Origin of the sequence: Methylobacterium isbiliense, assembly GCF_022179325.1 — a bacterium.
Lineage (GTDB): Bacteria > Pseudomonadota > Alphaproteobacteria > Rhizobiales > Beijerinckiaceae > Methylobacterium > Methylobacterium isbiliense.
Genome location: NZ_BPQQ01000040.1, coordinates 111,284 through 158,563 on the forward strand (window position 1 = coordinate 111,284; position 47,280 = coordinate 158,563).

General features: G+C 72.6%; 47 protein-coding genes and 1 pseudogene (1 of these 48 running past the window's edge). 33 read left to right on the forward strand and 15 right to left on the reverse strand.

All coding sequences use genetic code 11. From position 1 onward, the window contains the following. Positions 1 to 228, reverse strand: the 5' portion of a protein-coding gene (locus MFF61_RS17720) for a Ros/MucR family transcriptional regulator (RefSeq protein WP_238236605.1). The gene continues 216 nt to the left of window position 1, outside the view; 228 of the gene's 444 nt are visible here — the first part of the coding sequence; it begins with the start codon at positions 226 to 228; its stop codon lies beyond the left edge, outside the window. Positions 229 to 611: 383 nt separating this feature from the next. Here MFF61_RS17720 and MFF61_RS17725 point away from each other — a divergent pair, with 383 nt between their 5' ends. The 3 genes from MFF61_RS17725 (at position 612) to MFF61_RS17735 (ending at position 3,364) form a co-directional block, all read left to right on the forward strand. Next, positions 612 to 1,907, forward strand: a complete 1,296-nt coding sequence (locus MFF61_RS17725; protein ID WP_238236606.1) for an MFS transporter — start codon at positions 612 to 614, stop codon at positions 1,905 to 1,907. Beyond that, the gene (locus MFF61_RS17730; RefSeq protein WP_238236608.1) at positions 1,900 to 2,775 is read left to right on the forward strand and encodes an amidohydrolase family protein; all 876 of its coding nucleotides are present in this window, start codon (positions 1,900 to 1,902) and stop codon (positions 2,773 to 2,775) included. Before MFF61_RS17725 ends, MFF61_RS17730 begins: the two co-directional genes overlap by 8 nt. A gap of 166 nt (positions 2,776 to 2,941) precedes the next feature. Beyond that, positions 2,942 to 3,364 (forward strand): tellurite resistance TerB family protein, encoded by a 423-nt coding sequence (locus tag MFF61_RS17735; protein WP_238236610.1) that lies wholly within the window; start codon positions 2,942 to 2,944, stop codon positions 3,362 to 3,364. 166 nt (positions 3,365 to 3,530) lie between these two features. On the opposite strand, the gene MFF61_RS17740 is transcribed toward MFF61_RS17735, so the two are convergent. The 4 genes from MFF61_RS17740 to MFF61_RS17755 form a co-directional block, all read right to left on the reverse strand. Further along, the gene (locus tag MFF61_RS17740; protein WP_238236612.1) at positions 3,531 to 4,967 is read right to left on the reverse strand and encodes a pyridoxal phosphate-dependent decarboxylase family protein; all 1,437 of its coding nucleotides are present in this window, start codon (positions 4,965 to 4,967) and stop codon (positions 3,531 to 3,533) included. 156 nt (positions 4,968 to 5,123) lie between these two features. Beyond that, on the reverse strand, positions 5,124 to 6,002 hold the full coding sequence (locus MFF61_RS17745) for an SIR2 family NAD-dependent protein deacylase (protein WP_238236613.1): 879 nt from the start codon (positions 6,000 to 6,002) through the stop codon (positions 5,124 to 5,126). Between the two features lie 97 nt (positions 6,003 to 6,099). Then, positions 6,100 to 6,990, reverse strand: a complete 891-nt coding sequence (locus tag MFF61_RS17750) for a manganese catalase family protein (protein ID WP_238236614.1) — start codon at positions 6,988 to 6,990, stop codon at positions 6,100 to 6,102. A gap of 250 nt (positions 6,991 to 7,240) precedes the next feature. After that, complete coding sequence (locus MFF61_RS17755) at positions 7,241 to 8,578, reverse strand: NAD(P)/FAD-dependent oxidoreductase (protein WP_238236616.1); 1,338 nt, start codon at positions 8,576 to 8,578, stop codon at positions 7,241 to 7,243. A 219-nt stretch (positions 8,579 to 8,797) separates the two neighbouring features. Between MFF61_RS17755 and MFF61_RS17760 the strand changes: the two genes are divergently transcribed. Beyond that, positions 8,798 to 9,163, forward strand: coding sequence for a hypothetical protein (locus MFF61_RS17760; protein WP_238236617.1), 366 nt, complete (start codon positions 8,798 to 8,800; stop codon positions 9,161 to 9,163). A gap of 6 nt (positions 9,164 to 9,169) precedes the next feature. Here the strand turns inward: MFF61_RS17760 and aqpZ are convergent, their stop codons facing one another. Continuing rightward, positions 9,170 to 9,904 (reverse strand): aquaporin Z, encoded by a 735-nt coding sequence (gene aqpZ, locus MFF61_RS17765; RefSeq protein WP_238236618.1) that lies wholly within the window; start codon positions 9,902 to 9,904, stop codon positions 9,170 to 9,172. 195 nt (positions 9,905 to 10,099) lie between these two features. Continuing rightward, positions 10,100 to 11,188 carry an inositol-3-phosphate synthase gene (locus MFF61_RS17770; protein WP_238236619.1) on the reverse strand — a complete coding sequence of 363 codons (1,089 nt, stop codon included), beginning with the start codon at positions 11,186 to 11,188 and terminating at the stop codon, positions 10,100 to 10,102. Positions 11,189 to 11,492: 304 nt separating this feature from the next. On the opposite strand from MFF61_RS17770, the gene MFF61_RS17775 reads away from it, so the two are divergent. Further along, positions 11,493 to 11,951: a MaoC family dehydratase gene (locus MFF61_RS17775; RefSeq protein ID WP_238236620.1), complete on the forward strand. Its 459-nt coding sequence runs from the start codon at positions 11,493 to 11,495 to the stop codon at positions 11,949 to 11,951. A gap of 10 nt (positions 11,952 to 11,961) precedes the next feature. Here MFF61_RS17775 and MFF61_RS17780 read toward each other — a convergent pair whose 3' ends face one another. Next, positions 11,962 to 13,005 (reverse strand): LacI family DNA-binding transcriptional regulator, encoded by a 1,044-nt coding sequence (locus tag MFF61_RS17780; RefSeq protein WP_238236621.1) that lies wholly within the window; start codon positions 13,003 to 13,005, stop codon positions 11,962 to 11,964. A gap of 279 nt (positions 13,006 to 13,284) precedes the next feature. Here MFF61_RS17780 and ltnD point away from each other — a divergent pair, with 279 nt between their 5' ends. From ltnD to otnK, 3 genes are read left to right on the forward strand one after another with little or no spacing between them, the layout of a single operon-like run. Next, on the forward strand, positions 13,285 to 14,196 hold the full coding sequence (gene ltnD, locus MFF61_RS17785) for an L-threonate dehydrogenase (RefSeq protein ID WP_373324727.1): 912 nt from the start codon (positions 13,285 to 13,287) through the stop codon (positions 14,194 to 14,196). Between the two features lie 52 nt (positions 14,197 to 14,248). After that, entirely contained in the window at positions 14,249 to 15,040 is a 792-nt protein-coding gene (gene otnI / locus MFF61_RS17790; protein WP_238236624.1) for a 2-oxo-tetronate isomerase, read from the forward strand. Further along, positions 15,037 to 16,305 carry a 3-oxo-tetronate kinase gene (otnK, locus tag MFF61_RS17795; RefSeq protein ID WP_238236625.1) on the forward strand — a complete coding sequence of 423 codons (1,269 nt, stop codon included), beginning with the start codon at positions 15,037 to 15,039 and terminating at the stop codon, positions 16,303 to 16,305. The genes otnI and otnK overlap by 4 nt, the downstream gene beginning before the upstream one ends. 76 nt (positions 16,306 to 16,381) lie before the next feature. Here the strand turns inward: otnK and guaD are convergent, their stop codons facing one another. Next, a complete protein-coding gene (gene guaD / locus MFF61_RS17800; RefSeq protein WP_238236627.1) occupies positions 16,382 to 17,758 on the reverse strand; it encodes a guanine deaminase in 1,377 nt (458 codons plus the stop codon). A gap of 310 nt (positions 17,759 to 18,068) precedes the next feature. Here guaD and hemH point away from each other — a divergent pair, with 310 nt between their 5' ends. From hemH to MFF61_RS17820, 4 genes are all read left to right on the forward strand, one after another. Beyond that, positions 18,069 to 19,148, forward strand: coding sequence for a ferrochelatase (gene hemH / locus MFF61_RS17805; protein ID WP_238236628.1), 1,080 nt, complete (start codon positions 18,069 to 18,071; stop codon positions 19,146 to 19,148). 10 nt (positions 19,149 to 19,158) lie between these two features. Further along, entirely contained in the window at positions 19,159 to 19,821 is a 663-nt protein-coding gene (locus tag MFF61_RS17810) for an O-methyltransferase (protein ID WP_238236629.1), read from the forward strand. A gap of 110 nt (positions 19,822 to 19,931) precedes the next feature. Then, positions 19,932 to 20,237, forward strand: a complete 306-nt coding sequence (locus MFF61_RS17815; protein WP_238236632.1) for a hypothetical protein — start codon at positions 19,932 to 19,934, stop codon at positions 20,235 to 20,237. A 219-nt stretch (positions 20,238 to 20,456) separates the two neighbouring features. After that, a complete protein-coding gene (locus tag MFF61_RS17820; RefSeq protein ID WP_238236633.1) occupies positions 20,457 to 21,398 on the forward strand; it encodes a glutaminase in 942 nt (313 codons plus the stop codon). 29 nt (positions 21,399 to 21,427) lie between these two features. Here the strand turns inward: MFF61_RS17820 and MFF61_RS17825 are convergent, their stop codons facing one another. Then, positions 21,428 to 22,693: a D-amino acid dehydrogenase gene (locus tag MFF61_RS17825; protein ID WP_238236634.1), complete on the reverse strand. Its 1,266-nt coding sequence runs from the start codon at positions 22,691 to 22,693 to the stop codon at positions 21,428 to 21,430. A 136-nt stretch (positions 22,694 to 22,829) separates the two neighbouring features. On the opposite strand from MFF61_RS17825, the gene MFF61_RS17830 reads away from it, so the two are divergent. The 13 genes from MFF61_RS17830 (at position 22,830) to MFF61_RS17890 (ending at position 34,264) form a co-directional block, all read left to right on the forward strand. After that, complete coding sequence (locus MFF61_RS17830; RefSeq protein ID WP_238236635.1) at positions 22,830 to 23,282, forward strand: Lrp/AsnC family transcriptional regulator; 453 nt, start codon at positions 22,830 to 22,832, stop codon at positions 23,280 to 23,282. A gap of 61 nt (positions 23,283 to 23,343) precedes the next feature. Further along, positions 23,344 to 24,237 carry a LysR family transcriptional regulator gene (locus MFF61_RS17835; RefSeq protein ID WP_238236636.1) on the forward strand — a complete coding sequence of 298 codons (894 nt, stop codon included), beginning with the start codon at positions 23,344 to 23,346 and terminating at the stop codon, positions 24,235 to 24,237. Between the two features lie 91 nt (positions 24,238 to 24,328). Further along, positions 24,329 to 25,144: a putative hydro-lyase gene (locus MFF61_RS17840; RefSeq protein ID WP_238236637.1), complete on the forward strand. Its 816-nt coding sequence runs from the start codon at positions 24,329 to 24,331 to the stop codon at positions 25,142 to 25,144. Positions 25,145 to 25,209: 65 nt separating this feature from the next. Further along, positions 25,210 to 26,460, forward strand: coding sequence for an ABC transporter substrate-binding protein (locus MFF61_RS17845; RefSeq protein WP_238236639.1), 1,251 nt, complete (start codon positions 25,210 to 25,212; stop codon positions 26,458 to 26,460). Between the two features lie 86 nt (positions 26,461 to 26,546). After that, positions 26,547 to 27,425 (forward strand): branched-chain amino acid ABC transporter permease, encoded by an 879-nt coding sequence (locus tag MFF61_RS17850; protein ID WP_238236641.1) that lies wholly within the window; start codon positions 26,547 to 26,549, stop codon positions 27,423 to 27,425. Beyond that, positions 27,425 to 28,468 carry a branched-chain amino acid ABC transporter permease gene (locus MFF61_RS17855; RefSeq protein WP_238236642.1) on the forward strand — a complete coding sequence of 348 codons (1,044 nt, stop codon included), beginning with the start codon at positions 27,425 to 27,427 and terminating at the stop codon, positions 28,466 to 28,468. Before MFF61_RS17850 ends, MFF61_RS17855 begins: the two co-directional genes overlap by 1 nt. Continuing rightward, a complete protein-coding gene (locus MFF61_RS17860) occupies positions 28,465 to 29,196 on the forward strand; it encodes an ABC transporter ATP-binding protein (RefSeq protein WP_238236643.1) in 732 nt (243 codons plus the stop codon). Before MFF61_RS17855 ends, MFF61_RS17860 begins: the two co-directional genes overlap by 4 nt. After that, positions 29,189 to 29,893 (forward strand): ABC transporter ATP-binding protein, encoded by a 705-nt coding sequence (locus tag MFF61_RS17865; RefSeq protein WP_238236675.1) that lies wholly within the window; start codon positions 29,189 to 29,191, stop codon positions 29,891 to 29,893. The genes MFF61_RS17860 and MFF61_RS17865 overlap by 8 nt, the downstream gene beginning before the upstream one ends. Next, positions 29,893 to 30,234, forward strand: a complete 342-nt coding sequence (locus tag MFF61_RS17870) for an endonuclease domain-containing protein (protein WP_238236644.1) — start codon at positions 29,893 to 29,895, stop codon at positions 30,232 to 30,234. The genes MFF61_RS17865 and MFF61_RS17870 overlap by 1 nt, the downstream gene beginning before the upstream one ends. Positions 30,235 to 30,325: 91 nt before the next feature. After that, on the forward strand, positions 30,326 to 31,093 hold the full coding sequence (locus MFF61_RS17875) for a LamB/YcsF family protein (protein ID WP_238236645.1): 768 nt from the start codon (positions 30,326 to 30,328) through the stop codon (positions 31,091 to 31,093). Continuing rightward, positions 31,093 to 31,824: a 5-oxoprolinase subunit B family protein gene (locus MFF61_RS17880; protein ID WP_238236646.1), complete on the forward strand. Its 732-nt coding sequence runs from the start codon at positions 31,093 to 31,095 to the stop codon at positions 31,822 to 31,824. Before MFF61_RS17875 ends, MFF61_RS17880 begins: the two co-directional genes overlap by 1 nt. A gap of 10 nt (positions 31,825 to 31,834) precedes the next feature. Next, on the forward strand, positions 31,835 to 32,851 hold the full coding sequence (locus MFF61_RS17885) for a 5-oxoprolinase subunit C family protein (protein ID WP_238236647.1): 1,017 nt from the start codon (positions 31,835 to 31,837) through the stop codon (positions 32,849 to 32,851). A gap of 120 nt (positions 32,852 to 32,971) precedes the next feature. Further along, positions 32,972 to 34,264, forward strand: coding sequence for a multidrug effflux MFS transporter (locus MFF61_RS17890; RefSeq protein ID WP_373324728.1), 1,293 nt, complete (start codon positions 32,972 to 32,974; stop codon positions 34,262 to 34,264). 44 nt (positions 34,265 to 34,308) lie between these two features. Here MFF61_RS17890 and MFF61_RS17895 read toward each other — a convergent pair whose 3' ends face one another. Next, positions 34,309 to 34,536 (reverse strand): hypothetical protein, encoded by a 228-nt coding sequence (locus tag MFF61_RS17895; RefSeq protein ID WP_238236648.1) that lies wholly within the window; start codon positions 34,534 to 34,536, stop codon positions 34,309 to 34,311. Positions 34,537 to 34,747: 211 nt separating this feature from the next. On the opposite strand from MFF61_RS17895, the gene MFF61_RS17900 reads away from it, so the two are divergent. Continuing rightward, entirely contained in the window at positions 34,748 to 35,278 is a 531-nt protein-coding gene (locus MFF61_RS17900) for a DoxX family protein (RefSeq protein WP_238236649.1), read from the forward strand. A 20-nt stretch (positions 35,279 to 35,298) separates the two neighbouring features. Here the strand turns inward: MFF61_RS17900 and MFF61_RS17905 are convergent, their stop codons facing one another. The 4 genes and pseudogenes from MFF61_RS17905 to MFF61_RS17925 form a co-directional block, all read right to left on the reverse strand. Continuing rightward, a complete protein-coding gene (locus MFF61_RS17905; RefSeq protein WP_238236651.1) occupies positions 35,299 to 36,234 on the reverse strand; it encodes an alginate O-acetyltransferase AlgX-related protein in 936 nt (311 codons plus the stop codon). A 55-nt stretch (positions 36,235 to 36,289) separates the two neighbouring features. Then, complete coding sequence (locus MFF61_RS17910) at positions 36,290 to 37,450, reverse strand: PAS domain-containing protein (RefSeq protein WP_238236655.1); 1,161 nt, start codon at positions 37,448 to 37,450, stop codon at positions 36,290 to 36,292. A gap of 271 nt (positions 37,451 to 37,721) precedes the next feature. Next, positions 37,722 to 38,415 (reverse strand): annotated as a pseudogene (locus MFF61_RS34055) (LuxR C-terminal-related transcriptional regulator). 94 nt (positions 38,416 to 38,509) lie between these two features. Further along, entirely contained in the window at positions 38,510 to 38,971 is a 462-nt protein-coding gene (locus MFF61_RS17925) for a MarR family winged helix-turn-helix transcriptional regulator (protein WP_238236657.1), read from the reverse strand. A gap of 157 nt (positions 38,972 to 39,128) precedes the next feature. Here MFF61_RS17925 and MFF61_RS17930 point away from each other — a divergent pair, with 157 nt between their 5' ends. The 7 genes from MFF61_RS17930 to MFF61_RS17960 form a co-directional block, all read left to right on the forward strand. Next, the gene (locus tag MFF61_RS17930) at positions 39,129 to 40,514 is read left to right on the forward strand and encodes an MATE family efflux transporter (RefSeq protein ID WP_238236681.1); all 1,386 of its coding nucleotides are present in this window, start codon (positions 39,129 to 39,131) and stop codon (positions 40,512 to 40,514) included. A gap of 4 nt (positions 40,515 to 40,518) precedes the next feature. Next, the gene (locus tag MFF61_RS17935; RefSeq protein WP_238236659.1) at positions 40,519 to 40,977 is read left to right on the forward strand and encodes a MaoC family dehydratase; all 459 of its coding nucleotides are present in this window, start codon (positions 40,519 to 40,521) and stop codon (positions 40,975 to 40,977) included. Between the two features lie 108 nt (positions 40,978 to 41,085). Continuing rightward, positions 41,086 to 42,921 (forward strand): molecular chaperone HtpG, encoded by a 1,836-nt coding sequence (gene htpG / locus MFF61_RS17940; protein WP_238236660.1) that lies wholly within the window; start codon positions 41,086 to 41,088, stop codon positions 42,919 to 42,921. 166 nt (positions 42,922 to 43,087) lie between these two features. Next, positions 43,088 to 44,227, forward strand: a complete 1,140-nt coding sequence (locus tag MFF61_RS17945) for an FtsW/RodA/SpoVE family cell cycle protein (protein ID WP_238236661.1) — start codon at positions 43,088 to 43,090, stop codon at positions 44,225 to 44,227. 124 nt (positions 44,228 to 44,351) lie between these two features. Continuing rightward, positions 44,352 to 45,470, forward strand: coding sequence for an undecaprenyldiphospho-muramoylpentapeptide beta-N-acetylglucosaminyltransferase (murG, locus tag MFF61_RS17950; protein ID WP_238236662.1), 1,119 nt, complete (start codon positions 44,352 to 44,354; stop codon positions 45,468 to 45,470). Positions 45,471 to 45,504: 34 nt separating this feature from the next. Then, positions 45,505 to 46,920, forward strand: a complete 1,416-nt coding sequence (gene murC, locus MFF61_RS17955) for a UDP-N-acetylmuramate--L-alanine ligase (protein ID WP_238236663.1) — start codon at positions 45,505 to 45,507, stop codon at positions 46,918 to 46,920. 12 nt (positions 46,921 to 46,932) lie between these two features. Further along, a partial coding sequence (locus MFF61_RS17960) for an endonuclease domain-containing protein (RefSeq protein WP_238236666.1) occupies positions 46,933 to 47,280 on the forward strand: 348 nt, incomplete at its 3' end.

Sequence of the window (47,280 nt, forward strand, 5' to 3'; positions counted from 1 at the left end):
GATGAGGGCCTCGCGGGTGATCGAGCGGCGGATCTCATATGCACTCGCCTTCGCGACCGCCTGTACCTGCGCGGTCTTCCCGCTGCTGGCCTCTCTCATGGCCGCGAAAACATCGGTGATCAGCTTCGTCAGATCCTCGGGCTGCAGGGTGTTGTGGCTGGCAAAAGCCGAGACGATGTCGACGGTACGATCGAGGATTTCGTTGTGGCTGCGGTTGAGCTCGGTCATACGTGCAGAACCTAAGGATGCCTCGGTGAGCGCGATTCAGCTACAAGTAGCGCGTCGGCCGTGATCGGAAAAGTCGTTCTAATGTCCAAAGATTCTCCTAGGGCAGCGGCCGGGATGGGTCTGCCGTCGCATCGTGCACTGACGAACATCGCAAAGGTGTTTTCCGGTTCGGCGGGCGGGATCGCCGCGGGAGAGCCGGCCGGGAGGGATTGCCTGCCTGTGCGGCAGGCACGCTATGCACGACCCGGACCGGCAGTCGGCGGAGCCCCGTCGAAAACCCGTGTCGGAACAAGATGCTAGGCAGGTTCGCGGCGGTGCGCCGACGGGAGCCGGCCCGGTGTGGCAGCAAGGGCCCGGCGAAGGCCCGCAGCGAGGAGCGCCCGATGAGTTCCACCCCAGCCGCCGACAGCGTCCGGGTGCCGGTCGAGGATGCGAGCCTCACCGCCTTCTACCGCGACATGACGGTGCCGGAGCGGCGCACCTTCTGGGCCTGCGCGGCCGGCTGGGCGCTCGACGGCATGGACTTCATGATCTACCCGCTGGTGATTGGCACGATCATCAAGTTGTGGAGCGTGGACGCCGGCACGGCGGGGCTCGCCGCCACCGTGACGCTGCTGGCCTCGGCGCTCGGCGGCTGGCTCGCGGGCTACCTCGCCGACCGCATCGGCCGGGTGCTGACGCTCCAGATCACCATCCTGTGGTTCTCGTTCTTCTCGCTGGTCTGCGCCTTCGCGCAGAACTTCGAACAGCTGCTCGTCTGCCGCGCGCTGCTCGGCCTCGGCTTCGGCGGCGAGTGGGCGGCGGGCGCCGTGCTGATGGGCGAGACCATCCGGGCCCAGTACCGGGGCCGGGCCGTGGGCTCGGTGCAGTCGGGCTGGGCGGTGGGCTGGGGCCTCGCGGTGCTGGCCCAGGCGGTCCTGTTCTCGCTCCTGCCGCCCGAGACGGCGTGGCGGTGGATGTTCGTGATCGGCGCCTTCCCGGCGCTCCTCGTGTTCTACCTGCGCCGCTACGTCGAGGAGCCGCAGGTCGCCGTCGAGACGCGCGCCAAGGCCGCGGCGGCGGGCGACCGCCCCGCCATCTGGGAGATCTTCTCCGGGCCGATGCTGCGCACGACCGTGCTCGCCTCGCTGATGGCGGCGGGCTGCCAGGGCGGCTACTACGCCGTCACCACCTGGCTGCCGCGCTTCCTCACCACAGAGCGCGGCCTCTCCATCGTCTCCTCCACCGGCTACCTGGCGGCCCTCATCATCGGGTCGTTTGCCGGCTACCTCGTCGGCGCGTGGCTCGCCGACCGCCTCGGGCGCCGGCCGCTCTTCCTGATCTTCTCGCTCGGCGCCATCGCGGTCATCCTGGCCTACACGCAGCTGCCGCTCTCGAACGCGGTCCTGTGGGTGCTGGGCTTCCCGCTCGGCTTCTTCGCCTCGGGCTACTTCTCGGGCATGGGCGCCTTCCTCACCGAACTCTACCCCACGCGCCTGCGCGGCTCGGGGCAGGGCTTCTGCTACAATTTCGGCCGCGGCATCGGCGCCCTGTTCCCGGCCCTGGTCGGCTACATCTCGGCCGGCATGTCGCTGGCCTCGGCCATCGCGATCTTCGCGGCGGTGGCCTACGGCGTCTTCTTCCTCGCCGCCTTCGCGCTGCCGGAGACCCGCGGAAAGGTTCTGCACGCCGATGCCTGAGATCCGCGACTGCCCCGGCCCCGACCCGCATCCGCGCGGGCCGTCCCGCTTCACGGTGCCCCACGGCGCCGTGGATGCCCATGCCCACGTGATCGGCCTGCCGCCGGAGCATCCCTTCGTGCCGGCGCGCAGCTACACGCCTCCCGCGGCGACGCCGGAGGCCTACCTCGCGATGCTGGACGCCACCGGCATGACCTACGGGGTGCTGGTGCAGGTGAGCGTCCACGGCACCGACAACCGGCTGATGGTCGAGACCCTGCGGGCGAACCGCGTGCGCCTGCGCGGCATCGCGGTGATCCCGCCGGGGCTGCCCGAGCGCGACCTCGCGGCCCTCCAGGAGGCGGGCGTCGTGGGGCTTCGCCTCAACGTGCTCTATGGCGGCGGCATCGGCTTCGAGGCGCTGGAGACCTACGGGGCGCTCGCCCGCGAGATGGGCTGGCACCTGCAATTCCTGGTCGACGCGCGGCACCTGCCGCCGCTCGCGCCCCGGTTCGCCCGGCTGCCGGTGCCCTTCGTGGTCGATCACATGGGCCACATGCCGACGCGCGCAGGCGTCGGCGACGCGGGATTCCGCACGCTGGTCGCGCTGGTGCGGGACGGGGCCTGGGTGAAGCTCTCGGGAGCCTACCGCCTCACGGGCGAGGACCTGCCCTACCGCGACACGATCCCCTTCGCGCGGGCGCTGCACGATGCGGCGCCGGAGCGCTGCGTCTGGGGCTCGGACTGGCCCCACGTGGCGCAGTGGCAGCCGATGCCCAATCCCGGCGACCTCCTCGACCTCCTCACCGACTGGGTGCCCGACGAGGCGGCCCGCCACCGCGTCCTCGTGGACAACCCGGCCCGGCTCTACGGCTTTCCGGGCGCCTGAGGACGACCCGCATCCCCCCTTACGTCTTCGCTCGAAGAATCATCCCGAAAGACAAGAAATAAATGCTCGCGCCTGTCTGACCGCAAGTCAATCGACAGAGCGAGAGCGTTCGCCTATAAGCCGCCCTGCGTCGGCAAGCACGCGACGCCCCCTGCAGGGAGACCCGATGATGTTCAACATGTTCAAGTCGCAAGTGTCCCTTGAGCTAACGCCGCGCAACTGCCTGGCGGTGTCGCTGATCTACTGCATGGCGTCGGACGGCGAGTTGGACCCCGAGGAAGTCGGTCATCTCATGTCGGTGCTCGGCCGCAACACCACGCGCCAGCAGCTCGATGCGGTCCTGCGCTATGCCCGCGCCACCCGCCCGCCCGAGTTCCTGGCCGCCGCAGCGCCGAACCTGCGGCCGGAGCAGCGGCTCTGCATCATCCTGAACATGATCGACAGCGCGATGGCGGACGGCGAGGCCGAGCCGGAGGAGCAGCAGCTGATCATGCAGTTCTCGCAGGCCTTCGGCCTGACGGAGAACGACCTGACGCCCTACTTCCGGACCCTGGTGGCCAAGAACGACCGCTCCGTGCTGGACCGCTGAGCGCCCTTCCGGTCGAGCGCCTGCACCACGCGCCTCTCTCCTGGCCCGGGCGACCGGACCGTCGCCGACGGCGGACGCTCCGGTCGCCCGGGAGAGAGGGCGGCGGCCATCGTCGCGAGGCGCCAGTCCCGTTCGCCGAACCGGTGGTCGCGCCCGCGACCGGGGTTCAGCGGGCGGTCCCCGCCTCCTCGCGCCGCAGTGCCCCGGCGATCTCCTCCACCGCCTGCCACGCCGTCAGCACGTCCTCCCGGGTCGTGGTGGTCTGGCCAATCTGGAAGCGGATGACGAAGCGGCCGTCGTGCCGGGTCTGGGTCAGGTAGGTGCGGCCGTCGTCGTTGATCCGCGCGAGCAGCCGCTCGTTGAGGGCGTCGAGGTCGCCCGCTCCCCCTGGCGCGTACCGGAAGGTGAGGAGCGACAGGATCGGGCCAGTGACGAGTTCGAAATCGGGATGGGCCGCCACGCGCTCCGCCAGCTCCCCCGCCCACGCGACGTGGCGGCGGATCATCTCCTGCAGGCCCGCGACCCCGTAGGAGCGGATCACGAACCACAGCTTGAGGGCGCGGAAGCGCCGGCCGAGCGGCACCGACCACTCGCTGTAATCGGTCACGCCCTCGTGCCCGAGGGTGCGCAGGAAGGGCGGGCGCAGGCCCAGCGTGTCGGTGAGCGCGCCCGGGTCGCGCACGAAATGCGCCGAGCAGTCGAAATGCGTGAACAGCCACTTGTGCGGGTTGAACACGAGACTGTCCGCCGCCTCGGCTCCCCGCATCAGGTCGCGGAACTCGGGGCAGATCATGGCGCTGCCGGCCCAGGCCGCGTCCACGTGCAGGAACAGGCCGTGGCGGCGGGCCACCCGCGCCACGGCGTCGATCGGATCGCAGGCGCCGATGCTGGTGCCGCCGAGGCAGGCCACCACCGCGGCCGGCAGGCGCCCCGCCGCGCGGTCGGCGACGATCGCCGCCTCCAGTGCCTCCGGGTCCATGCCGTGGAGCGGACCCGCGACCGGGATGCGCACGAGATTGGCATCGCCGATCCCGGCGATCCGCACCGCCTTGTCCACCGAGGAATGCACCTGCGCCGAGGCGTAGACCCGCACGGGCGCCCGTCCGGCGAGCCCGTCGCGGTTGCCCGCATGGCCGAGCGCCCGCTCGCGGGCGGTGAGCAGCGCCGCCAGCGTGGCGCCGGAGGCCGAGTCCTGGATCACCCCCGAGAAGCCGGCGGGCAGGCCGATCATCGCCCGCAGCCAGTCGGTGACGCGGCTCTCCAGCTCGGTGGCGGCCGGCGAGGTCTGCCAGAGCATGCACTGCGCCGCCATCGCGGCGGTGACGAACTCGGCCACCAGCGAGGGCGGGCTGGCATTGGCCGGGAAATAGGCGAAGAAGCGCGGGTGCTGCCAATGCGTCATGCCCGGCAGGATCAGGCGGTCGAGATCGGCGAAGATCGCCTCCATCGGCTCGCCGGCCTCCGGCGGCGCGGCGGGCAGCTGCCGGAAGATCTCGCCGGGCGCGACCTGCGCCCGCACCGGCCGGTCGCCGACGCCCGCGAGGTAATCCGCCGACCAGTCGGCCGCCCGGTGCGCCCAGCGGCGCAGATCGTCCTCGTCCATGCCCGATCCTCCCGGCCGCCCTTCTAAGCAGATTTCGCAAAAGTGGTCGCCGGTTTTGCGATCAAAATCTGCGACGAAACAAGAACCTAAGCGGACGAAGCGTTGGCTTGCCAACGCAAGTCTGCTTAGCAGGTATGGACCGCCGGGCGACCCGGCTCAGGCGCCGCCCTTCGCCTCGCCCTTCTCCTCGCCCAGCGCCCGTACCCGGTCGCGCAGGCCGGTCAGGAAGGTGGCGAGCGCCGCGCCCGGCTCCTCGCCCTCGCCCGCGAGCGTGGTGATGCCCCATTGGGCCAGGACGGCCGCCTGGACCGGATTGTGGCGGGCCATGAACACGAAGGACCGCGGGCGGTCGCGCTCGAAGCCGGAGGTGCTCCACGTCCGCCACAGCCGGTGGAGCAGCAGGCGGATGTTGAGGTCGCCCATGCTGTAGCCGACGAACAGCACCGTCTTGCCGAGCGCGTCCGACCGGAACTTGATGTCGAGCGGCGTGTCGAAGCCCAGCCGGTTGAAGTAGTCGGTCTCGGTGATGACCAGCGACTGGTCGTCGTCGAAGTCGCCGTGGAACTTGACGATCTGCGGCACGCCCTCGCGGGCGCGGGCGATGTCGCGCCCGTTGGCGATCTTGACATAGGGCCGGCCCGCCGCCTCGTAGGCGGCCTCGACGCTGCGGTCGTAGTTCGTCGTGTAGATGATCGGGAAGTCGAGGTCGAGGACGAGGCGGTGCAGGCAGGAGTCGCGGATGCGCTCCTCGGGGATCCGCCAGCTCCGGTCCATCCAGCTGCGCAGCGGGCCGATGCTGCCCTGCCGGATCCGGTAGTACTCGGCGAGCGCGCTGTAGGTGCTGGCGGAATCGGAGACGAGGTCCTCCGGCAGGTCGAGTTCCGCGGCCATGTGGCCGATCAGCTCGCGCCAGGACGGCAGCCCGATGCTGATCGACAGCCCCGCTCCGGCGAATAGGATGGCGCGCCGCTCGTGCACCGCATGCGCCAGGTCGTCGATGACGGCGACGGCGGGGTGGAACGAAGCGGCGTCCATGGGCTCCTCATGCGGCGGCGCCCGCGCGCAGCGGGCGGCCGCTCGACGTCTCGGCGGGAGGCCGGCGTCCCTCGGCGGAGCGACGCCGGCGCGGGGATCACACCTTGCTGTTGGTGACCGGCGGCTCGGTCATCTGCTCCTTCTGGGCGCCGGAATCCGGCCGGGCGGGGCCGAGCACCGGCTCCTCGCCGAGGGGTTCGAACGCCTTGAAGTGGAACTGGCCGCGCCCGTCGATGGACGGGCCCTCGCTGTAGCGGCCGGGCGTCACCGGCGTGCCGCTGCGCTCGGTGCCCATGAACATGTAGCTGAACTCCTGCGCCTCCTTCGACTGGTCGAAGCTGTTGGGCACGGGCAGCGACTCGCGCAGGCCGCCCAGATCCTCGATCACGGCGAGCCATTGCTGCTGGTGCATCGTGTCGCGGGCGATCAGGAAGCGCAGCATCTCCTGCATGCCGGTATCGTGGGCGGCGTTGAACAGGCGCACGGCCAGCGTGCGGCCGGTGGCCTCGGCCGCCACGTTGGCGAACATGTCGCCGACGAGGTTGCCGCTCGCGTAGACGTGCGAGCAGTCGAAGGGCACGCCGTCGCAATTGGCGGGGAACGCCGCCATGCCGGTCGAGAGGATGTGGCGGTGGAGCATGCCTTCCACGACGTGGCGCGGGCGCTCGCCCCCGCTCATCACCGCGCCGACGATCGGATTGGCCTGGGCGGTCGTCTCCTGCAGGGTCGCGGGCGCGTTCTCGAGGTTGAGGGCCACGGCGGTGGCCAGCATCTCGATGTGGCCGATCTCCTCGGTCGCGGTGTTGAGGAGCACGTCCCGGTACTTGTTGTCGGGGCCGCGCGCGCCCCAGGCCTGGAAGAAGTACTGCAGGCAGACGCGGATCTCGCCCTCGATCCCGCCGATCGCCTGCTGGAGCTGGCGGGCGAAGATCGGATCGGGCTTCTCGACCCGCACCGGATATTGCAGGCGCTTGTCGTGGTAGTACATCGGGGCTCTCCTGATCGAGGGTCCGGGCAGCCGCGCCTCGCGCACGATGATACTGTTATGGAGTATCTGGCCGCCTGCCGGTCCAACGTCTCGCCGGAGCCTCGGTTCGCGCCCGATCCGCGGCCGCACGGCGAAAAGAAAGGCCCCGCCGGCGGCGTGCCGGGCGGGGCTTGAGGAAGCGGGGAGGGGATCCGATGAAGGTCAGCCTTCCAGGCCTCAACCGGCCGCGGGGTCTCGTGTTCCGCGCCGGTCAGGCCTGCTGGTGGCGGGCCGCGGCGGCCTCCTCGCGCTCCGAGATCAGCCGGGCGCCGCGCTGATAGGTCACGTAGGCCCACAGCCAGCGCAGGGTGACGACGAGGCGGTTCTGGAAGCCGACCAGCAGGTAGACGTGGGCGATGCCCCAGACGAGCCACGCCGGGAAGCCCTTGAGGCTGACTCGGTCCCACTGGACCACGGCGGAGTTCCGGCCGATCACCGCGAGGTTGCCGCGCGAGCGGAACCGGAACGGGGCCGGCCTCTGCCCGGCCACGAGGCGCGCCCGCAGGGCCTTGCCGAGATAGTGCCCCTGCTGGTGGGCCACCTGGGCGAGGCCCGGCAGCGCCGAGCCGTCCTCGGCCCGGGCCATCGCCACGTCGCCGAGCGCGTAGACGTCGCTGAGGCCCTCGACCGCGAGATCGGGGCCGACCCGGATATGGCCGCCGCGCTCGGTCGCGACCCCGAGCCACTGCCCGGCGGGCGAGGCCTGCACCCCCGCGCCCCAGACCATGGTGGCGGCCGGGATCCGGCTGCCCTTCACGGTGACGCCGACCTCGTCGATCGCCTCCACGGGACTCAGCGTCATCACTGTGACGCCGAGGCGTTCGAGGGCCTTCGTCGCGTAGGCCGAGAGGTGCTCCGGAAAGGTGCCGAGGATGCGCGGCGCGGCCTCGATCAGCAGGATGCGCGCCCGCGTCGGATCGACGGCGCGGAAGTCGCGGGCCAGGGCTTGGCGCGACAGGCCCGCGATGGCGCCCGCCATCTCGACGCCGGTCGGCCCGCCGCCCACCACCGCGAAGGTCGTCAGGCGCTCCCGCTCCGCCGGATCGCTCGTCCGCTCCGCCCGTTCGAAGGCGAGCAGCACCCGCGCGCGGATCGCCCGGGCGTCGTCGAGGGTCTTGAGGCCCGGGGCGTGGCGCGCCCAGTCGGCATGGCCGAAATAGCTGTGCGTCGCCCCGGTGGCGAGCACCAGGGTGTCGTACGCAATGGCGCCGCCGTCGCGCAGCCGCACCTGGCGCTCCGCCCGGTCGACCCCGTTCACCTCGGCCAGCAGCACGCGGATGTTGCGGTGGCGGCTGACGATGCGGCGGATCGGCTCGGCCACCTCGCCCGGCGACAGCACCGCGGTGGCGACCTGATAGAGCAGCGGCTGGAACAGGTGGTGGTTGCGCCGGTCCAGCAGGGTGACGCGGAGGCCCGCGACGCTGCCGAGTTCCTGGGCCACCGCGAGGCCGCCGAAACCGCCGCCCACGATCACCACGTGATGGTCGCCGTCCGCCTGGGCGGGGGCGGGATCCGGCGGCGTCCGGCTGCGGTCGGTGGGATCTGCCATCGGGGCTGCGGCCTCCTGCGCGTCGCCGTCCCCCGTCCGGCGGGCGCGCGGCGCCGACCGTCAACAAGGGACGCGCAGGCGATGTTCCTGGTGCGACGGTCCTGGGGCGATGGTCCCGGGCGCGGATGCCCGGTGCCCCGGGGCGAATGGCGGCGCGTCCGGAACGCGACCGGCCCCCCGCGGTTGTCGCCCCACATCACCCCTCCGACGAGGCGGAGCATGGCCGAATCCCACGCCGACCTTCCCCCGACGCGCACGATCCAGCCGATCGATCCGCCGCCGCCCTCAGCCGCCTCGACGACGGCGCAGCTCAAGGCCGACATCGACAGCGGGCGCACCGGCGACAAGGCCGAGGTCTTCGACCCCGGCCTCTCCCCGCTCGGCACCGACGACGAGGCCGCCGGCCACCCGCCCTCGCCCGAGCGTGTCAACCTCGCCCGCAAGGCGGAGGGGCAGGACCGCTTCGCGGGCGGCGCCGAGCGCGCGAGCTACGCCCACCACCGCCAGAACAAGGCCCAGTGGGGCTTCGTCGCGTTCATCGTGCTCGCGGCGCTGATCTTCGTGTCGGTCTACTGGCTCAAATAGCCCGGGTCAGGTTGTGCGGGCGGTCGGGGCCACCCCGGTGACCTGCGCGGAAGGTTCTTCGCTGAGCCAGCGGTAGAGCACGCCGCCGAGCACGCCGCCGATGAGCGGGGCGACCCAGAACAGCCACAGCTGCGCCAGCGCCCAGCCGCCCACGAACAGGGCCGGGCCGGTGCTGCGCGCCGGGTTGACCGAGGTGTTGGTGATCGGGATGCCAACGAGGTGGATCAGCGTCAGGCAGAGCCCGATCGCCAGCGGCGCGAACCCCGCCGGTGCCTTGCCGTGCGTCGCCCCCATGATCACGAACAGGAACATCATGGTCAGCACGACCTCGGCCAGGAAGCCCGAGACGAGGCCGTACTTGCCGGGCGAGTGCTCCCCGTAGCCGTTGGCCGCGAAGCCCTTGGCGAGGTCGAAGGCGGGCGAGCCGCTGGCGATGGCGTAGAGGAGCGCGGCGGCCACCACCGCGCCCACGACCTGCGCGGCGACGTAGGGGCCGATGTCCCGGCTGGGGAAGCGCCCGCCCGCCGCGAGCCCCAGCGTCACCGCCGGGTTGAGGTGGCAGCCCGAGACGTGGCCGATCGCGTAGGCCATCGTCAGCACGGTCAGTCCGAACGCGAAGGACACGCCGAGCAGCCCGATCCCGACCTCCGGGAAGCCTGCCGCGATCACCGCGCTGCCGCAGCCCGCGAAGGTCAGCCAGAAGGTGCCGATCGCCTCGGCCACGCATTTGCGAAACATCATCACCTGCTCCCCGCATCGATATTGATCGAGAGCCAAGCCGACGAAGTTGTCGTTTGTTGATTATGGGCCGATGGCCGGAACGGCCTGTCGTACCGGGCGGCAGAATACCCCCGGCCCGCTCCATGGCAAGGGCGCAAAACGCGAAGATGCCGACTGATCGCGCGAACGCGATCCCCGATCGGGCGCGGCCCGCGCTCAGCCGGCCTCCGCCTCCCCGGCGACGAAGTGCAGCGTGCGCCGCCGTGCCTCCTCGTCGGTGAATTGCCGCGGCGGCGACTTCATGAACCAGCTCGACGGGCCGATCAGCGCGCCGCCGAGGCCGCGGTCGCGGGCGAGCCCCGCGCAGCGCACCGCGTCGATGACGATCCCGGCCGAGTTCGGCGAGTCCCAGACCTCCAGCTTCAGCTCCAGGTTGAGCGGCACGCCCCCGAAGGCCGTGCCCTCCAGGCGGATATGCGCCCATTTGCGGTCGGACAGCCACGGCACGTAGTCGCTCGGGCCGACATGGATGTCGCCCGGCGCGAGCGCGTCCGCGAGCTGGCTCGTGACCGCCTGGGTCTTGGAGACCTTCTTCGATTCCAGCCGCTCGCGCTCCAGCATGTTGCGGAAGTCGGCATTGCCGCCGAAGTTGAGCTGGTAGGTGCGGTCGAGCCGCACCCCGCGCTCGCGGAAGAGGTTGGCGAGCGCCCGGTGCACGATGGTGGCGCCGACCTGGCTCTTGATGTCGTCGCCGATCAGCGGCAGGCCCCGGGCCGCGAAGCGCGCCCGCCACTCGGGATGGGAGGCGATGAAGACGGGGATGCAGTTCACGAAGGCGCAGCCCGCCGCGAGCGCCGCCTCGGCGTAGTGCTCGGTGGCGGCCTGCGAGCCCACCGGCAGGTAGGAGACGAGCACGTCGGCCCGCGCCTCCGTCAGGATGGCCGCGACGTCGACCGCCGGCTCGGGCGATTCCGCCACCACGTCGCGCAGGTAGCGCCCGAGCCCGTCGAGGGTCGGCCCGCGCCGGACCGTGACCCCGGTCGGCGGCACCGCCGCGAAGGTCGCGGTGTTGTTGGGGGCGGCCCCGATCGCCTCGGCGAGGTCGCGCCCGACCTTGGGGGCGGCGATGTCGAAGGCCGCCACCACGGCGACATCCGCCACATGGTAGCCGCCGAGCACCACGTTCATCAGACCCGGCACGGTCTCGCCGGGCGTCGCCGCGCGGTAGTAGTGCAGGCCCTGCACGAAGGATGAGGCACAGTTCCCGACGCCGGCGATCGCGACCCGCAGCTTCCTCTGTCCCAACGCACGAACTCCTTGCGGGCGAGGCGGCCCGGCGGCGACGCGCCGGAGCCGGGAGACAAGGGCGGTGCCGGTCTCGCGTCCGGCGCCGCCCGGGAAAGTAGAACACTCTCCCGGAGTATCATCCCCCCGGGTGCAACGATCCGCGCAGCGCCGGCCCCGTCCGGATTCCGCCGTCCGTCGAGACAGGAGAACGGCACCGGCGATCCCCCGGCGGCCGAGAGGGGCGGTTCGGTCTCGCGCAATCCCGCGACATGACCTATCCGCAGCCGGGCGCCCCCTCGTGCGCGGGGCCGGGAGGACCAGGATGCAGGCATTCGACGGACCCGAGGCGCTGAGCGCGGCCCTGGGCCAGGAGATCGGAATCGGCGAGTGGATCACCGTCGACCAGACGATGATCGACCGCTTCGCCGAGGCGACCGGCGACCACCAGTGGATCCATGTCGATCCGGAGCGGGCGGCGCGGGAATCGCCCTACGGCGCCACCGTGGCGCACGGCTATCTCACGCTCTCGCTGGTGCCGCGCTTCATCGCCGGCGTGCGCCGGCTGGAGGGGCTGCGGCTGAGCCTCAACTACGGGCTCGACCGGGTGCGGTTTCCCGCGCCCGTCATCGTCGGCGCGCGCCTGCGCGGCCGCGTGCGCCTGAGCGCCGCCCTGCCGGTGCCGCCGCGGGGCCTGCGTGTCACCTACGCGGTAACGGTGGAGATCGACGGCCAGGAGCGCCCGGCCTGCCTCGCCGAGGCGGTGGTGCTGCACCAGTGGTGAGGGGTGAGCGTCACGCCGTCGCCCCGGCGATCAGCTCGAAGCCGAGATCGACCACGGTGGCGGGGGCGTCGGCGCTGAGCAGCCGGGCCGCGGTGGCGCCGGCCTCCACGCGCGGGGTGCGGATGGTGGCGAGCGGCTGGGGCATCAGCCGGCCCACATCGAGCCCGTTGTAGCCGAACAGGGCGAGGCGGTCCGGCACCGCGAGGCCGGCGGCGAGGCAGTGGAAATAGCCGCCGAGCGCCATGTCGTCGTTGGAGAAGTAGACCGCGTCGACGCCGCGCGTGCGCGCGAGCAGGGCCGCGAGGCCGCTGCGCCCGGCCTCCACCGAGGAGGGGGCGGGGATGCGCTCCTCGCCGGCCAGCCCGAGGCCCGCCTCCGCCAGGGCGGCCCGGAACCCGTCGTAGCGCTTGGCCGCCCGGCGGTCCCGGGTGAGGTCGTGGCCCAGATAGGCGATGCGCCGGTAGCCCCGCCCGACGAGGTGGCGGGCGCTCGCCTCCCCGGCGGCCCGGTTGGAGTAGCCGACCACGATGTCGAGGCCGCGCCCGTCGATGTCGAGCAGTTCGGCCACGCGCACGCCGCTCGCCATCAGCCGCCGCACGGTGCCGGGATTGTGCTCCAGCCCGGTGACGATCAGCCCGGCCGGGCGCCAGCTCAGCAGCGAGGCGACCAGGGCCTCCTCCCGGTCCTGGTCGTAATCGGTGACCGCGATGACCGATTGGAAGCCCTCGGCGTCGAGGGCCGCGGTGGCGCCGCGCAGGAGGTCCGGGAAGACGATGTTGGTGAGCGAGGGGATGACGATGCCGATGAGGCGCGAGCCCGTCGAGGCGAGGGTTCCGGCGATGCGGTTCGGCACGTAGCCGAGGCGGGCCACCGCCGCCTCCACCTGCGCGCGGGTCCGGGCCGAGAACGAGCCGTGGCTGCGCAGCACCCGCGAGACCGTGCTCTCGCCCACCCGTGCCTCGCGGGCCACGTCCGCCAGGGTCACGGGCCGGCGGGGTGCGGCGTCGCGGGCCGTCAGCGCGGCGGGGCGCTGCGGTCCCTCGTGGTCCTCCATGCATCCTCCCGGCGGCCGTCCGGGGCTTGAGCGCCCGGGCACCACGGCGCGGGCACGATGTCACGTCTTCAGCCGGGGCTCAACGCATCGCCAGGGCGGCGGATTGGCAGCGCTGCCAATCCTTGTTACGCAGACGCATCCCGGCTTGCCGGTTCGGGTGGCTGGTCATCGGCCGCCGTCGTGTCAGATTGCTCCCGCGCCGCGCTCAACGACGGCGCGGCATTCGGGAGGGAGAGCGCCGCCATGAGCACAGGCATGAGCACAGGCATGGGCACAGGCATGAGCTCAGCCGTGAGCGACACGTCCGTTCGGACCGCCGTCATCGGCCTCGGGTCGATGGGGTGCGGCATGGCCCTGTCGCTGCACCGGGCCGGGCTGTCGGTCGTGGGCTACGACGTCGATCCAGCCGGCGTGGCGCGCTTCGCGGCCGAGGGCGGACAGGGGGCGTCGAGCCCCGCCGAGGCCGCCGCCGGCGCCGCCATCGTGGTCTGCGTGGTGGTGAATGCGGCCCAGACCGAGGCGGTGCTGTTCGGCGAGGGCGGGGTCGCCGCCGCCATGCCGGAGGGCGCGGTGTTCGTCTCCTGCGCCACGATGGACCCGGCGGTGGCCCGCCGCCTCGCGGCCCGGCTGGAGGGCACGGGCCGCCACTACCTCGACGCGCCGATCAGCGGAGGGGCGCAGCGCGCCGCGGACGGCGCGCTCACCATCCTGGCCTCGGGCAGCGGGGCGGCCTTCGCGCGGGCGCGGCCTGCGCTCGATGCGATGGCCGCCACCCTCTACGAGCTCGGCGACGCGCCCGGCCAGGGCGCCGCCTTCAAGATGATCAACCAGCTGCTGGCGGGCGTGCACATCGCGGCGGCGAGCGAGGCGATGGCCTTCGCGGCCCGCCAGGGCCTCGACCTCAAGCGCGTCTACGAGGTGATCACCGCCTCGGCCGGCAATTCGTGGATGTTCGAGAACCGCATGACGCGGGTGCTCACGGGCGACTACGCGGCCCGCAGCGCCGTCGACATCTTCGTGAAGGATCTCGGCATCGTCCAGGACATGGCGAGGGCGCAGACCTTCCCGGTGCCGGTGGCCGCCGCGGCGCTGCAGATGTTCCTGATGGCCTCCGCGGCGGGCATGGGGCGGGACGACGATTCCTCCGTGGCCCGCCTCTACGCGCAGGTGACCGGCACGGCGCTCCCCTAGGGGATCGGCACCGCAGCCACGAGAGACCGGCACGAGAGACCGGGAGGAGACCATGCCGCGCTTCGCCGCCAACCTCACGCTGATGTTCACCGAGCACCCCTTCCTCGACCGCTTCGCGGCGGCCGCGGAGGCCGGGTTCACGGCGGTGGAGTTCCTGTTTCCCTACGAGCACCCGCCCGAGGCGATCGGTGAAGCCCTGCGCCGCCACGGCCTGACGCAGGCCCTGTTCAACCTGCCGCCCGGCGACTGGGCGGCGGGGGAGCGCGGCATGGCCGCCCTGCCAGACCGCTTCGAGGAGCTGAAGGCCGGCGTCGAGCGCGGGCTCGCCTACGCGGCCGCGACCGGCGTGAAGCGCCTGCACCTGATGGCCGGCATGGCCGACCGGGCCGATCCGGCCGCCCGCGGCGCCTTCCGTCGCGCCGCCGCCTGGACGGCGGAGCGCCTCGCCCGCGAGGGGCTCGACGTGGTGCTGGAGCCGATCAACGGCCGCAACATGCCGGGCTACTTCCTGAACGACTTCGGGTACGCGGCGGCGGTGATCCGGGATCTGGCCCTGCCGAACCTGAAGCTGCAGTTCGACCTCTACCATTGCCAGATCCTGCACGGGGACGTGACCATGCGGCTGCGCGACCTGATGCCGATGATCGGCCACGTCCAGACCGCGAGCGTGCCCGACCGGCACGAGCCCGGCAGCGGCGAGATGAACGACGCCTTCCTGTTCGCCGAACTCGACCGGCTCGGCTACGACGGCTTCGTCGGCTGCGAGTACAATCCCCGGGCCGGCACGGCGGCGGGTCTCGGCTGGTTCGCCCCCTACCGCGCCGGGCAAGGAGGCCGCGCATGACCCTGGTCCTGGGCTGCATCGCCGACGACTACACCGGCGCCTCCGACCTCGCGAACACCCTCACCAAGGCGGGCCTGCGCACGGTCCAGACCATCGGCGTGCCGGGCGAGGGGCTGGACCTGCCCGCCACCGACGCCGTGGTGGTCTCGCTCAAGAGCCGGTCGATCCCCGCCGCGCAGGCGGTGGCGCGGTCCCGCGAGGCGGAAAGCTGGCTGCGCGCCCGGGGCGCCGGCCACGTGATGTTCAAGGTCTGCTCGACCTTCGATTCCACCGATGCGGGCAATATCGGCCCGGTCACCGACGCGCTGCGCGAGGAGGCGGGCGCCCGGATCGCCCTCGTGACGCCGGCCTTCCCGGAGACCGGACGCACCGTCTACCAGGGCCACCTCTTCGTCGGCGCGGTGCCGCTGCACGAGAGCCCGCTCAAGGACCATCCCCTCAACCCGATGCGGGATTCGAACCTCGTGCGGGTGCTGGCGCGCCAGAGCCGGGCCGGGGTCGGGCTCGTGGACCTCGCCACCGTGGCGCGCGGCGCGCAGGCGGTGCGGGCGCGCCTCGATGCGCTGGCGCGGGAGGGCAAGGGGGCGGCGATCGCCGACGCGGTGTTCGACCCGGACCTCGCGGTGCTGGGCGAAGCCATCCTCACCGATCCGGTCTCGACCGGGGCCTCGGGGCTCGGGCTCGGCCTCGCGCAGGCCCTGGTGGCGAGCGGCCGGGTCCGGGCGGCGCCGGCCGGCACCGCGCTGGGCGATCCGGTCGGCGGGCCGGCGGCCTGCCTCGCCGGCAGCTGTTCGCAGGCCACCCTCGGGCAGGTGGCGGCAGCCGAAGCCGTGATGCCGGTGCGCCGCCTCGATCCCGAGCGCCTGCTCGCCGGGCCGCAGGAGGCCGAGGAGGCGCTGGCCTGGGCGGCGGAGCGGATCGGGGCCGGCCCGGTGCTGATCGCGTCGAGCCAGAGCCCCGAGGCGGTGACGGCCCTCCAGGCCCGGCACGGCCGCGACGCGGCCGGCCACGCCATCGAGGCGGCGCTCGCCGGCATCGCGGCGGGCTTGGTCGCGCGCGGCGTGCGCCGCCTGGTCGTCGCCGGCGGCGAGACCTCGGGCGCGGTGGTGGACACGCTCGGCCTCACCGCGTTCCGGGTCGGCCCCGAGATCGCGCCCGGCGTGCCGGTGCTCGCCACCGTGGCGGGCGACATGCGGCTCGCCCTCAAGTCGGGGAATTTCGGCGGCCGCGACTTCTTTGCGGACGCGCTCGCGCTGATGCCCTGAGCCGATCGGCACGCCGAGCCGGCCGGAGCGCACCCGGTCGGCCGGCCGGGCGTGGCGCGGTCCCGGGCCGAGGGCGTCAGGAGGCGCCGGGGTAGCGGAACGGGTCGGGCGTGCGGGCCGCGTCGTACACGCACTCGCCCGCCACCCAGGTGGCCCGCACGGCGCGCTCGTCGCCCAGCGTCATCAGCACGAACAGCACCTCCTCGATGCTCTCGCAGCGCGCGGTGCGGTGGGCGAGGAGGGGCGTGGCCGCGAGGTCGAGGACGCACAGATCCGCGTCGTGGCCCGGAGCCAGGCGGCCGATGCGGTCCTCCAGATGCAGGGCCTCGGCGCCCCCGAGGGTGGCGAGGTAGAAGCCCTTGAGCGCGTCGAGGGCGGTGCCGCGCAGGGCCGCGACCTTGTAGGCCTCCCCGAGCGTGCGCAGCGGCGACAGGCTGGTGCCCGCCCCCACATCGGTGCCGAGCCCCACCCGCACCGGGCGGCGCGGATCGAGCGCGTCGAACAGCCGGAAGAGGCCGCTGCCGAGGAAGAGGTTCGAGGTCGGGCAATGGGCGAGCGCCGCCCCGGCGGCGTGGCAGGTGCAGAAATCCGCTTCCTCCACGTGGATGGCGTGGCCGAAGACCGAGCGGCGCCCGACGAGGCCCGCATGGGCGTAGACGTCGAGGTAGCTCGACCGGGCCGGGAAGAGGTCGCGCACCCAGGCCACCTCGGCCGGGTTCTCGGCGAGGTGCGTCTGCAGGAAGAGGTTGTGGTGCTCGCGCAGCAGCGCGCCGGCCGCGTCGAGCTGCGCCTCCGTGCAGCTCGGCGCGAAGCGCGGGGTGACGGCGTAGTGTTGGCGCCCCCGCCCGTGCCAGCGCCGGATCAGCGCGAGGCTCTCCGCATAGCCCCGCTCCGCATCGTCCCGCAGGGCCTCCGGGGCGTGGCGGTCCATCAGCACCTTGCCGGCGACCATGCGGGTGTTGAACCGCTCGGATTCCGCGAAGAAGGCCTCCACCGAATGCGGATGCACCGTGCAGTAGACCGCCGCGCTGGTGGTCCCCGCCGCCAGGATCTCGCGGAAGAACAGCGCCGCGGCGGCCTGCGCGTGGGCGGGATCCGCGAAGGCGAGCTCGGCCGGGAAGGTGTAGCGGTCGAGCCAGGCCAGCAGCTGCTCCCCGTAGGCCCCAATCATCCCGACCTGCGGGTAGTGGACGTGCGCGTCCACGAAGCCCGGGGCGATCAGCGCGGCCTCGTAGTGCACCGGCACGACGCCGGCGGGCACCCGCGCGGGATCGTAGGGGCCGAAGGCCGCGATGCGCCCGCCCTCGATCAGGATCAGCGCGTCCGGGTGGTGGACGAAGCACGCCTCCGCCGGCGCCAGGAACGGACTGCCCGAGAAGCTGATCGCCGGGCCGCGGATCGCGCGGGGGCGGGAGGGCGAGGTGGCTGCCAAGATGTCGGTCTCCCGCGGCACGACGGTATCGGATCCCGTCACCGTCGAGGCGGGGTGCGGGACGAGGGCTCCAGCCGGCAGGCCAGGGAACCGCAGACGCCGCTCGTCCTCAAGCCGGTCCGGGTCGCGTCGCGGTCCGGCACCCGTGCCGTAGGGGCACCCCAATCAGGTTCAGGGCCAGCGGGCCCTGCGGGCGCGCGTCGCAGCCGCCGTCCCGGCCCCCGCCCCGGGCTGCTGCGACAGGCCGCGTTGGATCGCGCCCCGCGCGCGCTATCTAAGGTGCGGTGCGGACTGACCGCGGCGAACCCGCGGCGAAGACATCTGGACGGACATGAACGAGGTGACGAAGACCGCGGTGCTGGAGCGGGGCGCCACGCCGCTCGCGCCGGCAACGGCGCCCCTGCCGGCCGGCCACCCCACGGTGGCCTGGGGGCGCATCGGCGTGCTGCTGATGAATCTCGGCACGCCCGAGGGCACCAGCTACTGGCCGATGCGGCGCTACCTCAAGGAATTCCTCTCGGACCGCCGCGTCATCGAGGTGCCGCGTGCCATCTGGTGGCCGCTCCTCAACCTCGTGATCCTCACCAAGCGCCCGGGGCCGAAGGGCCGCGACTACGCCTCGATCTGGAACACCGAGCGCGACGAGGGCCCGCTCAAGACGATCACGCGCAGCCAGGCCGAGAAGCTCCAGGCCGCGATGGGTGACCGCGTCGTCGTCGACTGGGCCATGCGCTACGGCAAGCCCGAGGTGGAGGCCCGCATCCAGGCGCTCCTCGACCAGGGCTGCGACCGCATCCTGCTGGTGCCGCTCTATCCGCAATACGCCGCCGCGACCTCGGCCACCGCCTGCGACCAGGCCTTCCGGGCGCTGATGAGGATGCGCTGGCAGCCGACCGTGCGCGTCTCGCCGCCCTATCACGACGATCCGGTCTACATCGACGCGGTGGCGGCGGCGATCCGGCGCGACCTCGACGCGCTCGACTTCGAGCCCGAGGTGATCCTGACCTCGTTCCACGGCGTGCCGAAATCCTACCTGCTCAAGGGCGACCCCTACCATTGCCAGTGCGTGAAGACCGGGCGGCTGATCCGGGAGGCGCTGGGCTACTCGCCCGAGCGGATGCGGGTGACGTTCCAGTCCCGCTTCGGCAACGAGGAATGGCTCAAGCCCTACACGGACGAGACCGTCAAGGAACTCGCCGCGCAGGGGATCAAGCGTCTCGCCATCGTGGCGCCCGGCTTCACGGCCGACTGCCTGGAGACCCTGGAGGAACTCGACGGCGAGAACCGGCACTACTTCGAGGAGGGCGGCGGCGAGCATTTCGCCTACCTGCCCTGCCTCAACGACGGGCTGGAGGGCATGCGGGTGATCGCCCACATCGTGCAGCGCGAGCTGCGCGGCTGGATCGACTGAGGGGGCGGCCATGACGGTCGATCCGCGCTGGGAGGAGGTCGACCGCTACCTCGTCGACCGGCTGATCCCGCCGGATGCCGCCCGCGACGGCGCGCTCGCGGCGAGCGGCTCCGCGGGCCTGCCGCCGATCGCGGTGGCGCCGACGCACGGCAAGCTCCTGATGCTGCTCGCGCAGGGCATGGGCGCGCGGCGCATCCTGGAGATCGGCACCCTCGGCGGCTACTCGACCCTCTGGCTCGCCCGCGCGCTGCCGGCGGGCGGGCGCCTCGTCACCATCGAGGCCGATCCGCGCCACGCCGCGGTGGCGCGCGGGAGCTTCGCCCGGGCCGGCCTGGCCGGAATCATCGACCTGCGGGAGGGCCGCGCCCTCGACGTGCTGCCGACGCTCCGGGGCGAGGGGCCGTTCGACTTCGTCTTCATCGACGCCGACAAGCCGTCGAACCCCGACTACGTCGCGCACGCGCTCACCCTCGCGCGGCCCGGCACCCTGATCGTCCTCGACAACGTGGTGCGCCGCGGCGCCGTCACCGACCCGGCGGGGGACGAGGCGGTGCAGGGCGTGCGCCGCGCCCTCGACCTCGTGGCGGCCGAGCCCCGCCTCGACGCCACGGTGATCCAGACCGTGGGCGAGAAGGGCTGGGACGGGTTCGCGCTGATCCGGGTGGTGGGCTGAGCATCTCGCGCAATCGGCGGCCGCTGTCGCGAAGCCCGACGGGCGCGGGTGCGCAACGCGGGACCGCCCGGGGCCGTTATGGGCACGACCCCGAAGCCGGAGACGCCACGATGCAAGACCTCATCGCCGCACTCATCTCGTTCTTCCTCATCGATCCCCTGCAGGCGGAGATGGCCGACAAGCTGCGGGCGGCCCGCGCGCCGCAAGCGGTCGTCAGCGACCTGACGGCCTGCGCCCAGGCGGCCAAGCCGGCGATCGTGGACCGTGCCACGGGCGACCCCTGGTGGGCGGTCTCCAGCGTCGTCCAGGTCTGGATCGGCACGGCGCAGCCCGACGCGGTCCTGGCCGACACGGCGCCGTCCTGCCGGCCCGCCATCGAGGCCGCGCGGTCGTTCTGGCAGGGCCGCGCGACCTGATCCGCTCCGCCCCGCGGGGTCGGGGCACGCCGCGCGAGCATGGTCCTTGCTTCGGGCCCATCGCGGCCTCTCCGGCCGCCGCGCTGCCGCGCGCCCCAGCCTGGCCGATCGGCTCGGCCTTCCGCTCCGGCGTCATCGTCGCCGGCAGGCCGGTGACCGCCCCGCCGAACGATGCTGCGAGGCGGCCCCTCCCGCTCACGCCCCGGATCCGCCCCACTGATGAACACCTCCGCATCCCGCCTTGAGAGCGTCGTCCGGGAGATCGCCGAGGAGATGCGCGCGCGGCCCGACCGGGGCGAGGTGGCGACCTACATTCCCGAACTCGCCCGGGTCGATCCGGGCGCCTTCGGCCTCGTGGTGATCGATGCCGATGGCACGGTGGCGGCGGGCGGCGACAGCGACGTGCCGTTCTCGATCCAGAGCATCTCGAAGGTGTTCACCCTGACCCTCGCGCTCGGCATGGTCGGCGACCGGCTGTGGCGGCGGGTGGGGCGCGAGCCCTCCGGCAGCCCGTTCAACTCCATCGTCCAGCTCGAATACGAGCGCGGCATCCCGCGCAATCCCTTCATCAATGCCGGGGCGATCGCCGTCACGGACCTGATCCTGTCCCGGCACAAGCCCCGCGAGGCGCTGGGCGAGATCCTGCGCTTCATGCAGGTGCTGGCGCAGGATTCCTCGATCGTCATCGACGAGGCGGTGGCGGCCTCCGAGCAGCGCACGGGGTTCCGCAACGGCGCGCTCGCCCACTACATGAAGTCCTTCGGGGTGATCGAGAACCCGGTCGAGTACGTGCTCGGGGTCTACTTCCACCACTGCGCCATCGCCATGACCTGCCGGCAGCTCGCCACGGCCGGGCGCTTCCTCGCCCATGCGGGGCGCGATCCCACCACCGGCCACTCGGTGGTGCCGCCCGAGCGGGCACGGCGCATCAACGCGGTGATGCTCACCTGCGGCCACTACGACGGTTCGGGGGAATTCGCCTACCGGGTCGGCCTGCCCGGCAAGAGCGGCGTCGGCGGCGGGATCCTGGCGGTCGCGCCGGGCAAGGCCTCGATCGCGGTCTGGTCGCCGGGGCTCGACGCAGCGGGCAACTCGCATCTCGGGCGGATCGCGCTCGAAGCGCTCACCCGGCGGCTGGGCTGGTCGATCTTCGGGGTGTGAGCCGGGAGCCCGACGGAGGGCTCCCGGTCTCAGGCGGCCTTGAGGTAGCGCGCGGCGGCCAGGTCGTCGTGGGCGATCTCAGGGGCGCGGCCGGTGACGAGGTCGGCGAGCATCCGGCCCGAGCCGCAGGCCATCGTCCAGCCGAGCGTGCCGTGGCCGGTATTGGTGTAGAGGTTGGCATAGGCCGTGGGGCCGACGACCGGCGTGCCATCGGGGGTCATCGGGCGCAGGCCCGTCCAGAAGGTCGCCCCCGCCGCATCGCCCCCGTCCGGGAAGAGGTCGGCCAGCGAGCGCTCCAGCGTGGCGCGCCGCGGCCCGCGCAGCGTCCGGCTGAAGCCCGCGAGTTCCGCCGTCCCGCCGACCCGGATGCGGTCGCCGAGCCGGGTGATCGCGACCTTGAAGGTCTCGTCCATCACCGTCGAGACCGGGGCCGCGGCCGCATTCGTGACGGGCAGCGTCAGCGAATAGCCCTTCACCGGATAGACCGGCAGCGACAGGCCGAGCGGGCGCAGCAGCGCCGGGGTGTAGCTGCCCATCGCGGCCACGTAGGCGTCCGCCGTCAGCACCTCGCCCGCGCCCGTGGCGACGCCGGTGATCCGGCCGCCCTCGTGGCGCAGGCCCGCGATGGTCACGCCGTAGCGGAAGACGACGCCCCGCCGCGCGCAGAGGGCCGCGAGGCGCTGCGTGAACAGATGCGCGTCGCCGGTCTCGTCGCCGGGCAGGCGCAGGCCGCCGGCAAGCCGCCCGCGCACCCGCGCCAGGGCCGGTTCGGCGGCGACGCAGCCGGCCGGATCGAGCACCTCGTAGGCCACGGCGTACTGGTCGAGGACGCCGGTATCCTCGGCCACGTGGTCGAGCTGCTTCTGGGTGCGGAAGAGCTGCAGCGTGCCCTTCTCGCGGTGATCGTAGGTGATGCCGGTCTCCCGGCGCAGCTCGCGCAGGACGTCGCGGCTGTACTCGGCCAGCCGCACCATCCGGCCCTTGTTGCGCCGGTAGGCCTCCTCCGTGCAGTTCGCCAGCATCTGCGCGAGCCAGCCGTAGAGGCGCGGCTCCAGGCTCGGCCACAGCACCAGCGGCCGGTGGCGCATCATCAGCCACTTCATCGCCTTGAGGGGAATGCCGGGGGCTGCCCAGGGGGCCGAGTAGCCGGGCGAGACCTGGCCCGCATTGGCGAAGCTCGTCTCCAGGCCGGCCGCCGGCTGGCGGTCGAGCACCGTGACCTGATGGCCCGCGCGGGCGAGGTAATAGGCCGAGGCGACGCCCACGACGCCACCACCGAGGACGAGGACCCGCATCGTGCACCACCCTCCGCGCAACCGGATGCCCGGAGTGTTGCGCAAGGATCGCCGAATATCCCGCCCGAATGCCGCAGGACATGCGATAAAGCGGCCTCTCGCGGCAGGATCTGCGAGGCGACGAAAGGATCTGCGAATGGTGCGGGACGAGATTGACGCGCGCATCCTGCGCGTCCTGCGCGGCAACGGGCGCATCAGCAACGCCGACCTCGCCGCCGAGGTCGGCCTGTCGCCCTCCGCGACGCTGCGCCGGCTGCGGCTGCTCGAGCGCAGCGGCGTCATCCGCGGCTACACGGCGCTGATCGACGAGGCGGACGGGGCCGAGCCCCTGGTGGTGCTGACGCAGATCACCCTCGACCGGCAGACGGAGGAATACCTGAACCGCTTCGAGGCGGCGGTGCGCCGCTGCCCGGAGGTGCGCTCCTGCTACCTGATGACCGGGCTCTCCGACTACTTGGTGCGGATCGAGGTGGCGGATGCGGGCGACTACGAGCGCCTGCACAAGGAGGTGCTCTCGCGCCTGCCCGGGGTCGCGCGCATCCAGTCGAGCTTCGCGATCCGCACCGTGGTGGGGCGGGGGCGCGGGTGATCGCTGGCGTCCGGTACGCTCCTTGCTGCATCATCGCCGCGGCAGTGGGCCGGGGCTGGGAATGGCGGATCTGCGGAGCCTCGAAGTCTTCTACTGGACGGCGACCCTGTGCAGCTTCCGGCAGGCGGCGGAGCGCCTGAACACGACCCAGCCGGCGGTGTCCCAGCGCATCGCGGCGCTGGAGGAGGGGTTCGGCGTGAAGCTGTTCGAGCGGCGCGCCCGTTCGGTCTGCCTCACCGCCAAGGGGCGCGATCTGCTCGTCTACGCGGAGCGATTCCTGCGCCTGCGCACCGAGATGATGGCCGCCATCGCGAGTCCGGGCACCATGCGGGGCGTGCTGCGGCTCGGCGTGGCGGAGACCATCGTCCACACCTGGCTGATGCGCTTCATCGAGGCGATGAGCCAGACCTATCCGGGCGTCACCGTCGACATCTCGGTCGACATCTCCCCCAACATGCGCGAGGCGCTGCTCGCCCGCGACCTCGACCTCGCCTTCATGGTCGGGCCGATCACCATGCCGAGCCTCGTGAATCTGCCCCTGTGCAGCTACTCGCTGGCCTGGATCGCCGCGCCGCAGCTCGACGTCGGCCCGGGCGAGGTGGCGCTCGCCGACCTCATGCGCTTCCCGATCATCACCTACCCGAAGAACACCACGCCCTACGTGCAGTTGCGCGACCTGCTCGCGCGCTCGAACCTGCCGCCGCCGCGCCTCCACAGCAACGCCTCGCTCTCCACCATCGTGCGCATGACGCTGGAGGGCATCGGCATCTGCGTGATCCCGCCCGCGATCGTGCGGCGCGAGATCGAGAGCGGGCAGCTGCGCGTGCTGAGCACCCAGGTCCACCTGCCCGACATCGGCTTCACCGCCACCTACGCCAACGCGCCCGATTGCGGGCTGGCCGCCCCCGCCGCCCGTCTCGCCTGCGCGGTGGCCAGCGGGACGAGCCATGGATAAGCTCAGCTTATCGAACTTGATGCGAAATCACGATTGGCGCTTAAGCGCACAGAATGTGACCATGCCGCATTCCTGGGCAAAGGGAGTGCCGATGCAGACCGTCCCCTTCCGGAACCCCGCCGAGCGCGCCCGTCTGACCGGCCGCGAGGCGCGCCTCGCCTGCCGCAGCGGCCAGATCAGCGGCAGCACCGCGGGCCTCGCCCACGGCTACGTGCAGGGCAACCTCGCGGTCCTGCCGAAGGACCTCGCCACCGACTTCCTGCTGTTCGCGCAGCGCAACCCGAAGCCCTGCCCGATCGTCGGCGTGTCGGCCCCGGGCGAGCGCCGCATTCCCGAACTGGGCGAGGATCTCGACATCGCCACCGACGTCTCGGGCTACCGCGTCTGGCGCCACGGCGAGGTGGTGGAGGAGCGCCTGGAGGTCGCCGACCTGTGGCGCGACGACCTCGTGGCCTTCGTGATCGGCTGCTCCTTCTCGTTCGAGGCCGCGATGGTCGAGGACGGGCTGCCGCTGCGCCACGTCGAGATGGGCGTGCGGGTGCCGATGTACCGCACCAGCATCCCGTGCGTTCCGGCCGGTCCCTTCGCAGGCCCGATGGTGGTGTCGATGCGCCCGCTCACGCCCGCCCAGGCGATCCGCGCGGTGCAGATCACCTCGCGCTTCCCCGCCGTGCACGGCGCGCCGGTGCATCTCGGCCTGCCCGAGCAGATCGGCATCCGCGACCTCATGCGGCCCGATTACGGCGACCCCGTCGAGATCCGCCCCGACGAGATCCCGGTCTTCTGGGCCTGCGGGGTCACGCCCCAGTCGGTGATCGCGGCCTCGAAGCCGGATTTCGCGATCACCCACGCGCCGGGCGCCATGCTCGTCACCGACCGCCGCAACGCGGAGTACGCGGTGCTCTGATTCCCCTGGCCCCTCCGCCGGCCCTGCTCAATCGCTCACCTTGCGCTCACCTTGGAGGCACGTGCATGATTCGTCGTCGGGATCTCTTGGTCGGGGGCGCGGGCGCCCTCGCGCTCGCCGGGGCCGGCCTGCGGCCCGCCCGCGCCGCCGACGAGGTGGTGGTGGGCGTGCTCTACGCCATGTCGGGGGCGAGCGCGCAGGTGGGCGTGGATGCCCGCCACGCCATCGAGACGGCGCTGGACATCGTCAACGCCGACCACGCCCTCGACCTGCCGCTCGCCAAGGGCACGGGCCTGCCGGGTCTCGGGGGCGCCAAGATCCGCCTCGTCTTCGCCGACCACCAAGCCGACCCGCAGAAGGGCCGCGCCGAGGCCGAGCGCCTGATCACCCAGGACAAGGTCGCGGCCCTCGTCGGCTGCTACCAGTCGGCGGTGTCGAACACGGTGAGCGCCACGGCCGAGCGCTACGGCGTGCCCTTCGTCTGCGCCGATTCCTCCTCGCCCAGCCTGCACCGCCGGAACCTCAAGTTCTTCTTCCGCCCGGCCGCCCACGACGAGATGTTCTCGGCCGCGATGTTCGACTTCCTCGACGCGCAGCGCGCCAAGGGGCAGACGATCGGCTCGGTGGCGCTGTTCTTCGAGGACACGATCTACGGCGTCGATTCCGCGAACGTGCAGCGCAAGCTGGCGGGCGAGCGCGGCTACAAGGTCGTGGCCGACATCAAGTACAAGACCAACTCGCCCTCGCTGACCGCCGAGGTGCAGCAGCTCAAGACCGCCAACGCGGACGTGCTGCTGCCGACGAGCTACACCACCGACGCGATCCTGCTGACGAAGACGATGGCCGAACTCGGCTACAAGCCGAAGAGCATGCTGGCGCAGGCGGCGGGCTTCGCCGAGAAGGTCACGTACGACACGGTGGGCGACAAGCTGCAGGGCCTGATCTCCCGCGGCAGCTTCTCCCTCGACCTCGCAGCCAAGCGCCCCTCGGTCGGCGCCGTGAACGCGCTCTACAAGGCGCGGGCGGCCCGCGACCTCAACGACAACTCCTCCCGCCAGTTCATGGCGCTCCTGGTGCTGGCCGACGCCGTCAACCGCGCCGGCTCCACCGACGGGCAGAAGATCCGCGCGGCGCTCAGCGCCACCGACATCCCGGGTGCCCAGACCATCATGCCCTGGAAGCGGGTCGCCTTCGGGCCGGACGGCCAGAACACCGAGGCGGATCCGGTGCTGCTGCAATGGGTCGGCGACAAGTTCGTCACGGTCTTCCCCGATTCGGCGGCGGTCGCCCCCGCGCTGTGGCCGATGAAGGCGTGACCACCGCGTGATGCGACGCGGAAAACCCCTCCCGCACGGGAGGGGGAACCCCGCGGATCATCCTGGCCCAATCCCGGGAGACCCCGATGACGACGCAAGCGCTGGCCCAGGTGCTGGCGAGCGGACTGCTGATGGGCCTGATCTACGCCCTGATCGCGGTCGGCCTCTCTCTGATCTTCGGCCTGATGGACGTGGTGAACTTCGCCCACGGCGAGTTCCTGATGATCGCCATGTACGCGACCTTCGGGCTCGTGCTGGCGACGCAGCTCGACCCCGTGGTGCTGATGCCGCTCGTGGCGGCCCTGCTCTTCGCCCTCGGGGGGGCGTCGTATCTCGGCGTGGTGCGCTTCGCCATGCGGGCCAAGGCCAATCAGGGCATGGTGCAGATCTTCGCGACCTTCGGCCTCGCGATCCTGCTCCAGGGCGTCGCCCAGTACCTGTTCACCCCCGATTACCGCAACGTGCAGAACACGTGGCTCGGCGGGCGCACCCTGGAGGTCGGCGGCGTCTTCCTGCCCTGGCCGCAGATCTTCGGGGCCGTGGTCTCGCTCGCGGCCTTCGGGGGGCTGCACCTCCTGATGAGCCGCACCGATTTCGGCCGGGCGCTGGAGGCCACCCGCGAGGACCAGGGCGCCGTGGCGCTGGTCGGCATCGACCGCAACCGGGTCTTCGCGCTCGGCTGGGGCCTGGGCGCGGCCCTGGTCGGCCTCGCCGGCGCGGTGCTGGCGGTATTCTACTACATCCACCCGCAGGTGGGCGCGAGCTTCGCCCTCATCGCCTACGTCACGGTGGCGCTCGGCGGCTTCGGCAGCGTCGCGGGCGCGCTCGTCGCCGGGGTCATCGTCGGCCTCGTGGAGGCCTTCACGGCGGTGATCCTGCCGCCCGCCCTCAAGTCCGTGGGCGTCTATGCCCTCTATCTCGCGGTGGTGTTCGTGCGCCCGCAGGGCCTGTTCGGGAGGCTGTGATGACCTCGACCACGCTTCCCGCCCCCGCCGCCGTGCCGGCCACCGCCTCCGCGGCCAGGGCCTTCGCGGCCAAGCGCCGCCGCACCCTCCTCGTCGGCCTCGTGGTCTTCGCCGGCATGGCGGCCCTGCCCTACCTCGTCCGCGACGTCTACCTGCAGAACGTGCTGATCCTCACGGTGATGTACGCGGCCCTCTCGCAGAGCTGGAACATCCTGGGGGGCTATTGCGGGCAGATCTCGCTCGGCCACGCGCTCTATTTCGGGCTCGGCGCCTACTTCACCTCCGTGCTGTTCGTGACCTACGGGGTGGTCCCGTGGGGCGGCATGCTGGCGGGCGGGCTCGCCTCGGCCGGGGTGGCGCTCCTCCTCGGCTGGCCCTGCTTCCGCCTGGCCGGCCACTACTTCTCGATCGCCACCATCGTGATCGCGGAGATCGGGCTGCTGCTCGTGCACAACTGGGACTTCGTCGGCGGGGCGATGGGCATCCAGTGGCCCTTCAACCCGGATTCGTGGTGGACCCTGCAATTCGCCCGCGACAAGGTCCCGTACTTCCACTTCGCCCTCGGGCTGTTCGTGGCGGTGTGGTTCGTCACCTACCTGATCGAGGATTCCCGCTGGGGCTACTGGTGGCGGGCCGTCAAGGACGACGCGCAGGCCGCCGAGAGCCTCGGCGTCGAGGTGTTCCGCTCCAAGATGGCGGCGGCCGCCGTCTCGGCCTTCTTCACGGCGATCGGCGGCGGCTTCTACGCCGCCTACGTCTCCTACATCGATCCCGAGAGCGTGATGAGCTTCCGCTTCTCGCTGCTCTTCGCCCTGCCGGCGGTGCTCGGCGGCATCGGCACCCTGTGGGGGGCGCTCGTCGGGGCGGCGATCCTGATCCCGCTCACTGAGATCAGCCGCTCGTATCTCGGCGGCACCGGCAGCGGCCTCGATCTGATCCTCTACGGGCTCCTCGTCATGCTGGTGGCGCTCGCCCGGCCCGAGGGCGTGCTCAGCCTGTTCAAGCGCACCCGCACCGCCCGCAACCAGGAGGCCGCGCCGTGACCGAGATCATCCTGGAGGCCGAGCGCGTCACCCTGCGCTTCGGCGGCCTCGTTGCCAACGCCGACGTCTCGCTCGCCGTGCGGCGCGGCGAGATCCTGGGGCTGATCGGCCCGAACGGCGCCGGCAAGTCGACGCTGTTCAACCTGATCTCCGGCACCTACCGGCCGACGAGCGGGCGCATCCTGCTGGAGGGGCAGGACATCACCGGCCTCCCGGCGCCCGAGCGCTGCCGCCGGGGCATCGCCCGCACCTTCCAGGTGCCGCGCTCCTTCGATTCGATGAACGTGGTCGAGAACGTCATCGTGGGCGGCTTCGTGCGCCATCCGCGGGCCGCCGAGGCCCGGGCCGCGGCGCTCGCCACCCTCGACGTGGTCGGCCTCGCCCACCGGGCGGACGCCGTGGCGGGCGAACTCACGCCGCCCGAGAAGCGGCGGCTGGAGGTCGCCCGCGCGCTCGCCACCGAGCCGCGCCTCCTCCTCCTCGACGAGGTGCTCACCGGGCTCACCCCGAGCGAGGCCAAGGCCGGCGTCGAGCTGATCCGGCGCGTCGCCGAGCGCGGCGTCACCGTCATCATGGTCGAGCACGTGATGGAGGTGGTGATGCCGCTCGTCGACCGCGCCGTCGTCCTGCATCTCGGCCGCGTGCTGGCGGAGGGCCGGCCGGCCGACGTCGTGCGCGACGAGGCCGTCATCGCCGCCTACCTGGGAGAGCGCCGCCGTGCTGCTTGAGGTCCGCTCCCTCTCCACCGCCTACCAGGGCCTGCTCGCCATCCAGGACGTCTCGCTGTCGGTCGCCAAGGGCGAGATCGTGGTCGTGGCGGGCGCCAACGGCGCCGGCAAGTCGACGCTGCTGAAATCGATCGCCGGGATGGAGCGCCCGCGGGCCGGGGAGGTCGTGTTCGACGGCGCCCGCATCGACGGGCTGCCCGGCCACCTCATCACGGCCCGCGGCATCGCCTACGTGCCGGAGAACAAGCGCCTGTTCCCGCGCCTCTCGGTGGCCGACAACCTGCGGCTGGGCCGCTACCTCTACCGCGGTGAGCCCGACGCGGACGGGCCGCTGGAGCGCGTCTTCGCCCTATTTCCCCGCCTCAAGGAGCGCCTGCCCCAGCGCGCCGCCACGCTCTCGGGCGGCGAGCAGCAGATGCTGGCCATCGGCCGCGCGCTGATGACCCGCCCGCGCCTCCTGATGCTCGACGAGCCCTCGCAGGGCATCATGCCCAAGCTCGTGGACGAGATTTTTTCCGCCATCGAGACGATCCGGGCCGCGGGCGTCACGATCCTGCTGGTGGAGCAGCGCCTGGCCGAGTCGCTCTCGATCGCCGACCGCGCCTACGTGCTCCAGACCGGGCGCCTGATCCTCACCGGCCCGGCCGCGACGCTTCGCGACGACCCGGAGGTGCGGCGGGCGCATCTGGGGATCTGATGCGCGCGCCGCGCCATTTCGCGCGGGACCAGCGGCAGCAGGCGACCTCGGCCGAGGACGTGCTGTGGCGGGCTCTTCGCGGGCGGCGGCTTCATGGCATGAAGTTCAAGCGGCAGGTGCCCGTTCTCGTCTACACGGTCGACTTCCTGTGTGCGGAGCACCGGCTGGTGATCGAACTCGATGGCCGCCAGCACGCTTGGCACGACGTGTACGATGCGAGGCGAACCGAGGAGATCGAACGATGCGGTTACGCGGTTCTGCGGTTTCGCAACGAGGAAGTTCTGACGGGTCTCGAGGCTGTCCTGCAGCGCATTGCGGACGCCGCCGGCCTCGCCAGATGAAGCGCGGGGAACCCCTCTCCCGCACGGGAGAGGGGATGCTGCCTGCGTCACATCCGGTGGCGTAGCAGAGTGTCAAACGACGGGAGGCCCCATGCCCACCATCGACCTCAATTCCGATCTCGGCGAAGGCTTCGGCGATTACCGGGCCGGCGACGACGCGGCGATGCTCGCCATCGTGACCTCGGCGAACGTCGCCTGCGGCATGCATGCGGGCGATCCGCAGATCATGGCGCGCACCTTCGGGCTCGCCCGCGAGCGCGGCGTGGCGGTGGGGGCGCATCCGGGCTACCCGGACCTGTGGGGGTTCGGGCGGCGCGTGCTGCCCTACACGCCCGCCGAGGTCGAGCGTCTCGTCGCCTATCAGGTCGGCGCCGCGCAGGCGCTCGCGACCTATGCGGGCCACCGCATCACCTACGTGAAGACGCACGGGGCGCTCGGCAATCTCGCGGCGGCCAACGACGAGGTGGCGATGGCGGTCGCCCGGGCCGTCAGGGCGGTCGACCGGGACCTGTCGCTGCTGGCCATCGCGCTCTCCGCGCAGGTGCGGGCCGGCGAGGCGCTGGGCCTCGACGTCCACCAGGAGATCTTCGCCGATCGCGGCTACACCGAGGAGGGGCTGCTCGTGCCCCGCGGCCAGCCGGGCGCGATGATCGAGGACCCGGAGGTGGCCGCCGAGCGCGTCGTCACCATGGTGCGCGAGGGCGCGATCATCGCCGGGTCCGGCAAGCGGCTGCCGACGCCGATCCGCTCCGTCTGCGTGCACGGCGACTCTCACTATGCGGTCGCCACGGCCCGCACCGTGCGGGCGCGCCTGGAGGAGGCGGGCGTGACGGTCGCGCCGTTCCGGCCGGCCGCGTGATGGCGCTCCCGCGCCTGCTCGATGCCGGCGAGGCGGCCCTCGTCGCCGAGTTCGGCGACCGGGTCGATCCGGCGATCAGCGACCGGGTGCTCGGGCTCGACGACGCGCTGCGGGCCGACCCGCCCGCGGGGCTGCGCGAGACCGTGCCGACCTACCGCTCGCTGATGATCCACTACGACCCGCTCGTCCTCGACCGCGACGCGCTCGCCGCGCGCGTGCGCGCCCTGGCGGAGGGGATGGAGGCGGGCGGCGAGGGCGCTGGCCGGCACGCCGGCGCCCGCTGGACGCTGCCCGTCTGCTACGATCCGGACCTCGCCGAGGATATCGGGGCGGTCGCGGAGGCGATCGGGCGCCCGGCCGCGGAGGTCGCCGCCCTGCATGCGGGTGCGGAGTACCGGGTCTACATGTACGGCTTCGCGCCGGGCTTCGCGTATCTGGGCGGCCTGCCCGAGGCGCTCGCGGTCTCGCGCCGGGCCACGCCCCGGCCGCCCCATCCGGCGAACGCCCTGATGATCGGCGGCGGCCTCGCCGCGGTGGCGACGGTGCCGATGCCCACCGGCTGGTACGTGGTCGGGCGCACGCCCGTGCGGCTCTACCGGCCCGATCAGGACGACCCCTTTCCGGTGGCGGTCGGCGACACCCTGCGCTTCTCGCCCGTCGACGCCGCGACCTTCGCGTCCCTGGAGGCCCGGGCGGCCGCCGGAGAGAGCGTGGCGCGCCGCGAACCGTGAGGAGCCGACCATGAGCCTCCTTCGCATCGACGCGGCCGGTCCCGGCACGACGCTCCAGGATGCCGGCCGTCACGGCTACCTGCGCTACGGCTTCACGGCGGCCGGTCCGATGGATCCGCTGGCGCACGCCACCGCCAACCGCGCGCTCGACAACCCGCCGGGCGCGCCCGCGATCGAGGTCTCGCTCGCCGGCCTCGCGGTGAGCGCCGAGGAGGCGCCCCTCGGGGTGGCGCTCGCGGGCGGCGAGTTCCGCATCGCGCTCGACGGCGAGCCGGTGCCCCCCGCCGCCGTGCTGACGCTGCGGCCGGGCAGCACCCTGACGGTGCGGGCGGGGCGGGCCGGCGCATGGTGCACCCTCGCGGTGGCGGGCCGCATCGACGTCCCCCCGGTGCTCGGATCCGTCGCGACCCACACCCGCTCGGGCGTGGGCGGCCTCAATGGGCGCGCCCTGCAGGCGGGCGATGCCCTGCGGATCGGCGAGGCCCGGCCCGGACCGGGGGAGGTGCACGCCCTCGTCGCCCCCTGGCTCGACCGGCCGCCGGAGGAGATCCGGGTGGTGCTCGGCCCCCAGGACGACGCCTTCGCGGCCGACCAGATCGCCGCCTTCCTGGCCGGTCCCTGGACCGTGACCCCGCGCGGCGACCGCATGGCCTGCTTCCTCGACGGGACGCCGCTCACGCATGCGCGGGGCTACAACATCGTCTCGGACGGCATCGCCATGGGGGCGATCCAGGTGCCCGGGGAGGGCCGCCCGATCGTCCTGATGGCGGACCGGCAATCCACCGGCGGCTACCCGAAGATCGCCACGGTGATCGGGCCCGATCTCGGCCGGCTGGCCCAGGCGCAGGCCGGCACGCGGCTGCGCTTCCGCGCCGTGTCGGTCGCCGAGGCGGTGGCCGCCCGCCGCGCCGAGGCCGAGGCGCTGGCCCCGCCCGTGGCGCGCGAGCCCCTGGTGCGCAGCGCCTTCACGCCCGAGTTCCTGCTCGGGCGCAACCTGATCGGGGGTGTGGTCGACGGGGCGGCCTGAGCCGGCCGCCGGGGGCCGGCGCATCGCTGCCATGCTCCGGCGCGGCCTTGCCGCGCGCGGCCGTCTCCGCCACGTGTGGCCGATCCCTCGCCCTCCCGGATACGTCCACTCAGGAGCAGCATGGCGCCGCGCGCAAGCCACGACGACGGGCCGGCCCGGGCGCCCGGGCAGGAGCCGGCGAAGGCCTGGACCGGCCCGGGCTTCACCGAGTTCGTGGCCCTCGTCGCCTTCATGATGGGGCTCACCGCGGTCACCATCGACAGCTTCCTGCCGGCCTTTCCGGCCATCGCCCGCGACTTCGCCATCGCGGACCCGAACCGGCCGCAGCTCCTGATCTCCGTCTACATGCTGGGCTTCGGCCTCGCGCAGCTCGCCTACGGGCCGGTCTCGGACGCGATCGGGCGCCGCCCGGCGCTGATCGCCGGCATCGTGATCTACCTCGCGGGCAGCGTGCTCGCCATGCTCGCCCCGAGCTTCGAGGTGCTGCTCCTCGCCCGCGCGGTCCAGGGGATCGGCGGCGCGGCCGGGCGCATCCTCGGCGTCGCGATCGTGCGCGACCGCTTCGGCGGGCGCGACATGGCGCAGGTCATGTCGTTCTGCATGATGGTCTTCCTCATCGTGCCGATCGTCGCGCCCGCAATGGGCGGCCTCGTGCTGGCGGTGGGGCACTGGCGGCTGATCTTCGGGGCGATGCTGGCGCTCGCGCTCGTGGTGCTGGCGTGGTTCGGCTGGCGCATGCCCGAGACCCTGCACCCGGACTTCCGGCGCAGCCTCGATCTGCGGGCGATCGGGAGCGGCATCGCCACCGCGGCCGGCACGCGCGAGACCTTCGGCTACGCCACGGCGCTCGGGCTGCTCACCGGCTGCATCCTGGCCTATGTCGGCTCGGCGCAGGCCATCTTCGACACCGGCCTCTACCATCTCGGCCGTCTCTTCCCGATCGCCTTCGGGCTGATCGCCGGCGCGATGGGGGTGGCGACGCTGATCAACGCGCGGCTGGTGCGCCGCTTCGGCATGCGGCGGCTCTCGCACGGGGGTCTGATCGGCCTGTGCGCGATGGCCCTGGTGCAGCTCGGGCTGATGCTCGCCTTCGCGGGCCGCCCGCCGCTGCCGCTCCTGATCCTGACGCTCGCCGCCTGCCAGTTCCTGCTCAGCTTCGCGATGCCGAACTTCAACGCCATCGCGATGGAGCCGCTGGCGGCCATCGCCGGCACCGCCTCCTCGGTGATCGGCTTCTACACGACCCTGCTGGCCGCCCTCTGCGGCCTCGTCGTGGGGCAGGCCTTCGACGGCACCGTGATCCCGCTCGCGGTCGGCTATTGCGGCTTGAGCGCCCTGAGCCTGCTCGCGGTGCTGTGGACCGAGCGCGGGCGGCTGTTCGGCACCGGCGCGGTGCCGCATCCGCCGCCCTGAAGGGAACCCCCGGTATCCGGGAGTGGCGCGGGAGCGGGAGCGCGTCAGGCCTCCTCGAACAGCACGCCGACCTTGGGCGGGTTGCGCCACATCACCCGGCAGGCCTTGCGGCGGTGCTTGGCCTCGACCGTGAAGGCATTGGGCAGCGCGAACGGATCGTCGGCCACGAGAACGGCGCCCGATGCCGTCGCCGTCTCGATCGTCACGCAGGCGACGGGCCGGTCGTCGACCAGAACCTGGGCCTTTCTGGTCATGAAGGTGAAGGCTTGCATCGGCGGACCTTGCCATTTCCCTGCGGAAGTTTCGCCGTGCAGGCTGGCATACGGTCGTGAACCTTAGGTAAAGCGGATGGACCGTCGCGGTCGGTCGGGGTGTGGTGCCGATTAACCCGCTCTTGACAGCGCCCGCGCCAGAGTGCGGGGGCGGTGCCGGGCGCCGCACGCTTCTGGACATTGGCCTCGACACCAAGCCGTGGAGACCGCGATGGGACGCGACGGGAACGGGATCCTGCTGGCCGGGCGGCTCCTGCTGGCGGCCGCCCTGCTGCCGGCGGGCATCGCCCACGCGCTCAACCCCTCGGGTTTCGCGCTCACGCTGGCCGGCACCGGGATGCCGGCACCGAACGCGGTCGCCACCGCGTCGATCGTCATCGCGGTGTTCGGCCCCCTGGCGCTCGCCGCGGGCGTGCTGCCGCGCCTCGTCGGCTGGACCTTGGCGCTCCACACCCTGGTGATGGGTCTCCTGCTGCACCGGTTCTGGGACTTCTCGGGCGGCACGGCGCTCGTGGAGCGCGAGCTGTTTCTGGCCCAGGCCGGCTTGGCGGGCGGGCTCATCCTCGGCGCCGTCGCCGGTCCGGGCGCCTGGAGCTGGCACGGCTGGCGGCACGGGGTGCGGGCGGCCTCGGCCAAGCCCGCACCCAAGGGGGCCGCGCCCAAGGAGCCCGCACCCAAGGCCGCCGCCCCGCGCAAGCGGGCCGCCGGCCCGCGCGCCAAGCCCGCGCGCGCCGCGGCCTGAATCCGCCCCCGAGCCGGGCCTCAGGCCGCGTCCTGCGGCAGGGCCTTGCGCGCCCGCACCAGCCGGGCGAGGGCCGCGTGCCGGAAGTGGTGCGGCGGCAGGCGCGCCATGAAACGCTCCGCGAATTCGCCGATCACCACGTCGGGCCGCACCGCGGCGACGTAATCCCAGTCGATCCCGGGCGACCACAGGAAGTGCACTTCCCGGAAGGTCTCGGCCAGGAGCCCCGTGAGCATGCCGCTGTAGACCTCGAAGCGGAAATGCGAGCAGGAATCCCCGAACAGGACGATGCGGCGCGGGTCGGCGTCGGGCGCGTCGTTGCGGAACACCACGTGGGTGCCGAGGTGCAACTCGCCGATGCGGCCCTCCGCCTCGAAGTCCCGCACGAGGTCGCTCGCATAGGCGCGCACCGCGTGGCGCTGGAGCGCGTGCGGGGTGAAGGGCTCGGTGCGGGGCGGCGCCATCTTCACGCCGAGGTCGCCGCAGAGTTCGCCCTGCGGCAGCGGGCGGCCCTCGCGCAACTCCTCCCGTGCCGTCGCGCCGAGCCGCCGGCACAGCGCCTCGTAGGCGATGAAGCAGCCCTCGTGCGTCCAGTGCGTGTCGGTGCGGAAATAGAGGTCCTGCGTGCGGCGCTTCGCCCGCAGGGGCTCCACGAGGTCGACGAGGGACGCGGCCGCGCCCGAGCCGCGCAGCCAGCGACGCAGGCGCGTGGCCGGCGCCGCCCCGACGTCGACGGAAAGCCCACCGGTCCGGTCGTCGTAGATGGTGAGCTTCTCGGGCACCACGACGTGCAGGTAGCGCAGGCCGAGCCGGCGGCAGCGGTCGGCGCGCCGCACCACCTCGCGGCGCCAGCGCCAGTCGTGCGGCCAAGTGCGCCAGGAGCGGGTGTACTGCGCCAGCACGTCGTTGCTGCCCCCGACGAGGAACAGCCACCCGTCCTGCCCCACATGCACCATCCCGCGCCCCGCCTCCGGCTCAAGGGCGGCTCACTCGCCCGGAGCCGTCACCGGGTCAAGACCACGCGGGCAGGTGTCCGACGTAGCGGCTGGTCACGTCCGCGGCGACGCCGATCATGCGCTCGTCCGCCCCGGCGGCCCGCATCAGACGCCCGCGGGCCGAGATCCAGCGCCGCCGTCCGTCCGGGCTGGTGATGCGGTAGACGACGTCGTAGGGCGCCTCCCCCCGCAGCGCCCGCTCCAGGGCGGCGAGCACCCCCGGCTTGTCCTCCGGGTGGATCAGGGTGGCCAAGTCCTCCAGCGCTCCCTCGCAGCCGCCGAACAGCTCCGCCGCGTTCGGCGAGCAGGTGACGAAGCGGGTCGGCAGATCGATCTCCCAGGTCACGAGGCCGGCGGCCTCCACGGCGAGGCGCAGGCGCTCCTCGCTCGTGCGCTGGGCCTCCTCGGCCACCACCCGCTCGTGGATGTCCGAGACGGTGCCGACCCATTCCCGCACGGTGCCGTCCGGGTTCTCGAGCGGCACGCCGCGCGACAGCATCCAGCGATAGCCGCCGTCCTGGTGGAGGACCCGGTAGGAGACCTCGATCGGCTCGGCGGTGCGGCAGGCCTCCGCCCAGACCTGGGCGGTCCGGGCCCGGTCGTCCGGATGCAGGGCGGCGAGCCAGCCCGATTCCCGCATCTCCTCCTCGGATTGCCCGGTGCGCGCGGTCCAGCCGAAGCTCTGGGCGATCCCGCCGTCGGGCGTCGCCCGCCACTCGATCGCCGCGCTCGCCTCCACGAGGGCGCGGTAGCGCTGCTCGCTCTCGCGCAGCAGGCCGGCCGCGACATCGGTGAGGCCCGGCGACGGGCTGGCCGGGTAGGCCGGGGACGGGCCGGCCCTGCGCACGAAGTTCGGCTCGTAGCGGCCGAGGGGAAGCTCGATGCGCACCGCGACCGGGCAGGCCGGATCGGCATAGATCTGCTGGAGCACCTGCCGCAGGCGCCGGGCCTCCACGCGCACGATCGCGTCCGTCGCCGGGTCGAAGCTCGGCGCCCGCTTCAGCGCGTCGGTGGCGATCGTGTACGATTTCAGCAGGCTGCCCCGCCCCGCGAGGCTCTCGCGGACCACGTAGGACAGGAAGGCCGACAATTGCGGCGACTTCTTCAACTGGGGCTGGTCCAGCAGCTGGTCGAGCGCGGCGTAGATGGTCTCCGATCCGATCGCTTCTCGTTCCATCGCGCCGGTCTACTCGCCTCCACCCCGCGGCCGAGCGTCCGGCGATGGCGCACCGCCGGCCTCCGAAGCCCAATGCGTTATCGTACACCCGACCGCATGGCGGCAACAGGTATGCAAAAGTCTCGGGGCGGAACGGTCGCGCCATTTCATGCAGATCCAGCCGGTCTGTTTGCCGCAGGGACAAGACAGTCCATGTCTTGATTGCTGCAAGCCTAGACCCGGCACCCTGCGTTCATGGCATGTCCGGACCGCACGGAACCCTAGGGCGCGATCAGCCGGCGAGAAGCCGGGCGCCCACCACCGCGGCGGCGGCGCGGTTCTGCACGCCGAGGCCGCGCAGCAGCGCCGCGATGTGCACCTTGACGGTCCCTTCGCCGAGCTGCAGCTGGCGGGCGATCTCCTTGTTCGACTTGCCCTCGACGAGGAGCGAGAGGACGTCGCGCTGGCGCGGGGTCAGCTCCACGACGCGGCTCGACCGCGGCATCTCGCCGCCCTCGAACCCCGTGCGGCGCTCGACGGCCGGCATCCGGGCCGGCGCAGGCTCGTTGAGGATCGCCAGGGAGGGGGGGCACGTAGATCTGCCCCTCCAGGATCATGCCGATCGCCCGGGTCAGTTCGGACGAGCCGAGGCCCTTGGGCACGTAGCCGTGCACGCCGACCTCAAGGGCGGCCAGGATCTTGTGGCGCTCGCTCGAACCCGAAACCACCGCCACCGTCACCCAGGGAAAGCATTCCCGCACGGCGCTCAGGCTGCCGGGGCCCTCCATGCCGGGCATGGCGAGATCGAACAGCGCCAGCGAGATGCCGTTCGCGCGCTGCGCCAGCTGGTCGAGGGCCGCATCAAGGGAGCCCGTCTCGACCACCTCCCGGAAACCGAAGTTGCGGCCGAGGATCGCCGTCATGGCCAGCCGGAAAAACTCGTCGTCATCCGCGATCAAGGCGGCACGCGCCGTCTGCTGATCCATGCCGCCCGCCCGGTGAAACACTCAACTGCCTTGAATTTAGGAGGAGCCCGGGGGCGGCGTCCACTGTTTCCGCAGAGGCCGATCGCCGGGCGCGTCAGTCTCCGGGCCGCCCGAACGCCTCGCCGAAACCCGGCGAGGCGATCTCGTCGACGAGGGCGCGCAGCTGCGCCGCCTTCTCCCGGCCGAACACGGCCTCGAAGCGCAGCTGCGCCTCGCGCCAGCGTGCCGCCGCCGCGCGCAGGCGCGTCCGCCCGGCCTCGGTCAGCGCGACGCGGCGCTGGCGCCGGTCGCGCGCGTCCACCGCGAGCGTGACGAGGCCGTCCCGTGCGAGCGGCTTCAGCGTGTGGCCCAGCGCCGACAGGTCCATCACCATCGCCTCGGCGAGTTCCCCCATGGTCGGCGTGCCGAGATCCCGCAGCTGCACGAGCAGGCCGAACTGCGTCGCGCGCAGGCCGGAGGGCGCGATGGCGTCGTCGTAGAGCTGGCTCAGCCGCCGCGTCGCCCGCCGCAGGCCGGCATTGCTGCAACGGCCCGGCCTCTCGCCCGTCTCGCTCACCCGTGCTTCCCTCTCATGCGCGAGGCCCGCAGGCCGCATGGCTCGGCCGGGCTCCGGCCCTTGACGATTGCTGGCATATGCCATCAATTCTCTCGCAAGGCCGTCCGGCACCATGCCGCTCCACCCGGCCTGCGTCGAGGCCCGCATGACCGATCGTCTGGACGACCGCACCCGCCGCCTGCTCCGGGATCCGATCGGTCCGACGCTCGTGCGTCTGGCCGTCCCCACCATGCTGGTCATGACCGTCCAGGCGGCGGTCGGGCTGATCGAGACCGCCTTCGTGGGACGGCTCGGCACCGATGCTCTCGCCGGAATGGCGCTGGTCTTCCCGCTGCTGATGGTGGTGCAGATGATCTCGGCCGGGGCGGTCGGGGGCGGCATGCTCTCGGCGGTGGCCCGTGCGCTCGGGGCGGGGCGGCGCGCTGAGGCCGAGGCGGTGGCGTGGCACGCCGCGCTCCTCGGACTCGGCTTCGGCCTCCTGACCACGGCCCTGTTCCTGCCGTTCGGGCCGGCGCTCTACGCCGCGATGGGCGCGGACGGCGCGGTGCTCGCCGCGGCCACGGCCTATGGCGGGGTCGTGTTCGCCGGGGCGGTGCTGATCTGGCTGTTCAACGCGCTCGCGGCGGTGATTCGCGGCACGGGCAACATGACGCTGCCGGCCGTGGTCACCTGCGCGGGGGCGGTGCTGCTCGTCCCGCTCTCGCCGGTGCTGATCTTCGGCCTCGGGCCGCTGCCGGGCCTCGGCATCATCGGGGGCGGGGTCGCGGTCCTGGCCTACTACGCGGCCGGCACCGCTGTGTTCATCCGCCACCTCTGGGCCGGGGAGGGGATCCTGCGCCTGGGCCGCCGGCCGCCGGCCCCGGCCTGGGGGCCGACCCGCGAGATCCTGCGGGTCGGCGCCGCCTCCGCGCTGGTGAGCCTGACGACCAACATCACCATCGCGGCCGCCACCGCCTTCGCGGCGAGCGCCGGGCCGGCCGCGGTGGCGGGCTACGGCACGGGCGCGCGGCTGGAATACCTGCTCGTGCCGCTGGTCTTCGGCCTCGGCGCGCCGATCTCCGCCATGGTCGGGACCAGCATCGGGGCGGGCGAGCACGCCCGGGCGCTGCGCGTCGCCTGGACCGGCGCGGCGATCGCCGCGGGCATCACCGAGGCCATCGGCCTCGGTGCCGCGCTCGCGCCCGCCGCCTTCCTGGGCCTGTTCGGGGCGGAGGCCGGCATGCTGGAGACGGGGGGGCGCTACCTGCGGATCGTCGGCCCGTTCTACGGCTTCGCCGGGCTCGGCCTCGCGCTCTACTTCGCCGCGCAAGGGGCCGGGCGCGTCGGCTGGCCCCTGGTCGCGGGCCTGACGCGGCTCGCCGTCTCGGTGGGCGGCGGCTGGCTGGCGCTGCGCGTCGGCCTGGGCCTCGACGGCGTGTTCCTGGCGCTCGCCCTCGGCCTCGCCGCGCTGGGCACGATCAACGCCGCCGCGGTGGCGGCCGGCGTCTGGTTCCGCGTGCGCCCCGTCCCGGCCCCCGCCCTCGCGGCCGGCCCCGGAGAATGAGCCGATGACCCCCCTCTACTTCGAGGACCTCGCGCCCGGACAGGTGCACCGCTCGGGCGAACTCGCGGTCACCGCCGAGGCGATCAAGCGCTTCGCGGCCGAGTACGACCCGCAGCCCTTCCACCTCGACGAGGCGCGGGCGGCCGCCTCGTTCTTCGGCGGGCTCGCGGCGAGCGGCTGGCACACGGCGGCGCTGACCATGCGCCTGCTCGTCGAGAGCGGACTGCCGCTCGCGGGCGGCATCATCGGCGCGGGGATGGACGAGCTGCGCTGGCCGCGTCCGCTGCGCCCCGGCGACACGATCCGACTGGAGAGCGAGGTGCTGGAGCTGCGCCCCTCCCGCTCGCGCCCGATGCAGGGCCTCGCCAAGGTGCGCACCACCACCCTCAACCAGGACGGCGCGCCCGTGCAGGTGCTGGTGGCCAACCTCGTGGTGATGCGGCGCGAGCCGGGCGGGGCATGAGCCGAACGCCCGCGCCGGCCCCTCTTCCGGCGGGTCCCGGCCCCGTTGAAAAGCGCGGCCGGACTTCGCATATCGCCGCCGTCATCACCGAGAGGGAGTGGATCGGACGTGAGCGAGACTCTGGAACGGCATGCCTTCGGGGCAGAGGTCGGGCGCCTCCTGGATCTCGTCGTGCACGCGCTCTACTCGGAGCGCGAGATCTTCCTGCGCGAACTCGTCGCCAACGCGGCGGATGCGGTCGACCGGCGGCGCTTCGCGGCGCTCACCGAGCCGGCGCTCGCCCTGCCGGCCGAGGCCAAGGTGCGCATCCGGCCCGACAAGGCGGCCCGCACCCTGACCGTCTCGGATCCCGGCATCGGCATGAGCAAGGAGGATCTGGCGCAGAACCTCGGCACCATCGCGCGCTCGGGCACCCGCGCCTTCAGCCAGTCGCTGGCGGACGCCAAGCCCGACGAGCGCCCGAGCCTGATCGGCCAGTTCGGCGTCGGCTTCTACTCGGCCTTCATGGTCGCCGACCGGGTCGAGGTGACCTCGCGCCGGGCCGGGACCGACGAGGCCTGGACCTGGGCCTCGGAAGGGCAGGGGGAGTACACGCTGGCCGGCGCCACCCGCGAGGAGCCCGGCACCGACATCGTCCTGCACATGAAGGCCGATGCCGACGAGTACCTGGAGCCGCTGCGTCTCGAGACCATCGTGCGCAAGTGGGCCGACCACATCACCGTGCCGATCACCCTCCTGCGCGACGGCGAGGAGGTGCCCGGCAACGAGGGCACCGCGCTGTGGCGCAAGCCGAAGCAGGAGATCACCGAGGAGGCGTACACCGAGTTCTACCGCCACCTCACCCACAACTTCGACACCCCGTGGGCGACTTTGCACTGGCGGGCGGAGGGCGCCCTCGACTTCTCGGCGCTGCTGTTCATCCCGGCGATGAAGCCCTTCCTCGCCGTCGAGGAGGAGCGCGAGAGCCGGGTGAGGCTGCACGTGCGGCGCATGTTCATCACCGACGAGGCAGGCCTCCTGCCCTCCTGGCTGCGCTTCGTGCAGGGCGTGGTCGACACCGAGGACCTGCCGCTCAACGTTTCGCGCGAGATGCTGCAGGCGACGCCGGTGCTGGCGCGCATCCGCCGCGCGGTGACCGCCAAGGTGCTCTCGGAGCTGAAGTCGCGCGCCAAGGACGCGGAGGCCTACGCGCCCTTCTGGCAGGCCTTCGGGCCGGTGCTGAAGGAGGGCATCTGGGAGGCGGCCGAGCACCGCGACGAGGTCGCGGGGCTCCTGCGCTTCCGCTCCTCGGCGGTCGAGGGCTGGACCTCCTTCGCCGACTACGTCGCGCGCATGAAGCCGAACCAGGAGGCGATCTACATCCTGGTCGGGGACGACACGGCGGCGCTGGCGCACTCGGCCCAGATCGAGGGTTTCCGCGCCCGCGGGCTCGAAGTGCTGCTGCTCTCCGACCACGTCGACGCCTTCTGGCCCGAGCGCCTCGACAAATTCGACGGCAAGCCGATCCGCAGCATCACGCAGGGCTCGGACGACCTCTCGGCCTTCGCGCCGGAGGGCGAGGCGGCGGGCGAGGCCGCGGACCTCACCGAGTTGCTGCCGAAGCTCAAGGAGATCCTGAAGGACGACGTCGCCGACGTGCGGGCGAGCCAGCGGCTGGTGGAGAGCGCGGTGCTGCTCTCGGCCTCCTCGGGCGGGCCGGACCTGCAGATGCAGCGCCTGCTGCGCCGGGCCGGCCGCGGCTTCGGCGCGGGGCTGCCCGTGCTCGAACTCAACCCGCGCCACGCGCTGGTGCGCCGCCTCGCCGAGCAGGCGCGGGAGGGCCGCGACCTCGCGGAGGCGGCCCACACCCTCCTCGACCTCGGCCACGTGCAGGGCGGCGACCCGCCGCGCGATCCCGTCGCCTTCGCGCGCCGCGTCGCGGCCGCGCTCGCCGCGCAGGGGTAGGATCCCGCCGCCCCGCCGCGTCGGGGAGACGCCGGACCGGCGCCTCCCCGGCAACGGTCGGTTTACCATTCCGGCCGATGCTCCGGGGGAGTCATGCCCCCGCATCCTCGCGGGACGCGCCCGCGTGCCGGGCGCGCCGCGTCGGCGGCAGCGAGGATCCGAAATCATGATGTCCCGCGCGGAACGCTCGCATCTCGGCGATTGGTGGTGGACCGTCGACCGCGGGTTGCTCGCCGGCCTCGCCGGCCTGATGACCGTCGGCCTCGTCTTCCTGATGGCGGGCGGTCCGCCGGTGGCCGAGCGGCTCGGCCTGCCCACCTTCCACTTCCTCAACCGGCAGGTCGTCTACCTCGTCCCGACGGTGGCCCTGATCCTGGCGGTGTCGTTCCTGTCGCTGCGCCACGTGCGGCGGCTCGCCCTCGTCACCTACCTCGCCGGCGTCGCGCTCTGCGTGCTCGCCATCAAGTACGGGCCGGAGATCAAGGGCGCGCATCGCTGGGTGCAGTTCGGCTCCTTCGGCGTGCAGCCCTCCGAGTTCGTGAAGCCGGCCTTCGTGATCCTGGCGGCCTGGGCCTTCGCCGAGGGGGCGCGGCGCCGGGACATGCCGGGCGGCGCGCTCGCGGTGCTGCTCCTGCCGGCGACCATCGTGCCGCTGATCCTGCAGCCCGATTTCGGCCAGACCATGCTGCTGACGATGGTGTGGTGCTGCATGGTGTTCGTGGCCGGCCTGCACTGGCTCTGGGTGGCGGGTCTCGGGGGGCTCGGCCTCCTCGGGGTCGGGGCGGCCTACGAGTTCCTGCCCCACGTGCGCGACCGCATCACCCGCTTCCTCGACAAGGATTCGGGCGACAACTTCCAGACCTTCTGGTCGAAGGAATCCTTCAACGTCGGCGGCTGGCTCGGCACCGGGCCGGGCGAGGGCGTCGCCAAGCGCCATCTGCCGGACGCGCATACCGACTTCATCTTCTCGGTGGCGGGCGAGGAGTTCGGCGTCGTGGTCTGCATCGGCCTCGTGCTGCTCTTCGCCTTCATCGTGATGCGCGGCCTGATGCTGGCGCGGCGCAGCGAGGACATCTTCTGCCGGCTCGCCATCACGGGCCTCACCACGCTGTTCGGCCTGCAGGCCTGCATCAACATGGCGGTGAACGTGCGCCTGATGCCGGCCAAGGGCATGACGCTGCCCTTCGTCTCCTACGGCGGCTCGTCGCTGATCTCGCTCGCGCTCGGCATGGGCTTCCTGGTGGCGCTGACCCGCCGCCGCCCGCGCACCGCGCTCCTCAACCGCGACGAGGGGCTGGCGCGGTGATCCCGGGGTCAGGGGCCTTGAGGCCCTTGGCGGTCGCGGGGCGGCGCCCCGCGCCAAGGCCGGGGGTGATCTTGCGGCCCATCCGTGACAGAGAGCGGCCGGAATCCGGAGACGTGAGCCCCGCATGACGGTCGCCCAACCCCTCGTCCTCCTCGCTGCCGGCGGCACCGGCGGCCACCTCTTCCCGGCCGAGGCGCTGGCGCTGCGCCTGCGCGAGCGCGGCATCCGGGTCGCGCTCGCAACCGACAGCCGCGTCGAGACGCTGTCGGGCGGCTTCCCGGCCTCCGAGATCGTGGCGATTCCGTCCGCGACGCCGTCCGGGCGCTCGCTCGTCGCGCGCGGCGCGGCCTTCCTGACCCTCGGGCGGGGCTTCGCGGCCGCCGTGCGGGCGGTGCGCCGGCTCAACCCGGCGGTGGTGGTGGGCTTCGGCGGCTATCCGACGGTGCCCCCCCTGCTCGCCGCGCAGATGCTCAAGGTGCCGACGCTCCTGCACGAGCAGAACGCCGTGATGGGCCGGGCGAACGGCTTCCTGGCCCGCGGCGCGAGCGTGATCGCGACGGGCTTCTCGGAGGTGCGGGGCGTGTCCGCGAAGGTGACCGCGCGGCGCGTCCATACCGGCAACCCGGTGCGCCCCGCCGTGCTGGCGGCGGCCGGCACGCCCTACCCGCCGCTCACCGCCGACGGACCGCTCAGCCTGCTTGCCTTCGGCGGCAGCCAGGGCGCCCGGGTGATGAGCGAGGTGGTGCCCGAGGCGGTCTCGCGGCTGCCGGCGGCCCTGCGGGCCCGGCTCACCGTGATCCAGCAGGCGCGGGCGGAGGATCTGGCGCGCGCGGAGGGCACCTACGGGCAGGCGGGCCTCGCCGCCTTCGCGGTCGCGCCCTTCTTCAAGGACCTTCCCGCCAAGATGGCGGGCGCCCACCTCGTGGTGGCGCGCGCGGGCGCCTCGACGGTGGCCGAACTCGCGGTGATCGGGCGGCCCGCCATCCTGGTGCCGCTCCCGGGCTCCCTCGACCAGGACCAGGCCGCCAACGCCGCGGTGCTGGAGGCGGCGGGCGCCGCCTTTCCGCTACCACAAACGGCGTTCACTCCTGAGCGCCTGGCCGCCGAACTGACGACCCTGTTCGGTGCCCCCGAGCGCCTGACCGCGGCCGCCGCGGCGGCCCGGCGCGCCGGACTCCCGGACGCGGCCGAGCGTCTCGCCGCCCTGGTGGTCGAGACCGCTGTGACCGCCGCAACCCGCTGACGCACGACGACGAGACCTGAGGACACCCGACCCCATGAAGCTGCCGAACCAGCTCGGACCCATCCACTTCATCGGCATCGGGGGCATCGGCATGTCCGGCATCGCCGAGGTGATGCACAACCTCGGCTACACGGTGCAGGGCTCGGACGCGACCGACAACGCCAACGTCAAGCGGCTCGCCGAGAAGGGCATCCGCACCTTCGTGGGCCACACGGCCGAGAACCTCGCGGACGCCGCCCTGGTGGTGGTCTCGACGGCGATCCGCCGCGACAACCCGGAACTCGCGGGCGCGCGCGAGCGGCGCCTGCCGGTGGTGCGCCGGGCCGAGATGCTGGCCGAGCTGATGCGCTTCAAGTCCTGCGTGGCGGTGGCCGGCACCCACGGCAAGACCACCACCACCTCCCTCGTCGCCACGCTCCTCGACGCGGGCGGGCTCGACCCCACGGTGATCAACGGCGGCATCATCAACGCCTACGGCACCAACGCCCGCATGGGCGAGGGCGACTGGATGGTGGTGGAGGCCGACGAATCCGACGGCACCTTCCTGAAGCTGCCGGCCGACATCGCCATCGTGACGAACATCGACCCCGAGCACCTCGACCATTTCGGCTCCTTCGACGCGATCAAGGACGCGTTCCGGGCCTTCATCGACAACATCCCGTTCTACGGCTTCGCGGTGATGTGCATCGACCACCCGACCGTGCAGGACCTCGTCGGGCGGATCGAGGACCGGCGCATCATCACCTACGGCGAGAACCCGCAGGCCGACGTGCGCCTGATCGACGTCGATCTCAAGGGCGGCCAGAGCCGCTTCCGGGTGATGATCCGCGACCGCCGCCCCGGCTTCCGGCTGGAGATGGAGGACCTCGTGCTGCCGATGCCGGGCAAGCACAACGCGCTCAACGCCACCGCGGCGCTCGCGGTCGCGCACGAACTCGGCGTCTCGCCGGAGGCGATCCGCAAGGCGCTGTCGGGCTTCGGCGGGGTGAAGCGCCGCTTCACCCGCACGGGCGAGTGGAACGGCGCGCAGATCTTCGACGATTACGGGCACCATCCGGTGGAGATCAAGGCGGTGCTCAAGGCCGCCCGCGCCTCGACGGAGGCCAACGTCGTGGCGGTGGTGCAGCCCCACCGCTACACGCGACTGGCCTCGCTGTTCGACGATTTCTGCACCTGCTTCAACGATGCCGACACGGTGATCGTCGCCCCCGTCTACGCGGCCGGCGAGGCGCCCATCGAGGGGGCGGACCGCGATTCCCTCGTGGCGGGCCTGAAGTCGCGCGGCCACCGCAACGCGATCGCGCTGGAGCGCAGCGAGGATCTCGCCGGCATGATCGCCGGCGTGGCGGGCCCCGGCGACTACGTCGTCTGCCTGGGCGCCGGCAACATCACGCAATGGGCCTACGCGCTACCGGGCGAACTGGCGTCGCTGGGCGAGCAGGCGGCGTGAAGGCGCCGTCCGATGCGCGGCCCTGATCCCGGCCGGACGCGGCGCGCGCGCGGTCTGCGGCAGATGCAGACCGAGCCGGAGGCCCGGTTGTGGTCACGCCTGCGCGACCGGCGGCTCGGCGGGTTCAAGGTCGTGCGGCAATGCCCGGTCGGTCCTTACGTCGCCGACTTCGCCTGCCGCGAGGCGAAATTGGTCATTGAACTCGATGGCGGCCAACACGCCGACAGCGCGCGCGATCGGCGTCGGGATGCGTGGTTGTCCTCCCAGGGATACCGCGTCCTGCGGTTCTGGAACGGCGAAGTTTCATCGAATCTCCCCGGAGTCTTGGAGACGATCCTCGCCGCCCTCTCCTCTCCCCGC

Excerpts from the sequence above, each read along its gene's own strand:
- MFF61_RS17875 (WP_238236645.1), top strand. The coding sequence starts at position 30,326 with ATGCCCACCATCGACCTCAATTCCGATCTCGGCGAAGGCTTCGGCGAT.
- MFF61_RS17725 (WP_238236606.1), top strand. The coding sequence starts at position 612 with ATGAGTTCCACCCCAGCCGCCGACAGCGTCCGGGTGCCGGTCGAGGAT.
- ltnD (WP_373324727.1), top strand. The coding sequence starts at position 13,285 with ATGAGCTCAGCCGTGAGCGACACGTCCGTTCGGACCGCCGTCATCGGC.
- murC (WP_238236663.1), top strand. The coding sequence starts at position 45,505 with ATGAAGCTGCCGAACCAGCTCGGACCCATCCACTTCATCGGCATCGGG.
- MFF61_RS17775 (WP_238236620.1), top strand. The coding sequence starts at position 11,493 with ATGCAGGCATTCGACGGACCCGAGGCGCTGAGCGCGGCCCTGGGCCAG.
- otnK (WP_238236625.1), top strand. The coding sequence starts at position 15,037 with ATGACCCTGGTCCTGGGCTGCATCGCCGACGACTACACCGGCGCCTCC.
- MFF61_RS17830 (WP_238236635.1), top strand. The coding sequence starts at position 22,830 with ATGGTGCGGGACGAGATTGACGCGCGCATCCTGCGCGTCCTGCGCGGC.
- MFF61_RS17810 (WP_238236629.1), top strand. The coding sequence starts at position 19,159 with ATGACGGTCGATCCGCGCTGGGAGGAGGTCGACCGCTACCTCGTCGAC.
- MFF61_RS17885 (WP_238236647.1), top strand. The coding sequence starts at position 31,835 with ATGAGCCTCCTTCGCATCGACGCGGCCGGTCCCGGCACGACGCTCCAG.
- MFF61_RS17840 (WP_238236637.1), top strand. The coding sequence starts at position 24,329 with ATGCAGACCGTCCCCTTCCGGAACCCCGCCGAGCGCGCCCGTCTGACC.
- MFF61_RS17835 (WP_238236636.1), top strand. The coding sequence starts at position 23,344 with ATGGCGGATCTGCGGAGCCTCGAAGTCTTCTACTGGACGGCGACCCTG.
- MFF61_RS17825 (WP_238236634.1), bottom strand. The coding sequence starts at position 22,693 with ATGCGGGTCCTCGTCCTCGGTGGTGGCGTCGTGGGCGTCGCCTCGGCC.
- otnI (WP_238236624.1), top strand. The coding sequence starts at position 14,249 with ATGCCGCGCTTCGCCGCCAACCTCACGCTGATGTTCACCGAGCACCCC.
- MFF61_RS17890 (WP_373324728.1), top strand. The coding sequence starts at position 32,972 with ATGGCGCCGCGCGCAAGCCACGACGACGGGCCGGCCCGGGCGCCCGGG.
- MFF61_RS17905 (WP_238236651.1), bottom strand. The coding sequence starts at position 36,234 with ATGGTGCATGTGGGGCAGGACGGGTGGCTGTTCCTCGTCGGGGGCAGC.
- hemH (WP_238236628.1), top strand. The coding sequence starts at position 18,069 with ATGAACGAGGTGACGAAGACCGCGGTGCTGGAGCGGGGCGCCACGCCG.
- MFF61_RS17880 (WP_238236646.1), top strand. The coding sequence starts at position 31,093 with ATGGCGCTCCCGCGCCTGCTCGATGCCGGCGAGGCGGCCCTCGTCGCC.
- MFF61_RS17760 (WP_238236617.1), top strand. The coding sequence starts at position 8,798 with ATGGCCGAATCCCACGCCGACCTTCCCCCGACGCGCACGATCCAGCCG.
- MFF61_RS17900 (WP_238236649.1), top strand. The coding sequence starts at position 34,748 with ATGGGACGCGACGGGAACGGGATCCTGCTGGCCGGGCGGCTCCTGCTG.
- MFF61_RS17820 (WP_238236633.1), top strand. The coding sequence starts at position 20,457 with ATGAACACCTCCGCATCCCGCCTTGAGAGCGTCGTCCGGGAGATCGCC.
- MFF61_RS17845 (WP_238236639.1), top strand. The coding sequence starts at position 25,210 with ATGATTCGTCGTCGGGATCTCTTGGTCGGGGGCGCGGGCGCCCTCGCG.
- MFF61_RS17935 (WP_238236659.1), top strand. The coding sequence starts at position 40,519 with ATGACCCCCCTCTACTTCGAGGACCTCGCGCCCGGACAGGTGCACCGC.
- MFF61_RS17945 (WP_238236661.1), top strand. The coding sequence starts at position 43,088 with ATGATGTCCCGCGCGGAACGCTCGCATCTCGGCGATTGGTGGTGGACC.
- MFF61_RS17850 (WP_238236641.1), top strand. The coding sequence starts at position 26,547 with ATGACGACGCAAGCGCTGGCCCAGGTGCTGGCGAGCGGACTGCTGATG.
- aqpZ (WP_238236618.1), bottom strand. The coding sequence starts at position 9,904 with ATGATGTTTCGCAAATGCGTGGCCGAGGCGATCGGCACCTTCTGGCTG.
- MFF61_RS17730 (WP_238236608.1), top strand. The coding sequence starts at position 1,900 with ATGCCTGAGATCCGCGACTGCCCCGGCCCCGACCCGCATCCGCGCGGG.
- MFF61_RS17855 (WP_238236642.1), top strand. The coding sequence starts at position 27,425 with ATGACCTCGACCACGCTTCCCGCCCCCGCCGCCGTGCCGGCCACCGCC.
- MFF61_RS17895 (WP_238236648.1), bottom strand. The coding sequence starts at position 34,536 with ATGCAAGCCTTCACCTTCATGACCAGAAAGGCCCAGGTTCTGGTCGAC.
- murG (WP_238236662.1), top strand. The coding sequence starts at position 44,352 with ATGACGGTCGCCCAACCCCTCGTCCTCCTCGCTGCCGGCGGCACCGGC.
- MFF61_RS17745 (WP_238236613.1), bottom strand. The coding sequence starts at position 6,002 with ATGGACGCCGCTTCGTTCCACCCCGCCGTCGCCGTCATCGACGACCTG.
- MFF61_RS17780 (WP_238236621.1), bottom strand. The coding sequence starts at position 13,005 with ATGGAGGACCACGAGGGACCGCAGCGCCCCGCCGCGCTGACGGCCCGC.
- MFF61_RS17755 (WP_238236616.1), bottom strand. The coding sequence starts at position 8,578 with ATGGCAGATCCCACCGACCGCAGCCGGACGCCGCCGGATCCCGCCCCC.
- MFF61_RS17870 (WP_238236644.1), top strand. The coding sequence starts at position 29,893 with ATGCGCGCGCCGCGCCATTTCGCGCGGGACCAGCGGCAGCAGGCGACC.
- MFF61_RS17735 (WP_238236610.1), top strand. The coding sequence starts at position 2,942 with ATGATGTTCAACATGTTCAAGTCGCAAGTGTCCCTTGAGCTAACGCCG.
- MFF61_RS17910 (WP_238236655.1), bottom strand. The coding sequence starts at position 37,450 with ATGGAACGAGAAGCGATCGGATCGGAGACCATCTACGCCGCGCTCGAC.
- MFF61_RS17750 (WP_238236614.1), bottom strand. The coding sequence starts at position 6,990 with ATGTACTACCACGACAAGCGCCTGCAATATCCGGTGCGGGTCGAGAAG.
- MFF61_RS17815 (WP_238236632.1), top strand. The coding sequence starts at position 19,932 with ATGCAAGACCTCATCGCCGCACTCATCTCGTTCTTCCTCATCGATCCC.
- MFF61_RS17740 (WP_238236612.1), bottom strand. The coding sequence starts at position 4,967 with ATGGACGAGGACGATCTGCGCCGCTGGGCGCACCGGGCGGCCGACTGG.